Origin of the sequence: Streptomyces sp. NPDC127190 (genome assembly GCF_042672505.1) — a bacterium.
Lineage (GTDB): Bacteria > Actinomycetota > Actinomycetes > Streptomycetales > Streptomycetaceae > Streptomyces.
Genome location: NZ_JBHXVE010000027.1, coordinates 15,157 through 66,289, shown reverse-complemented (window position 1 = coordinate 66,289; position 51,133 = coordinate 15,157). Strand labels below are relative to the sequence as shown.

The following is a 51,133-nucleotide window of genomic DNA, read 5'->3' as shown; positions in this document are numbered from 1 at the left end:
ATAAATAGCGGCGCCCCCCCCCCCCCCCCCCCTCCGGGGGCATTCTCCCGCGGGCGGGGGGGGGCCCCCCCCCCCACACCCCCCCCCGGGGGCCCCCCCCGTTATGGCCCCCCCCCCCCCCCCGGTTTCCGTGTGTCCGAAAGACCGGGGAGACCCCGGCGCGCCCCAAGGCCCTCAGCGGGTCAGCGGCCGCCGCTCCCCCGGCTCCTCGGCGCGCTGCTCCCGGATGACCTCGCCCTGGACCACCTTGCCGTCGGGGCGGTGCATACGCGCCTGCTGGAAGGCGTCGCCCAGGCTGCCCGGGGCGGCGTTGCGCAGCCGCTTCTCCAGGGTGTTCTCCACGTAGCGGCCGACGGCCCGCTGGACCGGCGGCAGCAGCAGGAGCAGACCGGCCGCGTCCGAGACCAGGCCCGGGATCATCAACAGCAGACCGCCGAGCATCATCAGCCCGTTGCCCCCGCCGCGCTCCGGGGAACCGCCCCGCTGGACCGCCTCACTGAGGCTCTGGAACGCACGGCGTCCCGCCCGCTTGATCACCACCGAGCCGGCCACGGCCCCGGCGACGAGCAGGAGGAACACGGCGAGGCCGCCCGCCAGGCCCGCGACCAGGGTCAGCAGCCAGATCTCCAGCACCAGCCACGCGGCGACTCCCAGCGGCAGATACCTGCGCAGCCGGGAGCGCCGGGGCCGGGCGGTGGTCGGAGAAGTGGTCGGTGCGCCAATCGTCATGCCCCCAGTGTGCCCGGGCGCGGCTCAGCGCGGGATAAGGGCTGATCAGCCGGGCGCTACTTGCCCTTGTTGCGAAGCTTGGCGACGCGGTCCTCGGCGCCCCAGGCGGTCACCCGCCACAGCGCCTCGACCACGATGTCCTTGCTCATCTTGGAGTCGCCCAGTTCCCGCTCGACGAAGGTGATCGGGACCTCGACCACATGGAAGCCGGCCTTGACCGCGCGGCGGGCCAGGTCCACCTGGAAGCAGTACCCCTGCGAGGCCACCTCGTCCAGGCCGAGCCCCTCCAGCGTCTCCCGGCGGAAGGCGCGGTAGCCGCCGGTGATGTCGCGCAGCGGCAGGTCCAGGGCGAGGCGGGAGTAGAGGCTGCCGCCGCGGGAGATGAGCTGGCGGGACTTGGGCCAGTTCACCGTCCGGCCGCCCGGCACCCAGCGCGAGCCCAGCACCAGGTCGGCGCCCTTGAGGGCGGTCAGCAGCCGGGGCAGCTCCTCGGGCTGGTGGGAGCCGTCGGCGTCCATCTCGATCAGCACGCCGTAGTCGCGCTCCAGGCCCCAGCGGAAGCCCGCGAGGTAGGCGGCGCCGAGGCCCTCCTTGCCCTTGCGGTGCATGACATGGACCTGCTCGTCCTCGGCCGCCAGTTCGTCGGCGAGCTTGCCGGTGCCGTCAGGGCTGTTGTCGTCCGCCACCAGGACGTGCACCTCGGGAACGGCCTTGCGCACTCGGCCGACGATGCGCTTGATGTTCTCCGCCTCGTTGTAGGTCGGAATGATCACCAAGGCCGTGCCGAGCGGGCCGAACTGCCTCCCCTGGGCTGTGGCCGCGAGGGTCCCGTCGCCGTCGTTCACTGCTGCCCCTTCTGGTCGTACGCAGGCGTCCACCATAGTGGCCGCTGCCTGGGAAGAGGTGACAGCGCCTTCGTATGGGGGTGTCGTTTCCACAAGAGTGGGGTAAGAATGCGCCTTTCCGCATCGGCTGCCGCGCGGATGGGGGGCCTGGCACCCTTCGGGCCGACCTGGGACCCGCTGGCTGCGGATCGACCGAGAGCCGTTGTCTACTGAGCGCCGGGCCCCACCCGGGTCACACCCAGCCGACCACCGGAACGTTCCCTCGCCTGCGCGAGCGCTGAGCCTGGCTCCCAGTGGCGGTGCCCCGTGCGGCACACCGCCCCTGACCCAGCGGCGCTGCGGCGAGGCGCGCGAACGTTCCCCGGTCGGGCGTCCAGTGGTGGACTCGAACGAACCTACCGGCCGTCGGCCGCCGACTGTCAACACCTCTGTGACCTGCGAAAACGCCGGAATGGCCGCCGTAGGCCCGGAGGATGCGCAGGTGGGCGGCGGGGCCGGTGCGGCGGCCGGCCCGACCGCCGCACCGGCAGATCACTCGCCCGGCCGTACGAACACCGTCCGGCCGCCCACCACGGTGCGCAGGCAGACCGGAAGCTCCCGGCCCGGGGTGAGGTCGGGGAGGCCGGGGGTGCCGGAGCGCGGATCGGTGGACCAGCGGGCCACCCGGTCGTCGGGGGCCTGTACGACCAGTTCGCCGGAGCGCCAGACCGCGTAGTCCGCGGGTGCGCCCGGGACCAGGACGCCCGCGTCGTCCCGTCCGACGGCCCGCCAGCCGCCGCGCGTGTGGGCGGTGAACGCGGCGCGTACGGAGACGCGGTGCTCGGGCGTGCGGTGGAAGGCGGCGGCGCGGACCGTTCCCCAGGGGTCGAGCGGGGTGACGGGGCTGTCGGAGCCGAAGGCGAGCGGGACTCCGGAGCGGAGCAGCGCGGCGTAGGGGTTGAGGGTGCGGGCCCGCTCGGCGCCGAGCCGGCGGGCGTACATGCCGTCCTCGCCGCCCCACAGGGCGTCGAAGGCGGGCTGCACGGAGGCGATCAGGCCCAGTTCGGCGAAGCCGGCGATGGTGTCGGGGGTGAGCATCTCGGCGTGTTCCACGCGGTGCCGGGCGGCCCGGATCCGGGCGAGGCCGATCTTCTCGGCGGCGGCGCGCACACCGTCCACGACGGTGGTCACGGCGGCGTCGCCGATGGCGTGGAAGCCCGCCTGGAGGCCGGCCTCGGTGCAGGCGACGACATGGGCGGCGACCTCGTCGGCGTCCAGGTAGCCGGTGCCGGTGTGGCCGGCGTCGGCGTACGGCTCGTGCAGACAGGCGGTGTGCGAGCCGAGGGCGCCGTCGGCGAAGAGGTCGCCCGCGGCGCCCACGGCACCCAGTTCGCGGGCCTTGTCGACGTCTCGCTCGGCCCAGTAGCCCACCACGCGCGGGCCGGGGATCTCGGCGGCGAGCCGCAGCAGGGCGGTGAAGTCGTCCTCGGAGGAGATCTGCGGGCCGCCGCACTCGTGCACCGAGCCGATGCCGAGCGAGGCCGCGTGGGTCAGCGCGGCGCGCTGGGCCTCGGCGCGCTGGGCCGGGGTGATGGCGGCCAGGGCCGCCTCGCGGACGGTGTGGTGGGCGTCGGCGGTGAGCGGGGCGTCCTCGCGCGGGACGGCACCGGGGACCAGGTCCAGCAGGGCGGTGGTGACGACCGCCGAGTGCACGTCGATGCGGGACAGGTACAGCGGCCGGCCGCCGGTGGCCGCGTCGAGTTCCGCGCGGGTCGGCGGACGGCCGCCGGGCCAGCGGGCGGCGTCCCAGCCGTGGCCGAGCAGGACCCGGTCGCCGGGGCGGGCCGCGGCGAACGCGCGGACCAGGTCGAGGGCCGCCTCCAAGGAGGGCGCGGCGGACAGGTCGAGGCCGGTCAGGGCGAGGCCCGTGGCGGTGGTGTGCACATGGGCGTCGGTGAAGGCCGGGGTGACCAGGGCGCCGTCGAGGTCGATCACCTCGTCCACACCGTCGGCGAAGGCGTCCGCGGCGCCCTCGGAGCCGACCCAGGCGACATGCCCCGCCTCGACCACCATCGCCGTCGCGAAGGGATCGGCGGGACTGTGCACCTCGCCGCGGCGGAGAAGGACGGTGGCGGGGGGCTCGGCGGTGCGGTTGCTCATAGCCGACAGTTTCTCCTGTCGGGCGGCCTCGGCCGCACCTGGGGCGGCCTGCCTACGGCGGCCCCGGTCAGATCCGCGGCGGACGGGCCTCGTACGGGGTCGACAGGACGACCGTGGTGCGGGTGGAGACGCCCGCCAGGCTGCGCAGCCGGGCCAGCAGTTCCTCCAGCTCGTGCGGGGTGGCCACGCGCACCTTGAGGATGTAGTTCTCGTCCCCGGCGACGCTGTGGCAGGCCTCGATCTCGGGGACGCCGGCGAGCCGGTCCGCGATGTCGTCGGGGGCGCTGGGGTCGAACGGCTTCACCGAGATGAACGCGGTCAGCGGCAGCCCGACGGCCTCGGGATCGACCACCGCGGCATAGCCCCGGATGACACCCCGCTGTTCGAGCCGGCGCACCCGCTGGTGCACGGCCGACGTGGACAGGCCCGTGGCCTTGCCCAGGTCGGTGTAGCTCATCCGCCCGTCAGTGACGAGCAGCTGCACGATCTGACGGTCCAACTCCTCCATGGCGCAAAAACCTACCGTGCACGTGATCGCCTCGGGTAGCCGAGAGCCCGGGCCGGGGCCGGTTCGATACAAAAAGCACCACACCTACCCCCACGGGGCACCTTCGTGCGGCATGTGACGAACACCACATGGCTCGAACGCGCTCCGTGATGTTCTCGTGATTACCGCCGATGGCGGACGGGAATTGCTTGCTGTGGTCGAGGCCGCAGCGCCTTCACGGCCCAGCCTTAGGGGGAGAATCCCATGCAGAGTGTCCACCGCCCTGGTCGATCCGCGTCCGGTCGGCAGCAGCCGGTGCTCGAGCCCGAGCCGGAGGGCGTCGAACCCGACGTTCCCGACGAGGAGTTCGACGCCTACGACACCTTCGAGATGTACCGGGTGATCTGCCCGGACTGCGCCCAGCCGATCGCGCTGCTGGCGGACGAGGAGGTCCTGCCGGAGCACGCGCTGTGCGCCTCGCCGTGGAACCCGTTCGGGCTCACGGTGTGCGCGGGTACGGGACGCGCGGCGACCGAGGCCCGTCCCGCGGACGAGTCCTTCGAGCCGCAGGAGCAGGACACCGCCCTGCTGCTGACGCTCCCCCAGGGTCTGGACTGGCGGACGCAGCCCTTCTCCCACGTCGGCGGCCCGGGCTCGCGCCCGATGCGCGTGCCGGCGATGCGCCGCCAGGCCGCCTGAGCCGGCGCGGTCCCCTGGTCCGTCCCGCACCACGGCGCGCGGAGTGCCGTGGTGCGGGAGGAGTGCGCGCCGACGGTACGTCCGCCAGGCCCGGGCGGCCGGGGCCGGGACGGGGTATGCCTGGACGCACGCTCGATTCCCGGGCGCGGTGACCTGTACGGCCGTCGGCGCGTTGCCCTGGTATGACCACCCTGTACCCGGCGGCCGAGCGGCAGCGCCGCCTCTTCGTTCCCCGCCCTGCGGAATCGGTTCAGCCGCCTCCGCCGCCGGACCCGCCCATCTACCGCGACCTGCTGCGCATCTGGGCCGACCGGGGCCGCACCCTGCCGGGCCGCCATGACCCGGAGTGGGTCAGGCTGGCGGCGCCGACGGTGCGCAGCGGGCAGTTCAGCGACCCTCTGGTCCCGCCACATGGCGGGCGATGACCATCCGCTGGATCTGGTTGGTGCCCTCCACGATCTGAAGGACCTTGGCCTCGCGCATATAGCGCTCGGCCGGGAAGTCGGCGGTGTAGCCGTACCCGCCGAGTATCTGCACGGCGTCGGTGGTGACCTTCATGGCCGTGTCGGTGCAGTGCAGCTTGGCCATGGCGGCCTGCTTGGCGAAGGGCTTGCCCGCGTCGCGCAGCCGGGCCGCGGCGAGGTAGAGCGCGCGGCCGGCCTCGATCTGGGTCGCCATGTCGGCGATCATGAAGCGCAGGCCCTGGAAGTCGGCGATGGGCCGGCCGAACTGGCGTCGCTGGGCCGCGTACCCGACCGCCTCGTCCAGCGCGGCCTGGGCCAGGCCGATCGCGCAGGCGGCGATGCCGAGCCGGCCGGAGTCCAGGGCGGACAGGGCGATGGCGAAGCCCTGGCCCTCCTCGCCGATGCGCCGGTCGTCGAAGACCCGGACGCCGTCGAAGTGGACCTGGGCGGTGGGTGAGCCCTTCATGCCCATCTTCTTCTCGGGCACCGCACCGCTCAGGCCGGGGGTGTCCCCGGGCACGAGGAAGGCGGTGATCCCGCGCGGGCCCTCTTCCCCGGTGCGGGCCATCACGGTGTAGAAGTCGGCGATGCCGCCGTGGGTGATCCAGGCCTTGGTGCCGTCGATCACCCAGCCGTCCCCGTCCCGGACCGCCTTGGTGCGCAGGGAGGCCGCGTCCGAGCCGGAGGACGGCTCGGAGAGGCAGTACGCGCCGAGCAGGCCGCCGCCGAGCATCGCGGGCAGGTGCTCGACCTGCTGCTGCTTGGTGCCGAAGGTGGCGAGCGCGTAGGAGGCGAGGGTGTGCACGCTGACGCCGAGGCCGACGGTGAGGCGGGCCGCGGCCAGCTCCTCCAGGACCTGGAGGTAGACCTCGTAGGGCTGGTCGCCGCCGCCGTACTCGGAGTCGTAGGGCAGGCCGAGCAGGCCGGACTCGGAGAGCAGGGTGAAGACCTCGCGCGGGAAGCGTCCCGCGTCCTCCTCCTCTGCGGCCTTCGGCGCTATCTCGCGCTGGGCGATGTCGCGGACGAGCGCGAGCAGATCCCGCGCCTCCTCCGTCGGCAGCTGACGCTCCACCGGCTGCGGTTCGCGGTCGGACATGGCGTCGGTCTCCTCCCTGTGTCGGGCACTGGCGGTCTGGCCCGTCGGGTGGGGGCGGCTCCGCCTCGCCGGTCGCGTGTGCCGAAGGCGCCTGCTCCCGGGTTACGGAAGCTGCTGACCAGCGGCTGTGCGCAGTGAGTATGCCCGATCAGCAACGTCCCGTCACCAGTTAACGACCGCTTACTCCAAGAATCCAGTGGTAACTTTTCGATCACCCTCGTCCCGGCGTGCCGGCTTCGGCGCCGGGCAGGACGGATCCAGTTCCTCGATGGCCCGCAGGGCTCCGCCGAGCGTCTTCACCAGCAGCTCGCGCATGGTGTCGCGGGACAGCTCGGGCCGGTCGATCCAGTCGAGGGCGGCGCCCTCCACGCTGCACAGCCAGGCGAGCAGGCCCATCCGGGCCAGCGGGGAGATGTCGCTGCGGCCGTAGGCACCGTGGGCGATGGTCTCGATGATCGCGTCACGCACGCCGTCCCGGATGGCGTGCACCTCGGCGTCGAAGCCGACGCCGCCGCTGACGATGGCGCGATAGGCGGCCTGGTTGTGTTCGGCGTACCGCAGATAGCTGTCGATGGTGCGGTGGACCCGGTCCACGGCGCGCATGTCCAGGCTGGTCGAGGCCAGGGTGACCAGTCCGGCGACGGAGTCCTCGATGATCGCCAGGTAGTAGCCGCGCTTGGACTGGAAGTAGTAGTAGATCAGCCCCTTGGCGACATGCGCCTGGCGGGCGATGTCGTCCATGGACAGCGCGTCGTAGGACGTGTCGGCGAACAGTTTCCGGCCGATGGCGATGAGTTCGGCGCGACGGGCTGCGGAGCGCGCGGTGCCGCGCACCGGCGGACGGACGGCGGCGGCTTGTTGACGCATATTCAATTTCGGCCCTGTTCCAGGCAGTTCGGCGGGACAGCCGCAGTATGTCAGAACATGAACCCGTCAGGATCGGGGTCGGAACAGGGCGCTTTCGGGGCGGCGGGTCAGAGCAGACCGAGCTGGGTCACGAGCATCGCGGTCACGGCGACGAGGACCCAGCCCAGAAGGTGCTCCATCAGCTTCGGGCCGTCGGTACGGGGGCCGCCGGTACGGACGCGGGTGGCGGTGGCCTGGTGTGCGGTCATGCTGGCTCTCGCAGAGGTAGGACGGGACGGACGTACAGGACGGGCCCCCCAACCCCTTTGTCCACCTTGCCACCCGCGACGGCGTGTGCGGTGATGAGCTTGGTCACAGGGTCAGCAGACGCCCACCGCGGCGAGCGCCGTGCGCTGGCGCGGGGTGGGCCGGGCCGGGAAGTAGAGGTAGCAGACCCCTCCGCTGCCGGAGACGACCTTGCCGGAGGCGTTGTACCGCTTGGTCCGCAGCCAGATGTTCTCGAACTCGCGGCGCGGATAGACCCGGCGCACCGCGTCGTCGCTCGGCGAGGCGGGGTCGTTGGCGATGACATCGCCGTCCGCGGTGAAGCCGATCACGGTCATGAGGTGACCGGAGGTGCCGTAGCCGGCGCCGGTCAGCTCGGTCTTGAGGAAGGACTGGGACGTTATGGCCGGGATGCCGGCCGCGATCAGCGTCTCCAGGTCGGTGAGCGAGGCGAGCCGGGTGACCACGCCCTGGACCCCCTCGAAGGTGGCCGCGTAGGCGGCGTTGAACGGCCAGTTGCCGCAGCCCTGGTACTGGTGGTCGTAGGTGAAGCGGGCCGCGTGGTCGACCTGCGGGTCGGCGTAGGAGGGGTCGACCCAGGACAGTTGCGCGGGGGTGAGCCGGCCGCCCCAGTACTCGATGATCATCTGCGAGGAGGTGGGGCTGCACCAGGCCTCGCCGCCGTTGTCGTACTCCGGGTACTGGCCCTTGTGGATCTCCTGCGAGTAGCGCGGGACGACCAGTTCCCGGGCGAGGGCGGGGGTGGAGGCGGGGACGGTGAAGCGGTCGGGGATGTCGGAGCCCATGGCGCCGAGGCGCCAGACGGTCGGGGTGAGACGGGTGCCGGGCCGGCGATAGAGCGTGAGGCGCAGCCGGTACGAGGCCAGCCGCAGCCCGGTGCTCGCGTCGCCGATCGCGAAGGTGTCGGTCCAGACGGCGCTCTTGCCGTCGCCCTGACCGTCCACCGAGGTCCGCTTGATGTCCTGGTCGCCGGCCGCCCAGCGGCCCATGACGTACCAGGGGGTCGCGGTGCCGTCCGAGTAGGTGCCCTGGAGTTCGACCTGGAGCCAGGTGCCGTCGGGGGTGTGCGCGTTCCAGGAGGCGACGGCCTCGGTGGCGGGTGTGGTGAGCGTGTGGACCGGGCTGGTCCAGACGGCGTACTCCCAGGTGGCGGTGGTGCCGGTGTGCGGGTCGTGGTAGTCGGTACGGCCCGCGGCGGTGTCGATCGCGAGGCCGGGGCGGGAGCCGGGCACGGCCGCGGTGCCCTCGTGGGTGCCGGAGCGCCAGTCGGGATACGTGGTCCAGGCGTGGTAGTCGATCGGGCGGGCCTGCGGCACGCCGGGGTCGTCGGCGTCCGCGGTGTCGGGGCGCTGGGCGGCGGCCGCCGGGGGCGTGAGGCCGGCCATCGCGGCGGTGACGGCGACGGCGAGGACGGTTCGGCGGGACGGCTGCTGGGCTCTGCTCATGGACGCGGTTACCCCCAGGTCCGGGTCGGGGCTGGTGCGGTGCGCGGTGTGTGCGCCAACTATGGAGCAGTCGCGGGGTGCCTTCCAGCACTTCGGCGCGGGCAGCGGAATGAATATTGGTCTGGGCCGGTGGAGGGGGCGCGGGGAGCTGCCCCCCGGCGGCCCACGCGCCCGGCGTGGGGAGCTGTGCGGGCAGCCCCCCACGCGCCCGGCGGCGGGCGGCGCAGGTCAGACGAGATCCATGGCCGCGACCTCGTCGGGGCGGCCGTAGCTGACCGGGCCCTGGAAGCGGCGGCGGGCGGTGGCGAACCACCAGACCGTGGCCACGAGCAGGACGACGGCGAGCGCGATCGGCGCGTAGTTGAAGGAGTCGGCCGTGATCGGCGAGGCCTGCGGCAGCATGAACAGGACGCTGCTGACCAGGATCCAGACCACCGCCAGCCAGCCGATCGGCTTCCCCCAGCGCCCCAGGTGCCACGGCCCGGGCTGGAAGGCGTCACCGAGCCGGAGCCGCAGGAAGATCGGCACCGCGTAGGCGAGGAAGAGCCCGACCACGTTCACGCTGACGATCGCGGTGAAGGCCGTATGGGACCACCAGCCGGGGACGACGAGCGCGAGCGAGCAGGCCACGGCCAGCCAGACCGCCTTCACCGGGGTACGGGTGCGCTGCGAGACCGAGTGCCACCAGCGGGAGCCGGGCATGGCACCGTCCCGGGAGAAGGCGAAGATCTGCCGGGTGTTGCTGGTGAGGTTGGCGAGGCCGCAGAAGAGCATCGCGCCGATGACGATGAGGAGCATGAGCTTGGCCGCGCCGAGGCCCAGGCCGTCGATGAGGATCTGGACCGGGGGTGCGCTCGTGCCGGCTTCCTTGGCGTAGTCGCCAATGCTGTAGACCAGTGCCAGCATCAGGATCAGTCCGGTGATCGCCGAATAGCCGATGGACCGGGTGATCCCCTTCGGTGCGTTGACCGTCGCCTGGACCGTTTCCTCGGACATGTGGAAGCTGCCGTCGAAGCCGGTGAAGGTCCAGCTGGTGACCAGCAGACCGAGCATGCCGCCGTAAAGCCCGCTCGTGAAGCCGGTGTTGTTCTCGAAATGCGTCACGAAGGACACGTGCTGATGCCGATCGGGCATCACTATGAGTGCGCCCACGATCACGACGAGTCCGATCAGCAGCCACCACACGGAAATACGGTTCAGGACGGCGACGAGCTGCACGGTGTAGGTGTTGGCGAGCCCCTGGACGATGATGATCACCGCCGTGAGCAGCACCGTCTGGTGCGCGGTCGGCTGGTAGGAGGGCCACTGGAGGCTGATGAAGGCCTGGATGAAGGTGGCGGCCGCATAGCCGGTGGCGGCGGTGCCGCCGATCTGGCCGACGAAGTTCAGCCAGCCCGTGAACCAGGACCAGGCGCCCTTGTGCCGTTTGGCGAGTTTACCGGCGGAGAAATACAGCGCACCGCTCGTCGGATAGGCGGAGGCGACTTCCGCCATGGCCGCACCGATGAGCAGCACCATGAGCGAAACGCCGATCCAGCCGAACACGAGAATACGCGGACCACCCGCGTTCATACCGAATCCGAAGGACGAGAAAATACCCGAGAGAATATTGATGATAGTGAAGGAGATCGCGAAGTTGTCGAACGCCTGGAAGCGCCGGGTGAGTTTTCGCGGATAACCCATCGCGTGCAGGGTCGCGTCATCGTCGAGCACGACCCGGTCCGCGCCCGCGCGGGGCGCCGATGTCCGTTCCGACACAGATCGGCCTTTCTGTGGAGGGGGCAGGGCGGGGAATAAGGGGGGCGAGCGGTGTCAGCCGGGGCCCGGGACGGGCAGGCCGCAGCCGCGCCGGGCCCGGGAGAGCTGCTCGGCGGGGTCGCCGAAGGCACTCCAGGGCATGCGCGAGGCGTAGGGCCCCATCGCAGTGAAGACCGCCCGCGCCTCGAACTCGCACTGGGCCATGACCAGCGCATGCGCGAGATAGGCCAGGTCGAGCACCGGGGTGAAACGGTAATCGGCCACCGTGGGCAGCCAGTTGTGGTAGATCGCCAGCGCGGTGGAGCGCCACTGCGGCTGCTCCCAGACCCGGTCGGCGAGCAGCTGGGTCGGGTTGTAGCTCTCCACCAGGGCCACCAGGGGCAGCAGCCGCAGCGCGGAGTCGCCGGGAGCCCGCTGGCTGAGGAAGGCGGCCACGTCCCAGGCCGCGTTGACCGAGCCGCCGTGGCGCGTGAAGAAGAACGACAGGAAGCGGTGGTGCGCCTCGCGGTGCCACGGGTCCAGGGACAGGATGTGCGCGAACAACCGCCAGGGGCCCGGTGGCGCGGTGAGCAGGCCGTGCGGGGCCGGCTCGCGCAGCCGGTGCAGCCGGGCCATGGCCAGCTTGGCGACCCACGGCGTGGGGTCCTCGGGTGCCGCCTCGGCGGCCCGGTCGCACGCGGTCAGCGCGATCCGTTCCAGGGCCTCGGCGCGCTGGTCACGGCCGTCGGCGGCCCGCAGGGCGCGTTGCACCGCGACCCGGGCCCACATGAGGGCCGCCTCCGGGCTCGGTTCCTCGGCCAGCCACCGCTCCACCAGGTCGGTGCCGGCCGCCTCGGAGGCGAGGACCAGCGAGCGGTGGGCCCGCAGCGCGAAGTCCGAACGCGTCTCGGCGAGAGCCTCGTACGCGTATCGATAACGTCCGGCGCGCACATCGACACAAACGCTCGCCAGGACCCGGTCGTCGGCCGCCGGATGCCACACATAGTGCCCTTCGAATAAGTCCGCGCCCATGTCCCCCCGCCTGTTCCCCGTACGACGCATCGCGGTTGCGCACGAGGCACCCTACTCAGCGCCGGGCGCACCCGGAACGCCGAATTCGACATATCGGTCAGAGGATTGGGGAAATGGTTATGCAGATGATTGACTGGCCGCCAGCCGATGGTTCAAACGTCGACTTTTGCGGGCTGCACACCCGGCGCACTGCCCGGCAGCGCGCGCTCTAGACTGTTTCCGGAAAACCTCTCACACGACCCGCACCGCATCACCCCCCGGGAATCACCATTCACCACCTCGCCGTCCGGCTGCGCGGACTGCCCCCGTCCCTGGGCACGGTCCGGCTGATCGGCGTCGACGGGCACGCCGGCTCCGGAAAGTCCACCTTCGCCGGGCGGCTGGCCGCCGCCCTGGGCGGGGCGCCGGTGCTGCACCTGGACGACATCGCAAGCCATGAGCAGCTGTTCGCCTGGACCGACCGGCTCCGCACCCAGGTGATCGAGCCCCTCGCCCGTGGCGAGATCGCCCACTACACCCCCTACGACTGGCGCACCCGTGCGTTCGGCGCGCCGTGTCCGCTGCCCGCGGCGCCGGTGGTGCTGATCGAAGGCGTCGGCGCCGGCCGCCGCGCGCTGCGGCCGCACCTGGCGCAGCTGCTGTGGATGGAGCTGCCCGCGGAGCGGTCCTGGGCCCGCGGCCGGCTGCGGGACGGGGCGGAGCAGCGGGAGTTCTGGGACGGCTGGGTCGCGGCGGAGCGCGCACACTTCGCCGCCGACCCCTCGCGACCCCACGCCGATCTTCTGGTGCTCCAGACACCGGAGGGGTATGAGGTGCTGCCGGGACCGAAGTAACCCCTGGGTCGGGCCAGAATATGACTCAGGGTGACGAGCCGTCCCGGATGTGGTGAAGCTGTGAAGACCCTTGTGAGGGAAGTTCTCCGAGTCCCTCAACTCGGCTTGACCGGGGGGCCGTACAGGACTTACGTTCTCAATGTGCGGCATTCGGAGCCGCCTCAGGACGCGAAGCCCCCGGTTGTTCCCCCGTGATCGGGGGCTTCGTTCTGCCCTCGGCGTCCTTTCCCGGCCGCCCGCGCCCCGCGCCGCTCACCCTCGGTCACCGGCGCCCGTGCGCCCCGTCTGCTCCCACCTTGTCAATCGGCCACTGCGGCACACTTCGGCGCGCGGTGGCCGCGCGGGTACGATGCCCTCGGTGCGACCTTCGAGCAGCTGCCTCGCGCACTGCAACTCCGGTCCGCGGCAGGGCGGTTCGACCGCGGCGGCCGTCGGGCGACTGCCCGGTGGTGAACCACGGGGCACGGTCTGTGGGGGGACGTGATGGACTTCGGCACGCAGGGTCCCGAGGCTCCGGCCGAGCTCGCCTGGTTGCGCGGGGTGGACGCCTACACGATGGGCGCCTATCCGCAGGCCGAGGAGGAGTTCCGCGCCGCGGTGCGGATGGACCCGGGCATGGCGGACGCCTGGCTCGGGCTGCACGCGCTGCGGGTCGACACCACGACCGCGCTGCTCAGAATGTTCCGGCACCGGGACCGCTTCGGCGAGCAGCGCACCCGGCACCGCCGGGCGCTCAACTCCTGGTACTGGCTGGGCTGGTGGGTGCAGCCGGTGCTGGAGACCCCGCGTGATCTGCTGCTGGCGCACGCCTCGCACTGGCTGGACGGCCGGCACGTACCCGAGCTGGACCGGGCGCTCGCCGGGCTGCCCCCGGTCGACACCGACCCGCAGGTCCGGTTTCTGCACTCCTGCCGGGCCTATCTGGTCAAGGACTGGGAACAGCTGGTCCGGCACACCGACCCCTTGCTTGACGACGCCATGCTCGGCATCGAGGCCGGGCTGTTCGGCGGCATGGCCCGGGTCCGGCTGGAGATGTACGGCCAGGCCGAACCCCTCCTCGCGGCGGCGCTGATGCGGTGCCGCAGCGAACAGCCGCAGCGCAAGGAGCTGCGCTACTGGCTGGCGCGGGCGCACGAGGGCACCGGGCGCAGCGCCGCCGCGCTCCCCCTCTACCGCGCGGTGCACCGGGTGGACCCCGCCTTCATGGACACCTCGGCGCGGCTCGCCGCGATCGCCGAGGGCGACGGCTACGACGATCCGGCCGACCTCGCCGCCATCACGCTGACCGGCGCCGGCCAGGACACCGTGGACGGACCGGACTGCGGCTTCGATCCGCTCTTCGGCGCCGAGGGGCGTGATCTGCGGCTGCCCGAGCCGGAGCCGCCGACGGGCCCGCTGGCCCCGGTGACCGGCCCGGCGGTGCGGGCCAAGACCGGGGTCTCCACGTCGCCGATCCCGGCCGGGCCGACCGATCCCGGGTTACTCGAGGAGGCGCTCGCCGAGCTGGAGCGCATGGTCGGGCTCGAACCCGTCAAACGCCAGGTCAAGGCGTTGTCCGCACAGCTCAACATGGCCCGGCTGCGGGCCGGGCAGGGGCTGCCGGTGCAGCCGCCCAAGCGGCACTTCGTCTTCTCCGGTCCGTCGGGCACGGGGAAGACCACGGTGGCCCGCATCCTCGGCCGTGTCTTCTACGCGCTCGGGCTGCTCGGCGGCGACCATCTGGTGGAGGCGCAGCGGGCCGACCTGGTCGGCGAGTACCTCGGGCAGACCGCCGTGAAGGCGAACGAGCTGATCGACTCGGCGATCGGCGGAGTGCTGTTCGTGGACGAGGCGTACTCGCTGTCCAACTCCGGGTACGGCAAGGGGGACGCGTACGGCGACGAGGCCTTGCAGGTGCTGCTGAAGCGGGCCGAGGACAACCGCGACCATCTGGTGGTCATCCTCGCGGGCTATCCCGAGGGGATGGACCGGCTGCTCGCCGCGAACCCCGGGCTGTCGTCGCGGTTCACGACCCGGGTCGACTTCCCTTCCTACCGGCCGCAGGAACTCACCGAGATCGGGAAGGTGCTGGCCGGGGAGAACGGGGACCGGTGGGACGAGGAGGCGCTGGAGGAACTGCGCTCCATCGCCGGGCACGTGGTCGAACAGGGGTGGATCGACGAGCTGGGCAACGGGCGGTTTCTGCGGACGCTCTACGAGAAGAGCTGTGCCTACCGGGACCTGCGGTTGTCCGCCTATACGGGGGTGCTGTCGCGGGACGACCTGGCGACCCTGCGGCTGCCCGATCTGATGCAGGCGTACGGGGAGGTGCTGTCGGGCCGGGGACCCCACGATCCCTCGGCCTTCTAGACACAGCTCCCCGCCGCCGTCCGTCCGCGCTAGGAGGCGAGCGCCTGCTCCGGTTCGCCGGTGGCCGCTTCCCGGGCCGGCAGCTCGCGGTGGGCCGGGTCCGTCACCTCGCCCACCAGCATCTCCAGGGCGTCCTCCAGGGCCACCAGCCCCAGCACCTTGCCGGTCGCGTCCGCCACCTGGGCCAGATGGGTCGCCGCCCGCCGCATCACGGTCAGCGCGTCGTCGAGCGGCAGCTCGGCCCGCAGGGTCGTCATCGGGCGCCAGACATGCTGGGGCACCGCACGCTCGGAGTCCTCCAGGTCGAGGACGTCCTTCACATGGACGTACCCCATGAAGGGACCCGTCTCGGTCGCGGCGACCGGGAACCGGGAGTACCCGGTGCGGGCGGTCAGCTCCACGATCTGCCCCGGGGTGACCGACGGCCCCACCGTGACCAGCGACTCGCGGCGCAGCAGGACGTCCGTCACCGGGCGCGAGCCCAGCTCCAGCGCGTCCTCCAGGCGCTCCCGCTCCTCGGGGTCGAGCAGACCGGCCTGGCCGGAGTCCTCCAGCAGCCGGTTGAGCTGCTCGCTGGTGACGACGGCCTCGACCTCGTCCTTCGGCTCGACCCGGAACAGCCGCAGGATGCCCTGGGCGCAGGCGCCGAGGGTCACCGTGATCGGCCGGCACAGCCGGGCGAAGTAGACCAGCCCCGGGCTGAGCCAGAGGGCTGCCTTCTCGGGCGCCGCCATGGCGAGGTTCTTCGGCACCATCTCGCCGACGACCAGGTGGAAGAAGACCACCGCGGCCAGGGCGATGACATAGCCCAGCGGGTGGATCACGCCGTCCGGGAGGTGGACGGCCGAGAACACCGGCTCCAGCAGCCGCGCCACCGTCGGCTCGGCGACCGCGCCGAGCGTCAGGGAGCAGACGGTGATGCCGAACTGCGCGGCGGCCATCATCTGCGGCAGCCGCTCCAGGCCGTACAGCACCTGGCGGGCGCGGGCGGTGCCGAGCGGTTCGATCTGGCTGCGCCGGACCGAGACGAGCGCGAACTCGGCGCCGACGAAGAAGCCGTTGGCGAGCACGAGCAGCGCGGCGAAGAGCAGTTGGAGCAGGCTCATCGGGCCGCCTCCAGGACGTTCGCCACGGGGGCCGTCCTGACCAGGCGAACCCGCTCGGCGCGGTAGTGGCCGACCCGGCGGACCGAGAGCCGCCAGCCGGGCAGTTCGGCCTTGTCGCCGGGTGCCGGGATACGGCCGAGCAGATCGGCGACCAGGCCCGCGACGGTCTCGTACGGCCCCTCGGGCACGTCGAGTCCTATGCGCTGGAGGATGTCGACCCGGCAGCTGCCGTCCACGTCCCAGGCGGGCCTGCCGTCCTCGGGCGGGGCGGCGGCCAGCTCGGGGGCGTCCTGGCCGTCGTGCTCGTCGCGGACCTCGCCGACGAGTTCCTCGACGATGTCCTCCAGGGTGACGACGCCGGCCGTGCCGCCGTACTCGTCGACGATGACGGCGATGGGCTGCTCGCTGCGCAGCCGGGCGAGGAGCGGCTGGACGGGCAGGGTCTCGGGGACCAGGAGCGCCTTGCGGGCGATCCGGCTCACCGGGGTGCGCAGCCGGTCGGCCGCGGGGACCGCGAGCGCGTCCTTGAGGTGGGCCATGCCGACGATCTCGTCGATCTTCTCCCGGTAGACGGGGAAGCGGGACAGGCCGGTGGCGCGGGTGAGGTTGACGACGTCCTCGGCGGTGGCCGTGTCCTGGAGCGCGCTGACCTTCACGCGCGGGGTCATCACGTGCTGCGCGGTCAGCTCGCCCAGGGTCAGGGTGCGGACGAACAGGTCGGCCGTGTCCTGCTCCAGGGCGCCGGCCTGCGCGGAGTGCCGGGCCAGCGAGACGAGTTCGCCCGGGGTGCGGGCGGAGGCCAGTTCGTCGGCGGGTTCGACGCCGAGGGCGCGGACGAGCCGGTTGGCGACCGTGTTGAGCGCGGCGATCACCGGCCGGAAGAGCCGGGAGAAGTGGTGCTGCGGGCCGGCGACGAACCGCGCGACCTGGAGCGGCTTGGACACGGCCCAGTTCTTGGGGACCAGTTCGCCGATCACCATCTGGATGGCGGAGGCCAGGAGCATGCCGACGACCACGGCGATGCCGGAGGAGGCGCCCGCGGGCAGGCCGAGCGCGGCGAACGGGGCGTGCAGCAGACCGGCCAGGGCCGGCTCGGCGAGCATGCCGACGACCAGGGAGGTGATGGTGATGCCGAGCTGGGTGCCGGAGAGCTGGAAGGACAGCTCCCTGAGCGACTCGACGACCCGGCCGGCGCGTCGGTCGCCTTCGGCGGCGGCCTGCTCGGCGTCCGGGCGCTCGACGGTCACCAGACCGAACTCGGCGGCCACGAAGAAGCCGTTGGCCAGGATGAGCAGCAGGGCGGCTGCGAGGAGCAGCAGAGAGGTGGTCACGATGCCGCCGCCTTCCCGTCATGTCGGGTGGGGGCGGCGCAGGTACTACAGGACGATCCGTCCATCGCCGGAGGGGGTCACTCCTCGGGTAGCAGGAACCCCCGGGCACCGGAGGGCGCACAGGGGTGGAGGCGCAGCGAAAACGCCTCCGCCCCACAGATTAATCAAGACAGGGCCCACAAGGGCAGGGTGGGCGACCCGGAGTCAGCCCCGATCTTCCCCTGCCCGGGCCGTCGAGCGGGCCTCGGTGAGCGCCCGGAGCGTGCCGGCGTCGGCGATGGCGCGCTGCTTGGCCAGGCCCGGCTGGATGCCGAGCGCGGCCAGGCTGGTGCCGTCGCTGAGGTCGAGGAACACCCAGGGATCGCCCGGACGGAGGTTCACCTGAAGGATCTCCGCCCACTCCAGCCGCCGCTCGCCGGCGATGTTCACAACGGTGACACCGGACTCCTCGGCGATCACCCGCACCCGGGAGATCCGCGCCAGCACCCAGAAGATGAGCGCCCCGGTGAGGACGAAACTGAGCCGCTCGCCCGGGCCGAGATGCTCCAGCAACAGGGCGACCCCGGAGATGGTCAGGAAGATCGCCAGGCCGGCGGTGAGCAGGATGGCGCGGGTGTGGCCCGGCCGGAAGGTGACGGGCAGCTCGGGAAGGTCGGACATCGGTGGCGTACCCCTTACAGGCGGCAGGCGTGGATGGCCGTGGTCAGGATGGCGCGGGCGCCGATGGCGTAGAGGTCGTCCATGATCCGCTGCGCCTCCTTGGCGGGGACCATGGCGCGGACCGCGACCCAGCCCTCGTTGTGCAGCGGGGAGACGGTCGGGGACTCCAGGCCGGGGGTGAGCGCGACGGCCTTCTCGAGCTGCTCGACGCGGCAGTCGTAGTCCATCATCACGTACGTCCGCGCGACCAGGACGCCCTGGAGGCGGCGCAGGAACTGCTGGACCTTGGGCTCCTCGCCGTCGGCGCCGGTGCGCCGGATGACGATCGCCTCGGACTTCATGATCGGCTCGCCGAAGACCTCCAGGCCCGCGTTGCGCAGGCTGGTGCCGGTCTCGACGACGTCCGCGATGACCTCGGCCACGCCCAGCTCGATCGCGGTCTCCACGGCGCCGTCGAGGTGGACGACGGAGGCGTCGATGCCGTGCTCCTCCAGGTGCCGGTCGACGATGCCCTCGTAGGAGGTGGCGACCGTCCTGCCCTTGAGGTCCTCGACGCCGTTCGCGGTGCCCGGCTTGGCGGCGAAGCGGAAGGTGGAGCGGGCGAAGCCGAGCGGGAGGATCTCCTCGGCGTCGGCGCCGGAGTCGATCAGCAGGTCGCGGCCGGTGATGCCGATGTCGAGCCGGCCGGAGGAGACGTAGATCGCGATGTCGCGGGGGCGGAGGTAGAAGAACTCGACCTCGTTCTCCGGGTCGACGATCCGCAGCTCCTTGGACTCGCGGCGCTGCTGGTAGCCGGCCTCATGCAGCATCTCCGCCGCAGGGCCGGACAGTGAACCCTTGTTGGGGACGGCGATGCGCAGCATGAGGTCGGCTTCCTTCGCGTTGGGAGTGGTGCGTGAGCTGGTGGGGTCGTATCAGAGGTGGGCGTAGACGTCGTCCAGGGAGATCCCGCGGGCGACCATCATCACCTGGACGTGGTACAGCAGCTGCGAGATCTCCTCGGCGGCCGCCTCCTTGCCCTCGTACTCGGCGGCCATCCAGACCTCGGCGGCCTCTTCGACGACCTTCTTGCCGATGGCATGGACTCCCTTGCCGACCAGCTCGGCGGTGCGGGAGGTGGCGGGATCGCCGTGGGCGGCCTTCTGCTGGAGCTCGGTGAAGAGCTCCTCGAACGTCTTCTTGGACATGGTGGTCCTTACCCTACGCGCTCCGGCCGGTGCCTCAGTGCCAGGGTTCGGATACTGAGCGGAGCGTGGCCGCGGTGGAGACCGCCGCGGTCACCGCCTCGTGGCCCTTGTCCTCGTTCGAGCCCTCGAGACCGGCCCGGTCCAGGGCCTGCTCCTCGGTGTCGCAGGTGAGCACGCCGAAGCCGACGGGGACGCCGGTCTCGATGGAGACCTGGGTGAGGCCCTGGGTGACGCCCTGGCAGACGTAGTCGAAGTGCGGGGTGCCGCCGCGGATGACGACACCGAGGGCGACCACCGCGTCGTAGCCGCGGCCGGCCAGCACCTTGGCCGCGACCGGCAGCTCGAAGCTGCCCGGGACCCGGATCAGGGTCGGCTCGTCGATCCCCAGCTCGTGCAGGGCGCGCAGGGCGCCGTTCACCAGGCCGTCCATCACCTTCTCGTGCCACTGCGCCGCGATGACGGCGACCCGCAGGTCGCTCGCGTTGCGTACGGACAGTTCCGGTGCACCCTTGCCGCTCACGTCTCTCCTCAGTGCTTTCTCGCGTTACTCGGTGTCGCAGGTGGCCGTCAGCGGCCGGCCGCGCCGGCCAGCGCGGCCGCGGTCTCCAGCCAGGGCAGGTCGTGCCCCATCCGGTCCCGCTTGGTGCGCAGGTAGCGCAGGTTGTGCTCGCCCGCCTGGATCGGCATCTGCTCGCGGCCGGTGACCCGCAGACCGTGGCGGAGCAGCGCGTCGCTCTTGTCGGGGTTGTTGGTCAGCAGCCGGACGCTGCGCACGCCGAGGTCGGCGAGGATCTGCGCGCCGGCGCCGTAGTCGCGGGCGTCGGCGGGCAGGCCCAGCTCCAGGTTGGCGTCGAGGGTGTCATGGCCCTGTTCCTGGAGGGCGTAGGCGCGCAGCTTGGACAGCAGGCCGATGCCGCGTCCCTCGTGTCCGCGCAGGTAGACGACGACGCCCCGGCCCTCGGCCTGGATGCGCTGGAGGGCGGTGTCGAGCTGGGGGCCGCAGTCGCAGCGCAGGGAGCCGAAGACATCGCCGGTGAGGCATTCGGAGTGCACCCGGACCAGGACGTCCTCGCCGTCGCCGATCTCGCCGTGGACGAGGGCGACGTGCTCGACGCCGTCGAGGGTGGAGCGGTAGCCGTGGGCGGTGAAGGTGCCGTGCTCGGTGGGCAGGCGGGTCTCGGCCTCGTGGCGGACGGCGGGGACGGCGGGCTCGGCCGGGGCCGTGTGCTGCTGCCGGACGGGCCGCGGGGCCGGCTCCTGGCCGAGCGGGGCGGAGCCGTCCTGAAGGGAGCGGCGGTAGGCGATCAGGTCCTCGATGGAGATGATCGTCAGGCCGTGCTTGCGGGCGAACGGGACCAGCTCGGGCAGGCGCAGCATGGTGCCGTCCTCGCCGGCGATCTCCACGATGGCGCCGGCCGGGCGGAGTCCGGCGAGCCGGGCGAGGTCGACGGCGGCCTCGGTGTGGCCGTTGCGGACGAGGACGCCGCCGGGCCTGGCGCGCAGCGGGAAGACATGGCCGGGGCGGACGAAGTCGGACGGCTCGGCCGTGCCGCCGGCGAGCAGCTGGAGCGTGGTCGCGCGGTCGGAGGCGGAGATGCCGGTGGTCACGCCGTGCGCGGCGGAGGCGTCCACGGAGACGGTGAACGCGGTCTTCATGGACTCGGTGTTGTCCTCGACCATCTGCGGCAGCCGGAGCCGGTCCAGCTCCTCGGGCTCCATGGGCGCGCAGATGAGGCCACGGCACTCGCTCATCATGAACGCGACGATCTCGGGGGTCGCCTTCTCGGCGGCGATGACGAGGTCGCCCTCGTTCTCCCGGTCCTCGTCGTCCACCACGACCACCGGGCGGCCGGCGGCGATGTCGGCGATGGCCTGCTCGACCGGGTCGAGCGTGAGGTCCTCGGCGGGGGCGGTGAGGTCGTCGGTGCGGTACAGCAGCGGGGCCGTGGTCATGCCGGCGCTCCTTCCAGGACGGGCTGCGCGTCCCGGCGGGAGCGCAGCCACCAGTCGCGCATGCCCCACAGGACGAGTGCGCCGTAGATGACGTAGACGAAACCGGAGAAGGCGTAGCCGTTGGCGAAGTTGAGGGGGACGCCGACGAGGTCGACGAGCAGCCAGGCGATCCAGAACTCGACCATGGCCTTGGCCTGGGCGTACATGGCGACGATGGTGCCGACGAAGATGTACGCGTCCGGCCAGGGGTCCCAGGAGAGCTTCGGATAGGCGGTGAAGAGCAGGGCGACGGCGACCGTCCCGGCGGCGGCCGCGGCGACCATGGCGATCCGCTCGCGCCAGGTGGCGAAGCGGACGGTGATCCGGCCGTCCTCGGCGCCGCCCTTGCCGCGCTGCCACTGCCAGAAGCCGTAGAGCGCGACGGCCATGACGACGGCCTGCTTGCCGGCGCTGCCGGTGAGGTGGCCGTAGAAGGCGCCGAAGAGGACGAGTCCGGACAGGAACTGCACGGCCCAGGTCCACAGGGAGCGGCGCCAGCCGAGGGCTAGGGTGATCAGACCGAGGATGTTGCCGACCATGTCCGACCAGATGATGTGCTGGCCGAAGAGGGTGAAGGCCTCGGAGTTGAGCCAGCTCACCGGCCGGCCCCCTGACCGGCCGCGAGCAGCCGCTCCACGTACTTGGCGACGACGTCCACCTCGAGGTTGACCGGGTCGCCGGGCTGCTTGAGGCCGAGCGTGGTCAGGTCGAGGGTGGTCGGGATGAGGCTGACGGTGAAGTAGTCCGGGCCGGCCTCGACGACGGTGAGGCTGATGCCGTCGACGGTGATGGAGCCCTTCTCGACGACGTACCGGGCGAGGTCCGCGGGGAGCGAGACCTTGACGATCTCCCAGTTCTCGGAGGGCCTGCGCTCCAGCACCTCGCCGGTGCCGTCGACGTGGCCCTGCACGATGTGGCCGCCCAGGCGGGCGCCGACGGCGGTGGGGCGCTCCAGGTTGACGCGGGAGCCGACGGTGAGGGCACCCAGGCTGGAGCGGTTCAGCGTCTCGGCCATGACGTCGGCGGTGAACTCGTCGCCTTCGTGCTCGACCACGGTGAGACAGACGCCGTTCACGGCGATGGAGTCACCGTGCTGTGCGCCCTGGGTCACGACGGGGCCGCGGAGTCGGAAGCGGGAGGAGTCGCCGAGGTTCTCGACGGCGGTGACTTCACCCAGCTCTTCGACGATTCCGGTGAACACTTCCCGGGTCCTCCTGCCTCATGGGGGCACGGACTCCGGGGCCTGTCGATGAACGACACACTGCACGGGTGAACACGGGACACGTCGGCAGCGACGCCGAAACAGGACTCGCCCGGAGACGGACAAGCCCAGATACGGCGACGTGCACACGTGCATGTGCCCGCCCGCCGCGCACTGCCTCCCATCCGGACTTTAACCGTCGGTCCAGGAATTTCACCTGGTCAACCGGCCGCTGGAAGCGACCGGGTCGCGGACTGTAACCGCCGGTTCGGACTTTCACCGACCCCGGAGTGCGCTGCTTCTGGTACAGGGCCAGTGTGCCATGCCGGATGCACACCCGGACAGGGGTCGAGTGTGGGTTCGGTCACAGTACGTGTCTTCGGAGGTGCACGGCGGAACCGGCGTCCGGTCCATTGACCACTTTGGTCTAGTCCTTTTAGTGTGCGGGCTGGCCCGGCGGCGGTGACGACGGCCCTTGCCCGCCGCCGGGTCGCCACAGCGCCCCGGCGAATCCGCCGGGGCGTGTCACATTTCCGCGGGCCCGACCGGTCTCATCCGTCGGGGCGCCCCGACCGGGGTGCCCCGGGACCAGAGGAACGGAATCAGCATGAGCACGATCCTGGTGACCGGCGGGACCGGCACCCTCGGCCGGCGCGTCACCGAGCGGCTGCGGACGGAAGGGCGCGAGGTGCGGGTGCTCAGCCGGCACAGCGAGCCGTACGCCGTCGATCTCCAGGCCGGCGGCAGCGGGCTGGACGCGGCGCTCGCCGCCGTGGACACCGTGGTGCACTGCGCGAGCAGCCCGCGCGGCGGGGACGAGCGGGCGGCGGAGCACCTGATCGCGGCGGCGCGGCGGGCCGGGGTGAGGCACCTGGTGTACATCTCCATCGTCGGGGTGGACCGGGTGCCGTTCGGCTACTACCGGACCAAGCACACGGTGGAGCAGATGATCGAGTCCTCGGGGCTCGACTGGACCGTGCTGCGCACCACCCAGTTCCACGATCTGCTGGTGACGCTCTTCCAGGGACTGACCAAGCCGCCCGTGGCACTGCTCCCGGCCGGGGTCCCGGACCAGCCGGTCGAAGTGACGGAAGTCGCCGATCGGCTGGTCGAGCTGGCGCTCGGCGAGCCCGCCGGACGGGTGGCGGACATGGGCGGCCCCGAGGTGCGTTCCCTCGACTCGCTGGCCCGCGCCTATCTCCGGGCGACCGGGCGGCGCCGGGCGGTGGTGAACGTGCCGCTCTTCGGTGCGGCGTACCGGGCGTTCCGCGCGGGTGGGCATCTGGCGCCGGAGCAGGCGGTGGGGAAGGGGACGTTCGAGGATTATCTGGGGCGGCGGTTCGGGCAGGGTTGAGACTCGGCACGGGTACGGCGATGAGGGGCTCGTGCGGTGCGGGAACTCCCGGGAGGGGGACGGAACATGGGGGACGTGGGCGCTGCGCGAGGCGAGGTCCGGCGGGCCCGGTACGCCGTGGCGGCCGTGTTCGCCGTGCACGGCGCGGTGACCGGCTGCTTCGCGACCCGGGTGCCCTGGGTGCAGGACCACGCCTCGCTCGGCGCGGGGCAGCTCGGCTTCGCCCTGGCCTTCACCGCGCTCGGCGCCTCCTGCGCCATGCCGCTGGCCGGGCGGATCAGCCACACCTTCGGCAGCCGTACCGCACTGCGCGGCCTGATCGCGCTGTGGACCCTCTCCCTGGTCCTGCCGTCGCTGGCGCCGAACCTGTCCACGCTGTGCCTGGCGATGTTCGTCTACGGCGCCAGCTCGGGAATGGCCGACGTGGCGATGAACGCGCTCGGCGTGGAGGTGGAGCGGCGGCTCGGGAAGTCGGTCATGTCGGGGCTGCACGGCATGTGGAGCGCGGGCGCGCTCACCGGCTCGGCGGCCGGCACGCTCGCCGCACACCTCGGCGCGGACGCCCGGCTGCACTTCGCCCTCGCCTCGGCCGTCCTCACCGCGCTCGGCGTGTCGGCGTGCGCCTGGGTGCCGGACGTACAGCCCGCGAAGGACGAGGAGCCGCCCCCGCGGTTCGCGCTGCCGCCGCGTTCCGCGCTGCTGATCGGCGCGGTGGGCTTCTGCGCGGTGTTCGCGGAGGGCGCGAGCCTGGACTGGTCGGCGGTGTTCCTGCGGGACCGGCTGGGCAGCTCGGCCGGGGTGGCGGCGGCCTCGACCACCGGCTTCATGCTGACCATGGCCGTGGCCCGGCTCGCCGGGGACGCGGTGGTGAACCGGTTCGGGGCGGTCAGGACGGTCCGGGCCGGCGGGGCGCTGGCGGGACTCGGCGGCGCGCTGGTCGTCCTCGGCGGCCGACCGGCGTGGGCGATGGCCGGGTTCGCGCTGACGGGACTCGGCATCGCGGTGGTCGTACCGCTGTGCTTCGCCGCGGCCGGACACGCGGGGCCGAATCCCAGCCAGGCCATCGCCGGCGTGGCCACCATCACCTACACCTCGGGGCTGGTCGCGCCGAGCCTGATCGGCGGGGTGGCGCAGGCGACCAGCCTGGTGGTCTCGTTCTCCGTGGTGACGGCGCTGGCCTGCGGGCTCGCCGGGCTCGCGGGCGTGCTGCGAGGCGCCGAGCGGGGCGGTCCCGGCGCGGTCAGTCCGCAGGCCGCAGCAGTGTCCGACCCACCGTCCTGAAGGCGTCGCTCCACGGCGCGGGGCGCAGGGTGTCCGCGTCTAGCCGGACCAGCACCCGGGTGCCCTGGGCGTAGGTCTGTGTGCCGTCGGCCGAGCAGAAGCGGAAGCCGTAGGTGAGGCCGGTGGTGCCGAGGCGCTCCAGCCAGAGGTGGACGGCGTAGCCGCCGGGGCGGGTGACCGGTGCCTCGTAGCTGATGCGCAGTTCGCGGACGGCGTTGCAGGCGTCGCCGGCGGCGTGCCAGTCGCCGTCGAAGCGGATGCCGTGCCCGTTCCACAGCTCGGTCCAGGCGCGCTCGACCATCAGCGGGTAGCGGGCGTTGTGCAGCAGGCCGAGCGCGTCGAGGTCGTCGAAGTGGACGGTGACGGGGATCAGCCGGCCGTAGGCGACGGTGGGGGCGGTCGGGGCTTCGGCGGTCACGGGGGGAACTCCTGAACTTCGCTGCGGGGAGCATGTGCATCCCTGCGGGCATCGCTGAGGCATGCGCTGAGCCAGCGCCGGGAATCGCTTCCATACTAAGCGACCGCTCAGCACGCCTGGCGTCCGGGACAATGGTCCGGACCGTCTGCTCGTCCGCAAGAAAGCGAATACACATGGACCTCGGCGTGCGCTGGAAGCTGCACGGTGACGGGCGCACGCCCGCGCCCGGAGCGGTGGTACGCCCCGACGAACGGCTCTCCTGGCCCCGCACGGTGGGCCTGGGCGCCCAGCACGTGGTCGCCATGTTCGGCGCGTCCTTCGTGGCGCCGGTGCTCATGGGCCTGGACCCGAACCTGGCCATCATGATGTCGGGCGTGGCGACCGTGATCTTCCTGCTCGCCACCCGCGGCCGGGTGCCGAGCTATCTGGGCTGCTCCCTGTCCTTCGTGGGCGTGGCCGCCGTCATCCGCGCCCAGGGCGGCACGAGCGCCACGGTGACCGGTGCCGTCCTCGTGGTCGGCGCGGTGCTGTTCCTGGTGGGCCTGGCGGTGCGGCGCTTCGGCGCGCGGATCATCCACGCGGCCATGCCGCCGGTCGTCACCGGCGCGGTCGTCATGCTGATCGGCTTCAACCTGGCCCCGGTGACCGCCACCACCTACTGGCCGCAGGACCAGTGGACGGCCCTGCTGGTCATGCTGTTCACCGGTCTCGCGGTGGTCTGTCTGCGCGGCTTCTGGTCCCGGATCGCGATCTTCCTCGGGCTGGTCTTCGGGTACGGCATCTCCTGGGCCTTCGACCGGATCTTCGGCAAGATCCACTCCATGAGCCCGGGCGGCCGGGTCACCGACCACTGGCGGCTGGACCTCTCCGGCGTCGCCAAGGCCGACTGGATCGGTCTGCCCCACTTCCACGGACCGTCGTTCCAGTGGTCCGCGGTGCTGGTCGCGCTGCCGGTCGTGATCGCGCTGGTCGCGGAGAACGCGGGGCACGTCAAGGCGGTCGGCGAGATGACCGGCGACCCGCTGGACGACCAGCTCGGTACGGCGATCTCGGCGGACGGCGTCGCCTCCATGCTGTCGACCGCGGTGGGCGGCCCGCCGAACACCACGTACTCCGAGAACATCGGTGTCATGGCCGCGACCCGGGTGTACTCCACCGCCGCCTACTGGGCCGCCGCCGGCTTCGCACTGCTCTTCGGCCTGTGCCCGAAGTTCGGCGCGGTCGTGGCCGCGATCCCGGGCGGGGTGCTCGGCGGCATCACCGTGATCCTGTACGGCATGATCGGCCTGCTCGGCGCGCAGATCTGGCTCAACGCCAAGGTGGACCTGCGCAACCCGCTGAACCTGGTCCCGACGGCCGCGGGCATCATCATCGGCGTCGGCAACGTCAGCATGAAGTTCACCGACACCTTCTCGCTCAGCGGCATCGCCCTCGGCACGCTGGTCGTCATCACCGGCTACCACGCGCTGCGCGCCTTCGCCCCGGCCCATCTCAAGCAGCAGGAGCCGTTGCTGGACGAGGGCACCTCCAGCTACGACGGTCAGCGCCCCACGTCGTAGGCGTACGGCGGCGCGAACGTGCCGGCCGCCGGGCATGTGTGCCTGGCCTGCCCGGCACCGCGTCGTCGCCCCCCTCGCAGCGCCGGCGCGTTCCCCCGATCCGGCGAAGCAGGGGGCCGGTGGGCCCGTCGGCCGGGGCGGAGCTGGGACCCTTCCCCCATGACGCAGCTGGAACACCTCCCCCCGTCCGTCGACGCGGTCATCGCCCGGATGCGCGCCATCGGCACGGCCCTGCCGGCCCGCGACGGGGTGGCCGTGTTCAACCGCGTCTACCTCACCGTCACCGAGGAGATCCACCGGCGCCTGGACGCCCGGGAGTTCCCGGACCCGAGGGCGGCGAGCACGCTGGACGTGCGGTTCGCCGAGCGGTATCTGGCGGCGGTCGACGCGGCCGCGGCGGACCGCCGGCCGCCCGCCTGCTGGCGGCCGCTGTTCCAGCTCCGCCGCCATCCCGGCGTACGGCCGTTGCAGTTCGCGCTCGCGGGCATCAACGCGCACATCGGGCACGACCTGGCGCTCGCGGTGGTGGACGCCAGTCGCACCCTCGGCTGCGAACCGGCCGAGCTGGAGGACGAGTTCGACCGCGTGGGCGACCTCCTCTGCGCGCTGGAGGAGCGCATCCGCGAGGATCTGATGCCGGGCCCCGACCTGCTCCAGCTCGCCGACCCGCTCACCCATCTGCTGGGTTCCTGGAGTCTGGAGCGGGCCCGGGACGCGGCGTGGGCGGCGGCGCGGGCGCTGTGGGCGCTGCGCCACTGCGAGGACGTCGCCGAGGAGTTCACCGAACGGCTCGACGCGGCGGTCGGGTTCGCGGGGCGCATGCTGCTCACCCCGCTCACCGACTGACGCCCCCGGCACCGGCCGCGCCGGGGGCTCCCGGTCAGTCCTCCGGGAGTTCGACCGGCGCGATCTCGTCAAAGACGTCGCCCGGGCCCGGGTTGGTCGCGTCCGTGGTGCCGCCGAAGTGGTGCATGACACCCCAGACCGCGTTCAGCGCGGTCTGCACGGCGCCCTCGGCCCAGCCGGCCGTCCAGGAGATGTCGTCGCCGGCGAGGAAGATGCCCCGCTTGTCCTCGGGCAGCCGGTCCTGCATGAAGTGGGTGAACAGGCGCCGCTGGTAGCGGTAGTGGCCGGGCAGGTTGGCCTTGAACGCGCCCATGAAGTAGGGCTCGTTCTCCCAGGAGACCGTCACCGGGTTGCCGATGATGTGCTTCCGGATGTCGACCTTCGGGTAGATCTCGCCGAGCGACTTCAGCATGACCTCCATCCGCTCGTTCGCGGACAGCGGCAGCCACTTCAGGCTGTCGTCGCACCAGGTGTAGGACAGGCAGATCACGGCGGGCTTGTCCGGGCCGTCGTCCAGCAGGTAGGTGCCGCGGGTCATGCGGTCGGTGAGCGTCATCGACATGACGTCCCGGCCCGTCTCCTCGTCCTTGTCCAGCCAGAACGGCCGGTCGACCGGGACGAAGAGCTTGGAGCTCTCCATGTAGTGGGTGCGCTCGATCGCCGTCCAGTGGTCGATCGGGAACAGCGAGTCGTCGCAGGCGATCTTGGACAGCAGCATCCAGGACTGGGCGGTGAAGATCGCCGCCTTGTACGTGCGGATGTCGCCGTTCGCGTCCGTCACGGTGATCTGGTTGCCCGCGGTGCGGTGCAGCCGGGTCACGGCCGGGCGGGGCTCGCCGTCGGCGTGCAGGGACTTCAGCGAGGTGCCGTACGGCCAGTGGACGATCTTCTCCGGCTCGCGCTCCCACAGGCGCAGCGGCAGCTGCTGGGAGCCGCCGACGATGCCGCGGTGGTGGTCGTCAGCCTCGGTGTAGACGACCCGGAGGATCTCCAGGATGGAGTTCGGGAAGTCGGTGTCCCAGCCGCCGGTGCCGAAGCCGACCTGGCCGAAGATCTCCCGGTGCCGGAAGGACTTGAAGGCCTCGGAGTCGCAGAGGAAGCCGTAGAAGGTCTGGTTGTCGAGCTTCTCGACCAGCTGGGCCCAGATCTCGCGGATGCGCTGGACGTCCCGCTCGCGCATGGCGCGGTTCATGTCGGAGAAGTCGGCGCCCTCCTCCAGGCACCGGTTCCAGGCCTCGGCGACGTCCCGGTACACCTGGGGCAGGTCGTCGATGGTCTCGGCGTAGTGCGACTCGCCCTTCAGGTCGACCACGGTCGAGGGGGTGGCCTCGGCCAGCGGGTTCGGGAAGGGCCTGGTCTCCAGGCCGACCAGGTCGATGTAGTGCTGGAGCGCGGTGGAGGACGGCGGGAAGCGCATCGCGCCCATCTCGGCGGTCAGCGACTCGTCACAGCCCTCGAAGCCGACGGTGCGCAGCCGGCCGCCGATCTGGTCGGCCTCGTAGACGACGGGCTTGAGGCCCATCTTCATCAGCTCGTAGGCGGCGACGATGCCGGACAGGCCGCCGCCGATGACCGCGACCTCGGTGCCGTGCTCGGTCGCCGGTATCTGGCCGAGGCCCGCCGGGTGGGCGAGGAAGTCGTCGTAGGCGTAGGGAAAGTCCGGGCCGAACATGGTGATCGGCGGCTGCTGCTCGTCGGTGTGCTCGACGGCGTTGGGCACCGTGGACGTCATGGGGTACGGACTCCTTGCGCGAAGCGGTAGAACTCGGGGGAAGGCTCGGGGAGGGTCAGACCAGGGACCCGTACAGGCCGGGGCGGCGGTCCCGCAGATACGGGTTGGCCTCGCGGGAGGCGGCCAGGAAGGCGGGGTCGGCGTCGGCCAGGACCAGCTGCTCGGCGCGGCCGGCACGGGTGCGGGCGACTCCGTCGGGACCGGCGAGGGTGGACAGTCCGACGAACTCGAACTCGCCCTCCGCGCCGACCCGGTTGACGTACGCCACGTACATCTGGTTCTCGAAGGCGCGCACCGGGATCATCGACTCCGCGACGAACTGGTACGGGTGCATCTGCGCCGTCGGCACGACGAGCAGGTCGGTGCCGGCCAGGGCGTGCGCGCGGACGTTCTCCGGGAACTCGACGTCGTAGCAGATCATCAGGCCCACGGTCAGGCCGTTCAGCTCGGCCTGCACCACCGGGCCGTCGCCCGGCGTGAAGTGGTCGCGCTCGAAGCAGCCGAAGAGGTGGGTCTTGCGGTAGTTCGCGAGCCGGGTGCCGTCGGCGGAGATCAGCTGGGCGGAGTTGTAGACCGTGCCGCCGTCGCGCTCCGGGTAGCCGTAGGCGACGGCCAGGCCGTGCCGGGTGGCGATCTCGGCGATCGCGTCGGCGGCCTCGCCGTCGGCGGGCTCGGCGAGGCGGGCGATGTCGTCGCCGATCGCGTAGCCGGTGAGGAACATCTCCGGTGCGGCCAGCAGCGCGGCGCCCGCGGCGGCGGCACGCTCCGCGGCCTCGTCGAGGACCTTGAGGTTCTCGGCGACGGAGCCGGGGTTGCCGGAGCTCTGGAGCAGGGCGGTGCGCATGCGTCTTCCTCACCGGATACGGGATTTTTGGGGGCCAGAAAGACGGTACGGTCGGCGCACTCGGCCGGACAAGAAGGAGCCGTTGCGCGCCGGTGCGCGGTTTGTTGCGTGCGGAGCGGGTGGAACGGCGATTCGTTGCGCGGCGGGGTGGCGCTGCCCGGGAATGGTGCCGTTCGGCGGTGTGGAGCCCAGACCTACAGGTCGCGCAGCCGCGCCACGATCTCCCGCAGCAGTCCGGGGTCGGCGCCCGGCCCGGCCCGCACCCCGCGGGGGGCGTCGACGCGGATCAGCCCGGCCTCGGCCAGGTCGCCGAGCAGGACACGGACGACGGTCAGCGGCAGGTCGGCGTCGGCCGCCAGCTCCACGACGGGGCGCGGTCCGCGCCGGACCAGGTCGAGCAGGGCGGCACCCGCGTGGTCGACGGCCGGACGGTCCGCCATGTCGTCGTCCACCGCGGTGACCCGGGACATCAGGTCGATGTCGTGCCGCTGCGAGGGCCGGGTGCGGCCCCGGGTCACGGTGTACGGGCGCACCAGGGACCCGGTCTCGTCCTCGTACCAGTGCTCGTCGCTCACCGTGGGATCAGGAGGTGGTACGGGCGGCGGCGTCCAGGTGGTGGCCGAGGCGACGGACGAGCAGGGCCATCTCGTGGGCGAGCTGGCCGACGTCCGTCCCGGCCTCGCTGAGCACGGCCAGCCGGCTGCCGTGTCCGGCGGGGGTGATGAAGAGGTAGGCGTCGTCCAGCATCACCATGGTCTGGCGCACCTCTCCCGCGGCGAACCGCTCCCCCGCCGACCGGGCGAGGCCGTGGAAGCCGGAGCAGACGGCGGCCAGGTGCTCGATGTCGCGTCGGAGCATGCCCTCCGAGCTGCTGAGCGGCAGGCCGTCCGCGGTGAGCAGCACGGCCTGCCGGACGTGGTCGGTACGCGCCACCAGGTCGTCCAGCAGCCAGCCGAGACCGGTTCCGGGACCGGTGGCTGTCGCGTCCGTGGGCGCAGCGGGCTGCTCGGGGGTGTGGTCCTCACCGTGCATCGTCGGCGTCGGTCCCTTCGTCGGCGTGGGTCGTGTCGCCGAGACCGGTCTCGACGCGGCTGGTCTCGGCACTGCTGTCAGCGCCGTTGATCACCTCGGTCGTTACTCCCCCTGCTCCCCCGCTCGCCGGCAGCCCTCTGCGGCCGCGGTCCAGGCCGCGCTGGAAGGCGCCGAAGATCGCCCGCATCTCCTCGGCGTCGACCTCGCGCTCGGGGGCGGTGCCGGGCGGCGGTGGCTCGTCCCGCAGCTCCGGGACGAGCGAGGCCTGCCGGGTGCGGGTGGGCAGGGCGGGCACGGCCCCGGAACCGGGGACCGGGGCGAGGGCGGGGACCGGGGCGAGGGCGGGGACCGGGGCGGGGGCCGGGTCCGGGGCGGGGGCCGGGTCGGGGGCGGTCCCGCGCTCCGCGGGCCTCCGCTTCCTGGCCGGCAGCTCCCGTACGGCGGCGAGCCGGCCGGCGGACTGACCCGCGGAGCCCCCGCCCGACAGACCCGCAGAGTCCCCGCCCGACAGACCTCCCGGCACCGCCGCTCCCACCGCCCCCGCCGACTCCACCTCCGCCAGCACCCCCGAAGGCAGCCGCACGACCGCCGTCGTACCGCCGTACGGGGAGTCCCCGAGGCTCACCTCGATGCCGTGGCGGGCGGCGAGGCGGCCCACGACATAGAGGCCGAGCCGGTCGTGGCGGGTGGGGTCGAAGGCGTCGGGGTCGGTGAGCGTGCGGTGGGCCGCGGCGCGCGCGTCGGCGTCCAGGCCGAGGCCCCGGTCGTCGATCTCCAGGACGAAGCCGGTGCCGACCCGCCCGGTGCGCAGGGTCACGTCGGTGTGCGGCGGCGAGAACACCGTGGCGTTCTCCAGGAGTTCGGCGAGGAGGTGGACCACGTCGGCGACCGCGTCGGCCGCCACGCCGACCTCCGGCATCGGTGGCACCACCACGCGCGCGTAGTCCTCGATCTCGCCGACGGCGGAGGCGACGACGTCCGCGACCGGCACCGGCCGGCGCCAACGGCGGCCGGGTGCGGCGCCGGAGAGGATGATCAGGCTCTCGGCGTGCCGGCGCATCCGGGTGGTCAGATGGTCGATGCGGAACAGTTCGCGCAGCACATCGGGGTCGTCGGTGCGCCGCTCCAGGGTGTCCACCAGTTTCAACTGCCGGTGCACCAGGGCCTGGTTGCGCCGGGCGATGGTGAGCAGCACCGCGAACTGCCCGCGGCGCAGCCCGGCCTGGCGCACGGCGGCCTCGACGGCGGCCAGCCGCGCGGTGTTGAAGGCCCGGCCGACCTGCCCGATCTCGTCGTCGCGCACCTCGTCGGCGGCGAGCGGCGGCGCCTCGGCGACCGCGTCGACCTCCTCGCCTGCGCTCAACCGCCGCATGACGTCGGGCAGCCGGTCCTTCGTCAGCACGTCGGCGGCGTCCCGCAGGGTCTCCAGCCGGCGCGAGATCCGCCGGGCGCCGCGCACCGCGAACCACAGCGACAGGGCGACCGCGACCAGCCCGACCGCGCCGACGACGGCTGCCTTGGTCAGCTCGCGGTAGGCGAAGGCCCGCCCGCGCGCGGCCGAGTTCTCGGCGGACGCGGTGCACAGCTGCATGTACCGCTTGACGGCCCGGTCGGTGGTCGTCCGCCAGGTGTCCGCCGCGACGGCCCGCCCGGCCCCGCGGGCGCCCGCCCGCAGCAGCGCGTCCTCGCTCCGCACCAGCGAGCGGTGCAGGTCCTCGCGCTGGAACCGTTCGAACAGGGCGCGGGAGTCGGGGGGGCAGGTCGGGCACATAGGTCCGCTCGAAGACGCGGCGGTCCTCGACGGTCGCGGTGAGGGTGTCGTACTGCCGGTCGGTCAGCGCGCCCGCCGCCCGCGCCCCGGCGACCAGGGCGTCTTCCCGGGAGACGTACTCGCGCACCCGGACCAGCTCGATCACGGTCTGGGCCTCGCGGGCGAGCTGTCCGGCCTGGAGCGCGGTGAGCGTGGACTCGACGCCGAAGCCGGGCTCCACCAGCGCGCCGTACTCCTCGACCGCCCGGTCCCAGGTGATCTTCCGGGCCAGCACCCGCTCGCGCAGTCCCTCCAGCCGGCCCGTCGCGGCGACCATGGCGTCCAGTGCCCGCCGCTGCCGCAGGGTGAGCCGGTCGCGGTCACCGTCCTGGACGGCCTGGCGCATGACGTCGACGGCCCGGTCGGTACGGCGCTGCTGGCCGAGCAGCCGGCCGGCGGCGGCGGTGTCGAGGCGGGCGCCCAGGTAGGCGGCGGACAGCCGGCGCTCGATCTGGATCTGCCCGATCGCGGTGTCCACGGGGGTGCCGAAGTCCTCGTACACCCCCTGGACGCGGATCAGCGCGCGGAGTTCGGCGGTGACGGACACCATGGCGAAGCTCCACAGGGCCATCAGTGCCACGGCCGGGGTGAGCGCGAGCGCCACGATCCGGGTGCGCACGGTGGTGGGTCGGCCGAGGGGCCAGCGCATGGGATACCTGCCGGTGTTACCAGTCAGTAGGATGTGGAAAGTGCGGCACAACCTACGGGACGGCCACCCCGGACCGCAATGGTGACCGGCGGTAACCCCTGCTCACCGCCGGGGCAGCGCAAAGGTGGTGAGGACCGCCGCGTGGTCGGAGGGCCACTCGTTGTCCGCGACGTCGGGCCAGGGGCGCGGGGTGCCGGTGACGACGGTCCGGGCCTCCCGTACCGCCAGTCCCCGGTGCAGGACGTAGTCGATCCGGTCCTGCGGCTCGGGCCGGCCGCTGCCGTCCTCGTGCACGGGATGGATCGGCGACCAGGTGTGCCCGGGCTCGGCGACCGGGTCCGGGTGCGCCTCGCGGTAGGAGTCGGCGAAGCCCGCCTCCTCGGCCGCCCTGGTCACCGGCCAGTCCACCTCGGGCCGGTCCAGGTGGGAGGGGCAGTTGAAGTCGCCGACCAGGACCACCGGGACGCCCTCGGCCGAGGCGTCGGCGATCCGGTCCAGCGCGTCCCGCATCTGGGCGAGCCGCACCCCCTCGTGGGCGATCAGCTCGGCCGCGGGCAGCCCGTCGAAGTGGTACTCGTAGGGCCCGTACGGCGTGTAGTGCAGATGCGCGGTCCATACGTCGACCTCGCGGCCGGGGGCCACGGCGATCCGGACGCCGGCGGCGCCGTAGAAGCCGACGTCGGCGTCGCCGAAGCGGGCGGTGATCGGGTGCCGGCTGATCACGCCGAGGTTCTCGCCGGCCCGGTGGTGGTGCCAGCCGAGGGCGTCGGCCAGCTCCTGGGCGGCGGTGCCGCCGGTCTCCTGGAGGCCGACGACGTCGGCGCCGCTGTCCAGGACGGCCTTGAGCTGCTTGGCGCGGTGGTCGTCCACCTTGCTGCCGCCGAGCCACAGGTTCCAGCTCATGACGCGCAGCTCGGGCGCGACCATCCGGCGCAGGTCCTCGACCGAGACCCCGGCCAGGCTGTCCCGCACGGTCCGGCCGGGTGCCCCGCCGATCGGCGCGAGGGACGGGACGGCGAGGACGGCGCATCCGGCGGCCTCGGCGGAGGCGACGCCGGTCTCGGTGTCCTCGACGGCGACACAGGCGGCGGGGTCGACCCCGAGGGCCTCGCAGGCGGCGAGGTAGGGATCGGGGGCGGGCTTGGTGCGGTCGGTGTCGTCGGCGGTGACCGAGGCCGCGAACCGGTGGCGGCCCAGGACGTCGAGGACGACGTCGGCGACCGCCCGCGGGGACGCGGTGACCAGGGCGGCGGGGACGGCGGCGGCGGCCAGCCCGGTCAGCAGTTCCAGGGCGCCGGGGCGGGGCACCACGCCGGTGCGGACGCGCTCGGCGAAGGCGTGGTGCAGCTCGGCGGCGAGGACGGCGGCGGGCCGCCCGGTGGACTCGGCGAGCCAGGCCGCGGTGTGCTCGACCGGGCGGCCGAGGACGTCCGGATGGTCGTCCTCGGTCAGCGGGCGGCCGGCGGTCTCCTCGACCGCCTCCCACCACAGCCGCTCGGTGTCCACGAGCGTGCCGTCCATGTCGAGCAGAACCGCCTCCAGGGCGGTGTGGGGGGTCATGTTCCGGGGGTTCCTCACGTGTGGGTACGGTCGGCCACCAGCACCGGCCGCTCGGGCAGCGACACGCTGACGGCGGCTCCGGCGCCGAGCCCGGTGGCCTCGTGCGCGGGCAGGTCGGCCTTGGCCTCGGTGCCGTCGGCGAGCCGTACGGAGACCCGGACGACCGCGCCGAGGAAGGAGGTGGCGACGACCCGGGCGGTGCCCTGCTCGTCCGCCCGCACCCGCAGGGCCTCGGGCCGCACCAGCACGTCGACCGCCCCGTCAGGCACCTCGCCCTCGGCGGGCAGCCGCTGCCCGAGCACCTGGACGGTGCCGTCCGCCAGCTCCCCGGGGATCCGGCTCATGGTGCCGACGAACTCGGCGACGAAGGCGGTGGCGGGACGGCCGTACAGCTCGGCCGGTTCGGCGCACTGTTCGAGACGGCCGGCGCGCATCACGGCGACCCGGTCGGCGACCGACAGCGCCTCCTCCTGGTCATGGGTGACGAAGAGGGTGGTGATGCCGAGTTCCTGCTGGAGCCGGCGGATCTCCTCGCGCAGGGTGAGCCGGACCTTGGCGTCCAGGGCGGACAGCGGCTCGTCCAGCAGCAGCACCCGGGGGCGCAGGGCGAGGGCGCGGGCCAGCGCGATGCGCTGCTGCTGGCCGCCGGAGAGCTGGTGCGGATACCGCTCCCGCTTGTCGCCGAGGCCGACCAGCTCCAGCAACTCGGCGGCACGGGCGCGCCGTTCGGCCGTACGGACACCGCGCATCCGCAGCCCGAAGGCGACGTTGTCGACGGCGCTCAGATGCGGGAAGAGGCTGTACGACTGGAAGACCATCCCGGCGTCCCGGCGGTGGGCCGGGACCTGGGTGACGTCCTCGCCATCCACCAGCACGGCCCCGGCGTCGGGGTGTTCGAAGCCGGCGAGCATGCGCAGCGCGGTGGTCTTGCCGCAGCCGGAGGGGCCCAGCAGGGCCAGGAACTCCCCCGGGCGGACGGTCAGATCGAGTCCGTCGAGGGCGACGGTCGTCCCGAACTCCCGGCGCAGCGAGCGGAACTCGACGGTCGCGGCCTGGGTGCGGGTCTCGGGCAGGGTGGCAGTCATGTGGGTCATCCCCGGGAGGAGGCGGTCTGGGCGCGTCCGCGGCCGGCACCGGCGAGCGCGAGGAGCAGGGCCCAGGTGACGAACAGGCTGAGCACGGAGACGGCGACGGACATCTGGGCCTGTTCGCTGCCGACGTTGTAGATCCACACGGCGAACGGGGTGTAGCCGAGCAGATGGGAGACCGTGAACTCGCCGAGGACCAGGGCCAGGGTGAGGAAGGACGCGTTGAGCAACGCCCCGCGCAGATTCGGCAGCACGGCCCGCACCAGGGCCTGCGGCCAGCTCGCGCCGCAGCTGCGGGCCGCCTCCACCAGGGTGCGCACGTCGACGGCGCGCAGACCGGCGTCCAGGGCGCGGTAGACGAACGGCAGCGCCATCACGACGTAGGCGAGGACCAGCACGACCGGGAAGTCCGGGTTCTGGATCACCACGAAGGTCTGGAACAGCGGGGTGCGGGAGAGATGCTCCGGACCCCACTTCAGCACGGTGACGATCCCGGCGACGAAGGCGATCGGCGGCACCACCAGCGGCAGCGAGCACACCACCTCCACCACCGGCCGCAGCCGGGACGAGCCGAGCCGGAGCGCGACCACGGCGGGCACCAGGAGCAGCAGGACGACGGCGATGGTGGCGAGGGCCAGCTCCAGCGAGAGCAGCAGGCTGGGCAGGAAGCCGTCGGCGGACAGGATGTGGGTGTAGGCGTCGAGGGTGACGCCCTGGCCGGGCACGTCCACCGTGAAGACCACGGAGGCGGCGAGCGGCACCAGGAAGTACAGGGCGGCCAGGCCGAGGACGGCCCAGCGCCAGGGGGTCAGGCGTCGAGCCATCGGGCGCTCCGGCGTTGCAGGGGCAGATACACGGCCATCACCACGCCGGCCACCAGGACCATGTCGAGGCTGAGGGCGAGGGCGACGTTCTCCTGGCCGACCAGCACGTTGCCGGACAGGGCGTCGGCGATCTGGAGGGTGACCAGCGGGACCGCGCTGCCGACCATGGCGGCGGCGGTGGCGTAGGCGGCGAAGGAGCTGCCGAACAGCAGCACCAGGCCGCCGAGCAGGGAGGGCGCGAGCACGGGCAGCGCCACGTGCCGCCAGTACTGCACCCCGGTGGCGCCGTTGTTCAGCGCGGCCTCCCGCCACTGGGCGCGCAGGCCGTCCAGCGCGGGGGTGATGGTGAGGACCATCAGCGGGATCAGGAAGTACAGGTAGACGAGGACCAGGCCCCAGAAGCTGTACAGGTCGAAGCCGCTGTCCTTGAGGCCGAGGTGCGCGGTGAGCACGCCGGCGTTGCCGAGGGTGGCGACGAAAGCGAAGGCCAGCGGCACGCCGCCGAAGTTGGCGAGGACGCCGGACGCGGTCAGCACGGCCTCGCGCAGCCGGCGCGAGCGGGAGCCGACCACGGCCTGGGCGAGCGGCAGCCCGAACAGGGCGCCGAGCGCGGCGGAGACCGCGGACAGCTTGACGCTGCCGAGCAGGGCGGTGAGGTACGGCCCCTGGAGCGAGGCGGTCAGGTTCTGCGTGCCGTAGTGGCTCCCGACGGTGAAGGCGCCGTCGAGGATGGCGGACGCGGGCAGCCCGAAGGCGACGGCGGCGAACACCAGCAGCGGCACCACGGCGAGCCAGCCGGGGGCGCGGCGCCGCCGCTTCGGGGAAGCGAGGGGCGCCACGTCCGCGCGCGGGAGGACGGCGGTCATCCGGAGACGGCCTTGCCCCAGCCCTGCCCGAGGACCGTCTTGGCCTTGGTCTGCTGGGCCTCGGTCGGGAAGGACGGCGTGCCGGTGACCTGCGGGAGCCTGGCGGCGGCGGCCTTGTCCAGCGTGCCGGCCTGCTCCATGGCCGGCATCAGGGCCGGGCGGGCGTAGCCCTTGAGCCACAGGTTCTGGCCCTCGGCGCTGTAGAGGTACTCCTGCCACAGGCGGGCGGCGGCCGGGTGCGGGGCGTCCTTGTTGATGGCCTGGGAGTAGTACTGGGCGTACCGGCCGTCGCTCGGGATGGCGACCTTCCAGTCGAGGCCCTTGGACTTGAACTCCTGGGCGTAACCGGCGTTCAGGTAGTCCCAGTCGAGGGAGATCGGGGTCTCGCCCTTCTCGACGGTGGCCGGGGTGGACTCGACGGGCGTGTAGTTGCCGTTCTTCTTCAGCTTGGCGAAGAAGTCCAGGCCCGGCTGGATGTCGTCGAAGGAGCCGCCGTCGGCCAGGGCGGCCGCGTAGACACCGCCGAACGCGGACCCGGACTTGGTGGGGTTGCCGTTGAGGGCGACCTGGCCCTTGTACTCGGGCTTGAGCAGGTCCTTGAAGGTGGTCGGGCAGGTCTTGACGCGCTTGGCGTCGCAGCCGATGGAGATGTAGCCGCCGTAGTCGTTGTACCAGCGGGCCTGCGGGTCCTTCTGGGCCGCGGGGATGTCGCCGTAGGAGGCCACCTTGTAGGGCGCGAGCAGGCCCTGCTGGGCGGCGCTGAGCGCGAAGGAGGAGCCCAGGTCCAGCACGTCGGGGGCGCGGTCCTGGCCCGTGCGGGAGGTGACGGCGTTGATCTCGTCCTGGCTGGTGCCGTCGGGGTTCTCCACCTCGACCTTGATGCCGTACTTCTTCTGGAAGCCGTCGATGAGGGCGCCGTAGTTCGCCCAGTCGCGGGGCAGCGCGATGGCGTGCAGCGTGCCCTCCTTCTTGGCCGCCCGGACCAGGGCGTCCATGCCGCCGAAGCCGGCCGCGGAGGTGGCGGTGGCGGCGCTCTTGCCGTCCTTGGTGGTCGACGCGTTGTCGGGGGCGGCGCCGCAGGCGCTCAGGGCGAGCGCGGCGACGACGGCGAGGGAACCGCCGAGCGCGGCGTTTCTCGGCAGGGACACGGTCACGGTCTCTCCAGGGGGACGCATGGGGAGCGAGGAAAAACTCTTCGAACTTGTCTGAACAAGTTGACCCCAGTACGCCCGTCGCCGGTGTCCTGTCCGTAAACACTGCCGAAACTCCGGCCCCCGTTTCCCTGCACACTTCCGGTTGACACGGATCAGTAAGGAACGTCGATTAGGCTGGTCACGCTGTGCACAGCGGCCTACGCAGAGGGGAAGCATGACGGCGCGACACGAGGAGATCGCCGACGAGCTGCGGCGGGCGATCGACCGCGAGGAGTACACGGTCGGCAGCCGGCTGCCCTCGGAGTCGGAGCTGGCCGCGCACTACGGCGTCTCCCGGGGCACGGTCCGCCAGGCCGTCGCGGCCCTCACCGCCGAGGGACTCATCGGCTCCCGCCAGGGTGCCCGGCGGGTGGTCCTGGCCAGCCGCCGCAGCCAGAGCTTCGAGGAGCTGCGCAGCTTCGCCCAGTGGGCCCGCGCGATGGGCCGCGAGGCCACCGGCCGGGTGGTGTCCCAGGAGTACCGGCCGGCCACCGCCGAGGACGCCGTACGCCTCCAACTGGTCGTCGGCACCCCGGTGTTGCACGTCCTGCGGGTGCGCGGACTGGACGGCGAGCCGGTGCTGCTGGAGCGGACGGTCTACGCCGACTGGATCTCCCCGGCGGTCGAGGCCATCGAGCCCGACTGCCCGTCCGTCACCCAGCGCCTGTACGACGACACCGGCCTGGTCTTCGCGTACGGCGAGCATGTCATCGACGCGGTCGCCTGCGGCGCACAGGACGCCGAGCTGCTGGGCGTGCGCCGCACGAGCCCGCTGCTGCGGGTGCGGCGCGTGACGACCACGCGGGAGGGGCGCCCGGTGGAGTGGTCCGACGACCGGTACCGCTCGGACGCGGTGAGCTTCAGCGTGCGCAACTCGATAGGCAACAACGCGCTGGCCCGCAAGACGGCGGGGTAGCGCCCTATCCGGGAGCCCCGGAGGAGAAGCGGCGCAGCAGCGGGGACAGCACCAGCACGGACTTGGTGCGCTCGACGAACGGCTCCCCGGCGATCCGCTCCAGCACCCGCTCGAAGTGGCGCATGTCGGAGGCGAAGACCTGGGCGATCGCGTCCGCGTCGCCGGTGACGGTCGACGCGGCCACGACCTCCTGGTAGCGCTCCAGGCCTCGCTGGATGGTCTCCGGGGAGGTGTTGCTCCGGCAGTAGATCTCGATGTACCCCTCGGTCTCCCAGCCGAGCGCCGCCGGGTCCACCCGGACGGTGAATCCGGTGATGGCTCCGGTGGCCCGCAGCCGGTCCACGCGCCGCTTCACGGCGGGTGCGGACAGGCCGACCATCTGCCCGATGTCCGCGTAGGAGCGGCGGGCGTCCTCGGCGAGGGCGTGCACGATGCGTTCGTCGAGATCGTTCAGCACAGGGGGTGGTTCACTTCTTCGGTTCGGTCACTTCTCTGCCGTCGCCGCGGGAGCGTCATCGGCCGCGGGACGGGAACGGCGACAGCCGTATACGAAGTAGAACACGAGCCCGACGAGCGCCCCCTCGGGGGCGCGGGGAACGGCGCGACCGGCCGCGAACGGATCCGCGGCTGCGCACCGGCTCCCACGCGCTTCCCGGCGGAGCGGTCAGCTCCAGCTGGCGTGCAGCGGCTTGCCCTCCGCGTACCCGGCCGCGCTCTGGATGCCGACGATGGCCTTCTCGGCGAACTCCTCGAGGGAGCCGGCACCGGCGTAGGTGCAGGAGGAGCGGACACCCGCGATGATCGAGTCGATCAGGTCCTCGACGCCGGGGCGGGCCGGGTCCAGGAACATCCGCGAGGTGGAGATGCCCTCCTCGAACAGCGCCTTGCGGGCGCGGTCGTAGGCCGACTCCTCGGAGGTGCGGTTGAGCACCGCGCGCGCGGAGGCCATGCCGAACGACTCCTTGTACAGGCGGCCGCCCGCGTCCTGCTGGAGGTCGCCCGGGGACTCGTAGGTGCCCGCGAACCAGGAGCCGACCATGACGTTGGAGGCGCCGGCCGCGAGGGCCATGGCGACGTCGCGCGGGTGCCGGACACCGCCGTCGGCCCAGACGTGCTTGCCGTACTTCTTCGCCTCGGCGGCGCACTCCAGCACCGCGGAGAACTGCGGCCGGCCCACACCGGTCATCATGCGGGTGGTGCACATGGCGCCGGGGCCGACACCGACCTTGATGATGTCCGCGCCGGCGTCGATGAGGTCCTTGACGCCCTCGGCGGAGACGATGTTGCCCGCGACGATCGGCACCTGCGGGTCGAGCGCGCGCACCAGCTTGATGGCGCTGATCATCGACTCCTGGTGGCCGTGCGCGGTGTCGATGACGAGCGTGTCCACGCCCGCGTCGAGCAGCTGCTTGGCCTTGCCAGCCACGTCGCCGTTGATGCCGACGGCGGCGGCGATGCGCAGCCGGCCCTTGGCGTCCACGGCCGGGGTGTACAGCGTGGCCCGCAGGGCGCCCTTGCGGGTGAGGATGCCGGCCAGCCTGCCGTCCTTGTCGACGGCCGGGGCGTAGCGCCGGTTGTGGGTGTCCAGGGTGTTGAAGGCCTCGCGCGGGTCGATGTCCGCGTCGAGGAGCAGCAGGTCCTTGGACATGACCACTTCGAGCTGGGTGAAGCGGTCGACGCCGCTCAGGTCCGCGTCGGTGACGACGCCCACCGGCCGGTGGTTCTCGTCCACGACGACACCGGCGTTGTGCGCCCGCTTGGGCAGCAGCGCGAGGGCGTCGGCGACGGTCTGGTGCGGGGTGAGCACGATCGGGGTGTCCAGCACCAGGTGGCGGCTCTTCACCCAGGAGACGACCTCGGTGACGACCTCGATCGGGATGTCCTGCGGGATGACCACCAGGCCGCCCCGGCGGGCCATCGTCTCGGCCATGCGGCGCCCGGCGATGGCGGTCATGTTGGCGACCACGAGCGGGATGGTGGTGCCCGTACCGTCCGGCGAGCGGAGGTCCACGCCCTGGCGGGAGCCCACCGCGGAGCGGCTCGGCACCATGAAGACGTCGTCGTACGTCAGGTCGTACGCGGGCTGGATGTCATTGAGGAAACGCACGTGCTGCACATCCCAGTCGATCAGAGGTGACCCCCGGACAGGTGTGCCAGGGGGAAAGAGCACGTACTTCATTCTCCCATGGCCGGGCCGTCACCATGCCCCGACAGAACGTCCAGGCTGGTGAGAGGCGCTTAGGAGGTTCCTCCAAGGGCCAGCGCGACGCTGAGCGCCGGGGTGTGGTCGGCGGCCTCGGTGAACACCTCCTGGGCGATCCGCCACTCCTCCGGCCGCGCCTCGGCGTACGGCCGCCAGTTGCGTACGACGATCAGCAGTCCCCGCTCGACCGCGTCCTCCGGCCACACCGTGTGGTCGCCGAGCGAGTCGGCGAGCGCGTCCCAGTTGCGGCCGAACCAGTCCGGCAGCGCCAGCGCCCGGGCGGCGCGGTCCATCAGTCCCGCCTTGTCCGTGACTCCGTCGAGGTCCAGCGTGACCAGGAGTTCCGTCATCTCAGTACCGCCCTGAACGATTGGTAGTGATCATCGGTGTAGTACAGCTCGCCGCCCTGCCCGGTGATCAGGCGGCGGGCCCCGCGGTCGCGCGAGCCGGGTGTCGGCACCGTGTACTCGTGGTAGTAGCCGCGCTGGTGCCTGGGCAGCCGTCCCTCGAAGTTCCCGAAGACGATGCCGTCCCGGGCGTAGGGGTAGGGGCCGCCCCGGTCGATGAGCGTGAGCGTCCTGCGGGCCTCGGCCGGCAGCTCGGCCGCCCGGACGGTGGCCATGCCGTGGGCCCAGGAGGGCGCCGACCCGGCAGGGGCACGCGTGCCCTCCCGGCCGGCCGGGTGGGAGGAGCAGCCCGTGAGCAGGACGGCGAGACAGACCAGCAGCCCGGCGCACGCACGCAGGACGGCACGGGGTACGACACGGGGGACGAACCGCAGCAGCATGGCGACGATGCTGCCACGACCGTCCCCGCACGGCCGTACCGCGACCCGCCTTTCCCGCGCGGTACGCACCACCCGCTGCGGGCCCCGTCAGGCCCCGTCGGGGTCCTGGCGGCTGAGCGCGGGCTTCGGCGTCGGCCCCGCCGTCATCAGGTAGTCCGCGGCGGAGGTGTCCGTGACCAGGCTGGTGACCAGCCCGGACCGGAGCACCGCGTCGATCGCGGACGCCTTGCGCTGTCCGCCGGCGATCGCCACGACCTCCGGGATACGGCGCAGCTGGTCGGCCTTGACCGTGATGCACCGCTCCCCCAGGTCGCGGCCGATCCGGCGGCCCTCGGCATCGAAGAGGTGCGCGGACATCTCGGCGGCGACACCGAGCGAGGCGTAGTGCGCCCGCTCCTCGTCGCTCAGCATGTCGTGCACCGTCGAGATGCCCGGCTCCCAGGAGCCGATGGAGACACAGGCGACCGTGACCTTGTCGAAGTACTCGTACGCCCGGGCGATCCCGGTCTGGCTGCGCAGCGCCGCCGCGGTGGCCGCGTCCGGCAGCAGCATCGGCGCGTAGATGGGGTGCGCGTCGCCGCCCGACACCTGCGCGGCCCGGCGCACCGCCTCCACCGAGCCGCGTTCGGCGGTCCCGGCGTCGTACACGCCCGTCAGCTGCACCACCGTGCACGGCGGCAGCCGGTCGAGCGCCGCCGCCATGTGGATGGTGGACCGGCCCCAGGCCAGCCCCAGCACGTCCCCCTCGTTGACCAGCTCGCCGAGGAGGTCCGCGGCGACCTCGCCGAGGTTCTCCGGGTCGGGGTTCTCCTCGGCGTCGGCCGGGGACTCGACCACGACGGCGTGCCGCAGGCCGTAGCGGGCGCGGAGCGCGTCGGAGCGCTCGGCGTCCAGCTCGGCCGGCACGCGGATCTCGATCCGTACGAGATCCCGTTCGAGGGCCGTCTCCAGGACCCGCGCCACCTTGAAGCGGCTGACGCCGAACTCCTCCGCGATCTGGATCTTGGACTTGCCCTCGAGGTAGAAGCGGCGGGCCATGGCCGCCGCCTGCACCAGCTCTGCGGGTCCCATCCGCATGGCTGACCGGCCCGCCGACATACCCGACACGGCGATCTCCTCACTGCTGTTCACACTTGGATTCGCCGTTCATCCTTGCAGATTCGGCGCGACTGATCCGCCCTGATGGGCGCCGTTCCCTTAACCGTTCATATAGCTGTGGCTCAGTGGTCGCATGCCCAGGACGCCCTGGCGGTCGCCTCCTGGGCCTGGGCGCGCAGGGCGCGCACCGCTTCGGCCGGGTCCTCGGCGCCGTACACGGCCGAACCGGCGACGAACACGTCCGCTCCCGCCTCCGCGCACCGCTCGATCGTCGAGGCCGAGACCCCGCCGTCCACCTGGAGCCACAGCTGGAGGCCGTGCTTGCCGATCAGCTCACGGGTGCGGCGGATCTTGGGCAGCATGATGTCGAGGAAGGCCTGGCCGCCGAAGCCCGGCTCGACCGTCATGATCAGCAGCATGTCGAGTTCCGGCAGCAGGTCCTCGAAGGGCTCGATCGGCGTGGCGGGCTTGAGCGCCATGGAGGCGCGCGCACCCTTGGCGCGGATCTCGCGGGCGAGCCGCACCGGAGCGGCGGCCGCCTCCGCGTGGAAGGTGACGGAGGAGGCACCGGCCTCGACGTACTGGGGAGCCCAGCGGTCGGGGTTCTCGATCATGAGGTGGCAGTCCAGCGGCGTGTACGTCGCACGGGCCAGGGACTCCACCACCGGTACGCCGAGGGTGAGGTTCGGGACGAAGTGGTTGTCCATGACGTCGACGTGGAGCCAGTCGGCGCCCTGGACCGCCTTGGCCTCCTCCGCGAGTCGGGCGAAGTCGGCGGACAGGATGCTGGGGTTGATCTGCACGGCCATGACCCAAGCCTGCCATGCCGCTGCGCTGGGCTGTAACGGCGGTCTCAGGTTGTGTTTTGTCTGTCGGCCCGGTGGGGGCTGGCCGCGCCCCGCGGCGCAGCCGCATATCGATACAGCCCCGCGCCCCTTCAGGTTGGCAGTCCCGACGACGCTTCAGCCGGTACGCCGAATCAGGGCCAGGTACATCGCGTCCGTGCCGTGGAGGTGGGGCCAGAGCTGGATGTCCGGGCCCTCGCCCAGACCGGGCATGTCCGGGAGCAGGGGGCGGGCGTCGATCAGCTCGGTGTCCGGGTGCTGCTTGATGATGTCGGAGACGACCGCGCGGGTCTCGGCGAGATGGGGCGAGCAGGTGGCGTAGCCGACGACCCCGCCGACGCGCACCGAGTCCAGGGCGGTGCGCAGCAGGGACCGCTGGAGCGGGGCGAAGTTGTCCAGGTCCTCCGGGCGCCGCCGCCAGCGCGCCTCGGGCCGCCGGCGCAGCGCGCCGAGCCCGGTGCAGGGCACGTCCATCAGCACCCGGTCGAAGGTGCCGGGCCGCCACGGCGGCCGGGTCCCGTCGGCGGCGATGACCTGGTACGGCCCCGGGTTGCCGTGCAGCGCCCTGGCGACCAGCCCGGCCCGGTGCGGCTGCTTCTCGGAGGCGAGCAGGACGGCCCCGCGCTCGGCGGCGAGCGCGCCCAGCAGCGCGGCCTTGCCGCCCGGCCCGGCGCACCCGTCGAGCCACTTGGTGTCGGAGCCCTCCAGCGGCGCGTTGGCGAGCGCGAGGGCGACCAGCTGGCTGCCCTCGTCCTGCACTCCGGCGCGCCCCTCGCGCACGGCTTCCACCGCGCCCGGCTCGCCGCCCTCGGCGAGCCGCACGGCGTAGGGCGACCAGCGCCCCGGCACGGCGGCGTCCTCGCGCAGCAGCTCCTCGGTGGTGGCGCGGCCCGGCCGGGCGACGAGCGTCACCTCGGGCCGCTCGTTGTCGGCCGCGAGCAGCTCCTCGATCCCGGCGCGGCCGCCGCCGAGGGAGTCCCACAGCGCGGAGACGACCCAGCGGGGATGCGAGTGCATCACGGCGAGATGGTCCTCGGGGTCCTCGTCGTAGGACGGGGCGACCTTGGCGAGCCAGCCGTCGAGGTCGTCCTGCGCGACCTTGCGCAGCACGGCGTTGACGAACTTGGCGCGGCCGTCGCCGAGCACCACCCGGGCCAGCTCCACCGAGGCGGACACGGCGGCGTGGGTCGGGATCCGGGTCCCCAGCAGCTGGTGCACACCGAGGGTGAGAACGTCGAGCACCGGCGGGTCGACCTCGCGCAGCGGCCGGTCGACACAGGCGGCGACCACGGCGTCGTAGGTGCCCTGGCGGCGCAGCGTGCCGTAGACCAGCTCGGTGGCCAGGGCCGCGTCCCGCGCGTCGAAGTCGCCCTTCTCCCGCGCCTTGCGCAGCAGCGGCGGCAGCACGAGGTTGGCGTACGCGTCCCGCTCGTCCACCGCGCGCAGGGCCTCGAAGGCCAGCATGCGGACGGGGTCCTTCTGGGGACGGCGGTAGGGCTTGGCGGGCTTACGGGGCCGCCGGGACTGCTCGCTCACGAAAAAGGTGCTCCGGATGTGATGAGGGGGCTGCGGTGTCCAGCGTACGTCGGCACACCGCCGCCCCCGCCGCCCGGGGCCGCCGCGGCCGTGCTCAGCCGCCGAGCCGCTCGCTCTCGGTGATGCGCACCCCGCGCGCCCAGTCGGCGGCGCGCATCGGCTTCTTGCCCTGGGCCTGCACCCACAGCAGCTCGACGGCGTACGACCCGGTGCCCACGTGCACGCTGTTCTTGCCGACCGCGAGCGCGCCCGGCGCCAGGTCGGTCCGCTCGGGCACCGGGGTGACCTGGATGAGCTTGAGCCGCTCGCCGCGGAAGGTGGTCCAGGCGCCGGGCGCGGGCGTGCAGCCGCGCACCACCCGGTCGACGCGCAGCGCGGGCGCCGCCCAGTCCACCTGGGCGTCCTCGACCGTGATCTTCGGTGCCACGGTGATGCCCTCGGCGGGCTGCGGTACGGCCTTCAGGCTGCCGTCCTCGATGCCGTCCATGGTGGCGGCGAGCAGCCCGGCGCCGGCGAAGGCGAGCCGGGTGAGCAGGTCGCCGCTGGTGTCGGTGGGCCGGATCGCCTCGGTCACCGTGCCGTACACCGGCCCGGAGTCGAGGCCCTCCTCGATGAGGAAGGTGGAGGCGCCGGTGATCTCGTCGCCCGCCATGATGGAGTGCTGCACCGGCGCCGCCCCGCGCCAGGCGGGCAGCAGCGAGAAGTGCAGGTTGACCCAGCCGTGGGCGGGGATGTCCAGGGCGACGCGGGGCAGCAGGGCGCCGTAGGCGACGACCGGGCAGCAGTCGGGGGCGATCTCGGTGAGCCGGGCCAGGAACTCCGGGTCCCGCGGCCGGACCGGCTTCAGCACCTCGATCCCGGCCTCCTCCGCCCGGTCGGCCACGGGCGACGCGACCAGCCTGCGCCCGCGCCCGGCCGGCGCGTCGGGCCGGGTGACGACGGCGGCCACCTCGTGCCGCCCGGAGGCGATCAGGGCGTCCAGGGCGGGAACGGCGACCTCGGGGGTACCGGCGAAGACGAGCTTCATGGGCGGGATCGGGCCTCTCGGGCGGGGGTTGGACCGGGCAGCGCACCAGTCTATGGCCACCGGCGCACAGCCGCCGAGGGCGAGCGACCCCCGCAGAGAACGGAAACCGCGACCCGCGCGCGCCCGGACGACCGGCGTACGCATATGCCCATACGCCCCCAGCCCGTGACCAGCGGAGCGCCCACGCGTTGGTCAAGAGAGAGTTGACCACTTCGGGCCCTCGCGCGGCCCAATTCCTTTCAACGCCGGTTCGAGAGGCTTGTTCATGGCCGACCACGCCACCCACGACGCCCAGGCCCGGGCCAGCCTGCACTTGCTGGTGCGGGACATCGAGCGTGTCCGCCGCCAGGTGGACGCACTGCGCACGCTCACCGCCCAGTTGGGCAATGTCTACCGCCCGCGCCGCTCCGGCCCGTCCACGGGCTTCGTCGTCTACGGACGCGCCCCCGCCCCGACGGTGCGTCTCGCCCAGGAACTCCGCGACAGCGTCGAGACCCTGGTCACGGCCGCCGTCGACTTCGACCGCTCGCTCGGCTTCTCGTGGGACGCGGTGGGCTCGGCGCTCGGCGTCACCAAGCAGGCGGTGCACCGCCGCTACGGCGCCCGCCGCGCCGCCGCCCAGGCCGCCGCCGAGGCCGAGCGGTCACCCGAGCCGACCGGCACCCGCACGCTCAACGTGGGCGCCGGTCTGCCGACGGTCCCCGCGGCCCGCTCCATGCCGACCCAGCCGACCGCGGGCAGCCCGACGCTGCGCGACGACGCCCGGCCGACCGCCTTCCCCGGCCCGCGCAACGGCTGACGCCCCGCCGACCGCCCTCCCGGAAGCCCCCGAACCCTCCCGGGAGGGCCCCACGGACGGCCGTCGGCCGAGGTCAGCCGATGTCCGGCGGATCGATCCGCACCCGCACCGCCTCACCGCTCCCCCGTGCCATGCGGGCGGCCTGCGCGGTCTTCAGGGCGGCGGCCAGCGCGGCACCGCTGCCCGGCGGCACCCGCACCAGCGCCCGCTCCCAGTGTTCGCCGGGCGGCGGCGCGCCGGGTCTGCGCGCCCGCCCCGGCAGCGTGGGCGGCACCGGCACCGGCCCCAACACCTCCGCGTCCGCGGGCAGTTGCACCGCGGCCAGGAACTCGGCGACGGCCGTGGGCACCCCGGACACGGCCGCCATCCGCGACACCGGCGGGAAGCCCAGCTCCGCCCGCTCGGCCAGCTCCCGCACCGCGTGCCCGACGGGATCCCAGCGCACCAGGGCCTGCACCGGCCGCAGGGTCGGCTCGGCCACCACGACCACGGTCCCCCCTTCGCTCTGCGGCCGCACCAGCGCTCCGGCCGCGATCCACCGGCGCAGCGCGTCCTCACCGGCGCGCAGATCCGGCCGGGTGAGCATGGCCCAGCCGTCCAGCAGCAGGGCCGCCGCATAGCCGCCCTCGGCCACCGGCTCGGCGCCCGGGGTGCTCACGACCAGCGCGGGCGCGCCCGGCACGGTGTCCAGCACATGCTCGCGGCCCGAGGTGCGCACCGGTACGGCCGGGAAGGCGCGCCCCAGCTCCTCGGCGGTCCGCCGCGCCCCCACGATCTGGGCGCGCAGCCGGAAGCCTCCGCACTGCGGGCAGTGCCAGGCGTTCTCCGGCTGCCCGCACCAGCCGCAGCGCAGCACGCCCGCGTCCTGCCCCTCGAGCGGCCCGGAGCAGTGCCGGCAGCGCGCGGGCGCCCGGCACCGGTCGCAGGCCATCCGGGGGGTGTAGCCGCGCCGGGGCACCTGGACCAGCACCGGCCCGTGCCGCAGCCCCTCGCGGGCCGCCTGCCAGGCGAGGGTGGGCAGCCGGGCGGCACGGGCCGCCTCGTCCCGGGCGAGATCCTCGTCGCCCACGGTCCGCACCAGCGGCGCGGTCCGCCGCACCTGTTCCCGCCCGGCCACCAGCGGCCGCGCCCAGCCGGTCTCGACCAGCTGGGCGGCCTCCACGGTGCAGCTCCAACCGCCCAACAGGAAACCGCACTTGTCCTGCGCGGCGCGCAGCAGCAGCACATCCCGGGCGTGCGGCTGCGGGGCGTGCGGCTCGCTGTGGCTGTCGTCCCCGTCGTCCCAGATGGCGACCAGGCCGAGATCGCGCACCGGCGCGAACATCGCCGCCCGGGTCCCCACGACCGCCCGGACGGCCCCCCGCCGCACCGCGAGCCACTGCGCATACCGCTTCTCGGGCCCGGCGTCGGCGGTGAGCAGCGCATGCCGGCCGGGGCCCAGCAGCGCGGTCAGGGCCGCGTCGACCCGCCCGGCGGCCCGTCCGTCCGGTACGACGACGAGCGCGCCGCGTCCCGAGGCGAGGGTGGCGGCGACGGCCCGGGCGATCTCCTCGCTCCAGGAGGGCCCGGGCAGCGCATGCCACACGGCCCGGGGCGCCCCGCCGGAGGCCAGCGCCTCCAGGAAGGCCCCGCCGCGCTCGTACCGTGCCCAGGAGCCCGTCTCGGGCGCGGGCGGCGGCGGCAGGGGCTCCGGGGACGGCCGCTGCTCGGCGCGCGCGCTGCGGGGCGGCACGGCCAGCTGGAGGACGTCGGCGAGGCTGCCCGCGTACCGGTCGGCGACGGCCCGGGCGAGCCCCAGCAGCTCCTCGCTCAGCACCGGCTCCGGCGACACCACCTGGGCCAGCGCGGCCAGCGGGCCGGAGTAGTCGGAGTGGGCCAGCCGCTCGATGAGGAAGCCGTCGATGAGCCCCCCGCCCTCCCGGCGGCCCTCGCGCACCCGGCCCCGCCCGGCCCCGAACCGCACCCGCACCCGCACGCCGGGCTGCGCCTGCTCGTCCAGCTCGGCGGGGACGGCGTAGTCGAAGTACCGGTCGAGGTGCAGCACGCCCTTGTCCACGAGGACCCGGGCCACCGGCAGCCGCTCCGCCAGCGCGGCGCCCCGCCAGGTCCGCGGCTTGGCCCGCGGGGTCTTCGCCGTGCGCACGCTCTCCCGGATGAGGGCGAGCTGCTCCGCCGGCGCTCCTTCGCCCGCGCCGTCCCCGTCCCCCGGGTGCACCCCGTCCTCGCTGCTCACGCTTGCATTCTTCCAAACGGGACTGACAACACCGGCTGCCCGCGGACACGCCGAGGCCCCGGGCCCGTGAGGGGTTTGCCGGGGGGCGCGGTGTGGCGGGCGGGGCTTAAAGGCGGCCGCGGGGCGCTCGGCGGGGACGCGGTGGGTGC

At 72.9% G+C, this 51,133-nt stretch carries 47 protein-coding genes, 2 pseudogenes and 1 riboswitch; of the genes and pseudogenes, 9 read left to right on the top strand and 40 right to left on the bottom strand.

Annotation, left to right across the window (positions count from 1 at the left end; translation table 11 throughout):
- Positions 1–174: 174 nt before the first annotated feature.
- From fxsA to ACFVIU_RS31520, 4 genes are all read right to left on the bottom strand, one after another.
- A complete protein-coding gene (gene fxsA, locus ACFVIU_RS31535) occupies positions 175–729 on the bottom strand; it encodes an FxsA family membrane protein (RefSeq protein ID WP_385846693.1) in 555 nt (184 codons plus the stop codon).
- Between the two features lie 56 nt (positions 730–785).
- The gene (locus tag ACFVIU_RS31530) at positions 786–1,574 is read right to left on the bottom strand and encodes a polyprenol monophosphomannose synthase (RefSeq protein WP_385846691.1); all 789 of its coding nucleotides are present in this window, start codon (positions 1,572–1,574) and stop codon (positions 786–788) included.
- A gap of 531 nt (positions 1,575–2,105) precedes the next feature.
- The gene (locus ACFVIU_RS31525) at positions 2,106–3,713 is read right to left on the bottom strand and encodes an amidohydrolase (protein ID WP_385846689.1); all 1,608 of its coding nucleotides are present in this window, start codon (positions 3,711–3,713) and stop codon (positions 2,106–2,108) included.
- A 67-nt stretch (positions 3,714–3,780) separates the two neighbouring features.
- A complete protein-coding gene (locus ACFVIU_RS31520) occupies positions 3,781–4,221 on the bottom strand; it encodes an Lrp/AsnC family transcriptional regulator (protein WP_385846688.1) in 441 nt (146 codons plus the stop codon).
- Between the two features lie 243 nt (positions 4,222–4,464).
- On the opposite strand from ACFVIU_RS31520, the gene ACFVIU_RS31515 reads away from it, so the two are divergent.
- The gene (locus ACFVIU_RS31515) at positions 4,465–4,899 is read left to right on the top strand and encodes a hypothetical protein (RefSeq protein ID WP_385846686.1); all 435 of its coding nucleotides are present in this window, start codon (positions 4,465–4,467) and stop codon (positions 4,897–4,899) included.
- 387 nt (positions 4,900–5,286) lie between these two features.
- On the opposite strand, the gene ACFVIU_RS31510 is transcribed toward ACFVIU_RS31515, so the two are convergent.
- From ACFVIU_RS31510 to ACFVIU_RS31485, 6 genes are all read right to left on the bottom strand, one after another.
- Complete coding sequence (locus ACFVIU_RS31510; RefSeq protein WP_385846684.1) at positions 5,287–6,459, bottom strand: acyl-CoA dehydrogenase family protein; 1,173 nt, start codon at positions 6,457–6,459, stop codon at positions 5,287–5,289.
- A 180-nt stretch (positions 6,460–6,639) separates the two neighbouring features.
- On the bottom strand, positions 6,640–7,326 hold the full coding sequence (locus ACFVIU_RS31505; protein WP_385846683.1) for a TetR/AcrR family transcriptional regulator: 687 nt from the start codon (positions 7,324–7,326) through the stop codon (positions 6,640–6,642).
- 107 nt (positions 7,327–7,433) lie between these two features.
- Positions 7,434–7,574, bottom strand: coding sequence for an SCO1431 family membrane protein (locus ACFVIU_RS31500; RefSeq protein ID WP_385846682.1), 141 nt, complete (start codon positions 7,572–7,574; stop codon positions 7,434–7,436).
- A 111-nt stretch (positions 7,575–7,685) separates the two neighbouring features.
- The gene (locus tag ACFVIU_RS31495) at positions 7,686–9,056 is read right to left on the bottom strand and encodes a peptidase C39 family protein (protein ID WP_385846681.1); all 1,371 of its coding nucleotides are present in this window, start codon (positions 9,054–9,056) and stop codon (positions 7,686–7,688) included.
- 228 nt (positions 9,057–9,284) lie between these two features.
- A complete protein-coding gene (locus tag ACFVIU_RS31490; protein WP_385846679.1) occupies positions 9,285–10,814 on the bottom strand; it encodes an amino acid permease in 1,530 nt (509 codons plus the stop codon).
- A gap of 54 nt (positions 10,815–10,868) precedes the next feature.
- A complete protein-coding gene (locus ACFVIU_RS31485; protein WP_385846678.1) occupies positions 10,869–11,825 on the bottom strand; it encodes a hypothetical protein in 957 nt (318 codons plus the stop codon).
- Between the two features lie 269 nt (positions 11,826–12,094).
- Between ACFVIU_RS31485 and ACFVIU_RS31480 the strand changes: the two are divergent.
- Together ACFVIU_RS31480 and ACFVIU_RS31475 are read left to right on the top strand one after the other, a co-directional pair.
- Positions 12,095–12,714, top strand: a pseudogene (locus ACFVIU_RS31480) (uridine kinase).
- Between the two features lie 427 nt (positions 12,715–13,141).
- Positions 13,142–15,007 carry an AAA family ATPase gene (locus ACFVIU_RS31475; protein ID WP_385846676.1) on the top strand — a complete coding sequence of 622 codons (1,866 nt, stop codon included), beginning with the start codon at positions 13,142–13,144 and terminating at the stop codon, positions 15,005–15,007.
- A gap of 29 nt (positions 15,008–15,036) precedes the next feature.
- Here the strand turns inward: ACFVIU_RS31475 and ACFVIU_RS31470 are convergent, their stop codons facing one another.
- From ACFVIU_RS31470 to ACFVIU_RS31430, 9 genes are all read right to left on the bottom strand, one after another.
- Entirely contained in the window at positions 15,037–16,113 is a 1,077-nt protein-coding gene (locus tag ACFVIU_RS31470) for a hemolysin family protein (RefSeq protein ID WP_385846675.1), read from the bottom strand.
- Positions 16,110–17,444, bottom strand: a complete 1,335-nt coding sequence (locus ACFVIU_RS31465) for a hemolysin family protein (RefSeq protein ID WP_385846674.1) — start codon at positions 17,442–17,444, stop codon at positions 16,110–16,112. The genes ACFVIU_RS31470 and ACFVIU_RS31465 overlap by 4 nt, the downstream gene beginning before the upstream one ends.
- Before the next feature lie 204 nt (positions 17,445–17,648).
- Entirely contained in the window at positions 17,649–18,104 is a 456-nt protein-coding gene (locus ACFVIU_RS31460) for a PH domain-containing protein (protein WP_385846673.1), read from the bottom strand.
- Between the two features lie 14 nt (positions 18,105–18,118).
- Positions 18,119–18,967 carry an ATP phosphoribosyltransferase gene (gene hisG, locus ACFVIU_RS31455; RefSeq protein WP_385846671.1) on the bottom strand — a complete coding sequence of 283 codons (849 nt, stop codon included), beginning with the start codon at positions 18,965–18,967 and terminating at the stop codon, positions 18,119–18,121.
- Between the two features lie 51 nt (positions 18,968–19,018).
- Positions 19,019–19,291, bottom strand: a complete 273-nt coding sequence (locus ACFVIU_RS31450) for a phosphoribosyl-ATP diphosphatase (protein WP_023552153.1) — start codon at positions 19,289–19,291, stop codon at positions 19,019–19,021.
- Positions 19,292–19,325: 34 nt separating this feature from the next.
- The gene (gene ribH / locus ACFVIU_RS31445) at positions 19,326–19,811 is read right to left on the bottom strand and encodes a 6,7-dimethyl-8-ribityllumazine synthase (protein ID WP_323376830.1); all 486 of its coding nucleotides are present in this window, start codon (positions 19,809–19,811) and stop codon (positions 19,326–19,328) included.
- A gap of 47 nt (positions 19,812–19,858) precedes the next feature.
- Complete coding sequence (gene ribB / locus ACFVIU_RS31440; RefSeq protein WP_385846669.1) at positions 19,859–21,244, bottom strand: 3,4-dihydroxy-2-butanone-4-phosphate synthase; 1,386 nt, start codon at positions 21,242–21,244, stop codon at positions 19,859–19,861.
- Positions 21,241–21,882, bottom strand: coding sequence for a nicotinamide riboside transporter PnuC (locus ACFVIU_RS31435; RefSeq protein ID WP_385846668.1), 642 nt, complete (start codon positions 21,880–21,882; stop codon positions 21,241–21,243). Before ACFVIU_RS31435 ends, ribB begins: the two co-directional genes overlap by 4 nt.
- A complete protein-coding gene (locus tag ACFVIU_RS31430; RefSeq protein WP_385846666.1) occupies positions 21,879–22,484 on the bottom strand; it encodes a riboflavin synthase in 606 nt (201 codons plus the stop codon). Before ACFVIU_RS31430 ends, ACFVIU_RS31435 begins: the two co-directional genes overlap by 4 nt.
- A 167-nt stretch (positions 22,485–22,651) precedes the next feature.
- Positions 22,652–22,782, bottom strand: a riboswitch (FMN riboswitch).
- A 309-nt stretch (positions 22,783–23,091) separates the two neighbouring features.
- On the opposite strand from ACFVIU_RS31430, the gene ACFVIU_RS31425 reads away from it, so the two are divergent.
- Positions 23,092–23,838, top strand: a complete 747-nt coding sequence (locus tag ACFVIU_RS31425; RefSeq protein ID WP_385846664.1) for an SDR family oxidoreductase — start codon at positions 23,092–23,094, stop codon at positions 23,836–23,838.
- Positions 23,839–23,904: 66 nt separating this feature from the next.
- On the top strand, positions 23,905–25,119 hold the full coding sequence (locus tag ACFVIU_RS31420) for an MFS transporter (protein WP_385846663.1): 1,215 nt from the start codon (positions 23,905–23,907) through the stop codon (positions 25,117–25,119).
- Here ACFVIU_RS31420 and ACFVIU_RS31415 read toward each other — a convergent pair.
- Positions 25,079–25,537 carry an acyl-CoA thioesterase gene (locus tag ACFVIU_RS31415; RefSeq protein ID WP_385846661.1) on the bottom strand — a complete coding sequence of 153 codons (459 nt, stop codon included), beginning with the start codon at positions 25,535–25,537 and terminating at the stop codon, positions 25,079–25,081. The genes ACFVIU_RS31420 and ACFVIU_RS31415 overlap by 41 nt on opposite strands.
- 173 nt (positions 25,538–25,710) lie before the next feature.
- Between ACFVIU_RS31415 and ACFVIU_RS31410 the strand changes: the two genes are divergently transcribed.
- Both ACFVIU_RS31410 and ACFVIU_RS31405 read left to right on the top strand, forming a co-directional pair.
- Entirely contained in the window at positions 25,711–27,096 is a 1,386-nt protein-coding gene (locus ACFVIU_RS31410; RefSeq protein WP_385846660.1) for a uracil-xanthine permease family protein, read from the top strand.
- 159 nt (positions 27,097–27,255) lie between these two features.
- Positions 27,256–27,942: a DUF5995 family protein gene (locus ACFVIU_RS31405; protein WP_385846659.1), complete on the top strand. Its 687-nt coding sequence runs from the start codon at positions 27,256–27,258 to the stop codon at positions 27,940–27,942.
- A gap of 34 nt (positions 27,943–27,976) precedes the next feature.
- Here the strand turns inward: ACFVIU_RS31405 and ACFVIU_RS31400 are convergent, their stop codons facing one another.
- From ACFVIU_RS31400 to ACFVIU_RS31350, 11 genes and pseudogenes are all read right to left on the bottom strand, one after another.
- The gene (locus ACFVIU_RS31400) at positions 27,977–29,674 is read right to left on the bottom strand and encodes a flavin monoamine oxidase family protein (RefSeq protein WP_385846657.1); all 1,698 of its coding nucleotides are present in this window, start codon (positions 29,672–29,674) and stop codon (positions 27,977–27,979) included.
- Positions 29,675–29,729: 55 nt separating this feature from the next.
- Entirely contained in the window at positions 29,730–30,518 is a 789-nt protein-coding gene (locus tag ACFVIU_RS31395) for a carbon-nitrogen hydrolase family protein (RefSeq protein ID WP_385846656.1), read from the bottom strand.
- Positions 30,519–30,712: 194 nt separating this feature from the next.
- Positions 30,713–31,093 carry a DUF742 domain-containing protein gene (locus tag ACFVIU_RS31390; protein WP_385846655.1) on the bottom strand — a complete coding sequence of 127 codons (381 nt, stop codon included), beginning with the start codon at positions 31,091–31,093 and terminating at the stop codon, positions 30,713–30,715.
- Positions 31,094–31,100: 7 nt separating this feature from the next.
- A complete protein-coding gene (locus ACFVIU_RS31385; RefSeq protein ID WP_385846653.1) occupies positions 31,101–31,550 on the bottom strand; it encodes a roadblock/LC7 domain-containing protein in 450 nt (149 codons plus the stop codon).
- On the bottom strand, positions 31,540–33,246 hold the full coding sequence (locus tag ACFVIU_RS31380) for an ATP-binding protein (RefSeq protein WP_385846651.1): 1,707 nt from the start codon (positions 33,244–33,246) through the stop codon (positions 31,540–31,542). The genes ACFVIU_RS31385 and ACFVIU_RS31380 overlap by 11 nt, the downstream gene beginning before the upstream one ends.
- 109 nt (positions 33,247–33,355) lie before the next feature.
- Positions 33,356–33,910: pseudogene (locus ACFVIU_RS31375) on the bottom strand (nitrate- and nitrite sensing domain-containing protein); the annotation flags it as partial.
- 201 nt (positions 33,911–34,111) lie between these two features.
- Positions 34,112–35,569: an HAD-IA family hydrolase gene (locus ACFVIU_RS31370; protein WP_385846650.1), complete on the bottom strand. Its 1,458-nt coding sequence runs from the start codon at positions 35,567–35,569 to the stop codon at positions 34,112–34,114.
- Positions 35,570–35,583: 14 nt separating this feature from the next.
- Positions 35,584–36,654: an ABC transporter ATP-binding protein gene (locus ACFVIU_RS31365; protein ID WP_385846648.1), complete on the bottom strand. Its 1,071-nt coding sequence runs from the start codon at positions 36,652–36,654 to the stop codon at positions 35,584–35,586.
- Positions 36,655–36,659: 5 nt separating this feature from the next.
- Positions 36,660–37,481: an ABC transporter permease gene (locus tag ACFVIU_RS31360; protein WP_385846647.1), complete on the bottom strand. Its 822-nt coding sequence runs from the start codon at positions 37,479–37,481 to the stop codon at positions 36,660–36,662.
- Positions 37,466–38,347 (bottom strand): ABC transporter permease, encoded by an 882-nt coding sequence (locus ACFVIU_RS31355; RefSeq protein WP_385846645.1) that lies wholly within the window; start codon positions 38,345–38,347, stop codon positions 37,466–37,468. Before ACFVIU_RS31355 ends, ACFVIU_RS31360 begins: the two co-directional genes overlap by 16 nt.
- Positions 38,344–39,501, bottom strand: coding sequence for an ABC transporter substrate-binding protein (locus ACFVIU_RS31350; protein ID WP_385846643.1), 1,158 nt, complete (start codon positions 39,499–39,501; stop codon positions 38,344–38,346). The genes ACFVIU_RS31355 and ACFVIU_RS31350 overlap by 4 nt, the downstream gene beginning before the upstream one ends.
- 214 nt (positions 39,502–39,715) lie before the next feature.
- Between ACFVIU_RS31350 and ACFVIU_RS31345 the strand changes: the two genes are divergently transcribed.
- Positions 39,716–40,456 carry a GntR family transcriptional regulator gene (locus tag ACFVIU_RS31345; protein ID WP_385846641.1) on the top strand — a complete coding sequence of 247 codons (741 nt, stop codon included), beginning with the start codon at positions 39,716–39,718 and terminating at the stop codon, positions 40,454–40,456.
- A gap of 4 nt (positions 40,457–40,460) precedes the next feature.
- On the opposite strand, the gene ACFVIU_RS31340 is transcribed toward ACFVIU_RS31345, so the two are convergent.
- From ACFVIU_RS31340 to fmt, 8 genes are all read right to left on the bottom strand, one after another.
- Entirely contained in the window at positions 40,461–40,913 is a 453-nt protein-coding gene (locus ACFVIU_RS31340; RefSeq protein WP_121789788.1) for an Lrp/AsnC family transcriptional regulator, read from the bottom strand.
- Positions 40,914–41,120: 207 nt separating this feature from the next.
- Complete coding sequence (locus tag ACFVIU_RS31335) at positions 41,121–42,563, bottom strand: GuaB1 family IMP dehydrogenase-related protein (protein WP_385846639.1); 1,443 nt, start codon at positions 42,561–42,563, stop codon at positions 41,121–41,123.
- Positions 42,564–42,694: 131 nt separating this feature from the next.
- Complete coding sequence (locus ACFVIU_RS31330; protein WP_385846637.1) at positions 42,695–43,009, bottom strand: barstar family protein; 315 nt, start codon at positions 43,007–43,009, stop codon at positions 42,695–42,697.
- Positions 43,006–43,446, bottom strand: a complete 441-nt coding sequence (locus ACFVIU_RS31325; protein ID WP_385846636.1) for a ribonuclease domain-containing protein — start codon at positions 43,444–43,446, stop codon at positions 43,006–43,008. The genes ACFVIU_RS31330 and ACFVIU_RS31325 overlap by 4 nt, the downstream gene beginning before the upstream one ends.
- An 87-nt stretch (positions 43,447–43,533) precedes the next feature.
- Positions 43,534–44,577: a sugar-binding transcriptional regulator gene (locus tag ACFVIU_RS31320; RefSeq protein WP_385846635.1), complete on the bottom strand. Its 1,044-nt coding sequence runs from the start codon at positions 44,575–44,577 to the stop codon at positions 43,534–43,536.
- An 89-nt stretch (positions 44,578–44,666) separates the two neighbouring features.
- Complete coding sequence (gene rpe / locus ACFVIU_RS31315) at positions 44,667–45,353, bottom strand: ribulose-phosphate 3-epimerase (RefSeq protein WP_385846633.1); 687 nt, start codon at positions 45,351–45,353, stop codon at positions 44,667–44,669.
- Positions 45,354–45,506: 153 nt separating this feature from the next.
- Positions 45,507–46,925, bottom strand: coding sequence for an RsmB/NOP family class I SAM-dependent RNA methyltransferase (locus tag ACFVIU_RS31310; protein ID WP_385846632.1), 1,419 nt, complete (start codon positions 46,923–46,925; stop codon positions 45,507–45,509).
- A 94-nt stretch (positions 46,926–47,019) separates the two neighbouring features.
- The gene (gene fmt, locus ACFVIU_RS31305) at positions 47,020–47,952 is read right to left on the bottom strand and encodes a methionyl-tRNA formyltransferase (RefSeq protein WP_385846630.1); all 933 of its coding nucleotides are present in this window, start codon (positions 47,950–47,952) and stop codon (positions 47,020–47,022) included.
- Positions 47,953–48,217: 265 nt separating this feature from the next.
- Between fmt and ACFVIU_RS31300 the strand changes: the two genes are divergently transcribed.
- A complete protein-coding gene (locus tag ACFVIU_RS31300; protein WP_385846629.1) occupies positions 48,218–48,751 on the top strand; it encodes a hypothetical protein in 534 nt (177 codons plus the stop codon).
- Positions 48,752–48,824: 73 nt separating this feature from the next.
- On the opposite strand, the gene ACFVIU_RS31295 is transcribed toward ACFVIU_RS31300, so the two are convergent.
- Positions 48,825–50,984, bottom strand: a complete 2,160-nt coding sequence (locus ACFVIU_RS31295; protein ID WP_385846627.1) for a primosomal protein N' — start codon at positions 50,982–50,984, stop codon at positions 48,825–48,827.
- Between the last annotated feature and the right edge of the window lie 149 nt (positions 50,985–51,133).

Coding starts and splice junctions, on each gene's coding strand:
- ACFVIU_RS31460 (WP_385846673.1), bottom strand. CDS start 18,104: ATGTCCGACCTTCCCGAGCTGCCCGTCACCTTCCGGCCGGGCCACACC.
- ACFVIU_RS31370 (WP_385846650.1), bottom strand. CDS start 35,569: ATGACCCCCCACACCGCCCTGGAGGCGGTTCTGCTCGACATGGACGGC.
- ACFVIU_RS31425 (WP_385846664.1), top strand. CDS start 23,092: ATGAGCACGATCCTGGTGACCGGCGGGACCGGCACCCTCGGCCGGCGC.
- ACFVIU_RS31405 (WP_385846659.1), top strand. CDS start 27,256: ATGACGCAGCTGGAACACCTCCCCCCGTCCGTCGACGCGGTCATCGCC.
- ACFVIU_RS31515 (WP_385846686.1), top strand. CDS start 4,465: ATGCAGAGTGTCCACCGCCCTGGTCGATCCGCGTCCGGTCGGCAGCAG.
- ACFVIU_RS31495 (WP_385846681.1), bottom strand. CDS start 9,056: ATGAGCAGAGCCCAGCAGCCGTCCCGCCGAACCGTCCTCGCCGTCGCC.
- ACFVIU_RS31360 (WP_385846647.1), bottom strand. CDS start 37,481: ATGGCTCGACGCCTGACCCCCTGGCGCTGGGCCGTCCTCGGCCTGGCC.
- ribB (WP_385846669.1), bottom strand. CDS start 21,244: ATGACCACGGCCCCGCTGCTGTACCGCACCGACGACCTCACCGCCCCC.
- fmt (WP_385846630.1), bottom strand. CDS start 47,952: ATGAAGCTCGTCTTCGCCGGTACCCCCGAGGTCGCCGTTCCCGCCCTG.
- ACFVIU_RS31525 (WP_385846689.1), bottom strand. CDS start 3,713: ATGAGCAACCGCACCGCCGAGCCCCCCGCCACCGTCCTTCTCCGCCGC.
- ACFVIU_RS31475 (WP_385846676.1), top strand. CDS start 13,142: ATGGACTTCGGCACGCAGGGTCCCGAGGCTCCGGCCGAGCTCGCCTGG.
- ACFVIU_RS31300 (WP_385846629.1), top strand. CDS start 48,218: ATGGCCGACCACGCCACCCACGACGCCCAGGCCCGGGCCAGCCTGCAC.
- ACFVIU_RS31470 (WP_385846675.1), bottom strand. CDS start 16,113: ATGAGCCTGCTCCAACTGCTCTTCGCCGCGCTGCTCGTGCTCGCCAAC.
- ACFVIU_RS31345 (WP_385846641.1), top strand. CDS start 39,716: ATGACGGCGCGACACGAGGAGATCGCCGACGAGCTGCGGCGGGCGATC.
- fxsA (WP_385846693.1), bottom strand. CDS start 729: ATGACGATTGGCGCACCGACCACTTCTCCGACCACCGCCCGGCCCCGG.
- ACFVIU_RS31400 (WP_385846657.1), bottom strand. CDS start 29,674: ATGACGTCCACGGTGCCCAACGCCGTCGAGCACACCGACGAGCAGCAG.
- ACFVIU_RS31330 (WP_385846637.1), bottom strand. CDS start 43,009: ATGACGGAACTCCTGGTCACGCTGGACCTCGACGGAGTCACGGACAAG.
- ACFVIU_RS31355 (WP_385846645.1), bottom strand. CDS start 38,347: ATGACCGCCGTCCTCCCGCGCGCGGACGTGGCGCCCCTCGCTTCCCCG.
- hisG (WP_385846671.1), bottom strand. CDS start 18,967: ATGCTGCGCATCGCCGTCCCCAACAAGGGTTCACTGTCCGGCCCTGCG.
- ACFVIU_RS31325 (WP_385846636.1), bottom strand. CDS start 43,446: ATGCTGCTGCGGTTCGTCCCCCGTGTCGTACCCCGTGCCGTCCTGCGT.
- ACFVIU_RS31395 (WP_385846656.1), bottom strand. CDS start 30,518: ATGCGCACCGCCCTGCTCCAGAGCTCCGGCAACCCCGGCTCCGTCGCC.
- ACFVIU_RS31485 (WP_385846678.1), bottom strand. CDS start 11,825: ATGGGCGCGGACTTATTCGAAGGGCACTATGTGTGGCATCCGGCGGCC.
- ACFVIU_RS31500 (WP_385846682.1), bottom strand. CDS start 7,574: ATGACCGCACACCAGGCCACCGCCACCCGCGTCCGTACCGGCGGCCCC.
- ACFVIU_RS31505 (WP_385846683.1), bottom strand. CDS start 7,326: ATGCGTCAACAAGCCGCCGCCGTCCGTCCGCCGGTGCGCGGCACCGCG.
- rpe (WP_385846633.1), bottom strand. CDS start 45,353: ATGGCCGTGCAGATCAACCCCAGCATCCTGTCCGCCGACTTCGCCCGA.
- ACFVIU_RS31520 (WP_385846688.1), bottom strand. CDS start 4,221: ATGGAGGAGTTGGACCGTCAGATCGTGCAGCTGCTCGTCACTGACGGG.
- ACFVIU_RS31420 (WP_385846663.1), top strand. CDS start 23,905: ATGGGGGACGTGGGCGCTGCGCGAGGCGAGGTCCGGCGGGCCCGGTAC.
- ACFVIU_RS31450 (WP_023552153.1), bottom strand. CDS start 19,291: ATGTCCAAGAAGACGTTCGAGGAGCTCTTCACCGAGCTCCAGCAGAAG.
- ACFVIU_RS31510 (WP_385846684.1), bottom strand. CDS start 6,459: ATGTCCGACCGCGAACCGCAGCCGGTGGAGCGTCAGCTGCCGACGGAG.
- ACFVIU_RS31365 (WP_385846648.1), bottom strand. CDS start 36,654: ATGACTGCCACCCTGCCCGAGACCCGCACCCAGGCCGCGACCGTCGAG.
- ACFVIU_RS31410 (WP_385846660.1), top strand. CDS start 25,711: ATGGACCTCGGCGTGCGCTGGAAGCTGCACGGTGACGGGCGCACGCCC.
- ACFVIU_RS31385 (WP_385846653.1), bottom strand. CDS start 31,550: ATGCACGGTGAGGACCACACCCCCGAGCAGCCCGCTGCGCCCACGGAC.